Annotated in this window: 52 protein-coding genes (1 of these 52 cut by a window edge); 24 read left to right on the top strand and 28 right to left on the bottom strand. The window is 59.5% G+C overall.

Annotation, left to right across the window (positions count from 1 at the left end):
• Positions 1-81: 81 nt before the first annotated feature.
• The 3 genes from HUK73_RS24015 to HUK73_RS24005 all read right to left on the bottom strand — a co-directional run bounded on the left by HUK73_RS24015 (position 82) and on the right by HUK73_RS24005 (position 2,012).
• Positions 82-408: a hypothetical protein gene (locus HUK73_RS24015; RefSeq protein ID WP_176594277.1), complete on the bottom strand. Its 327-nt coding sequence runs from the start codon at positions 406-408 to the stop codon at positions 82-84.
• A gap of 205 nt (positions 409-613) precedes the next feature.
• Complete coding sequence (locus HUK73_RS24010; protein WP_176594276.1) at positions 614-1,492, bottom strand: FecR family protein; 879 nt, start codon at positions 1,490-1,492, stop codon at positions 614-616.
• A 10-nt stretch (positions 1,493-1,502) separates the two neighbouring features.
• The gene (locus HUK73_RS24005) at positions 1,503-2,012 is read right to left on the bottom strand and encodes a sigma-70 family RNA polymerase sigma factor (RefSeq protein WP_176594275.1); all 510 of its coding nucleotides are present in this window, start codon (positions 2,010-2,012) and stop codon (positions 1,503-1,505) included.
• A 233-nt stretch (positions 2,013-2,245) separates the two neighbouring features.
• On the opposite strand from HUK73_RS24005, the gene HUK73_RS24000 reads away from it, so the two are divergent.
• From HUK73_RS24000 to HUK73_RS23985, 4 genes are all read left to right on the top strand, one after another.
• Positions 2,246-4,780, top strand: coding sequence for a TonB-dependent receptor (locus tag HUK73_RS24000; RefSeq protein WP_176594274.1), 2,535 nt, complete (start codon positions 2,246-2,248; stop codon positions 4,778-4,780).
• A 70-nt stretch (positions 4,781-4,850) separates the two neighbouring features.
• Positions 4,851-6,113: a DUF1214 domain-containing protein gene (locus HUK73_RS23995; RefSeq protein WP_176594273.1), complete on the top strand. Its 1,263-nt coding sequence runs from the start codon at positions 4,851-4,853 to the stop codon at positions 6,111-6,113.
• A 14-nt stretch (positions 6,114-6,127) separates the two neighbouring features.
• Positions 6,128-7,411 (top strand): hypothetical protein, encoded by a 1,284-nt coding sequence (locus HUK73_RS23990; protein ID WP_176594272.1) that lies wholly within the window; start codon positions 6,128-6,130, stop codon positions 7,409-7,411.
• Between the two features lie 75 nt (positions 7,412-7,486).
• Positions 7,487-8,887 (top strand): RNB domain-containing ribonuclease, encoded by a 1,401-nt coding sequence (locus HUK73_RS23985; protein WP_176594271.1) that lies wholly within the window; start codon positions 7,487-7,489, stop codon positions 8,885-8,887.
• Positions 8,888-9,180: 293 nt separating this feature from the next.
• Here HUK73_RS23985 and HUK73_RS27330 read toward each other — a convergent pair whose 3' ends face one another.
• The gene (locus HUK73_RS27330) at positions 9,181-10,134 is read right to left on the bottom strand and encodes a hypothetical protein (protein ID WP_369805632.1); all 954 of its coding nucleotides are present in this window, start codon (positions 10,132-10,134) and stop codon (positions 9,181-9,183) included.
• Between HUK73_RS27330 and HUK73_RS23975 the strand changes: the two genes are divergently transcribed.
• Positions 10,045-11,988: a DUF3772 domain-containing protein gene (locus HUK73_RS23975; protein ID WP_369805627.1), complete on the top strand. Its 1,944-nt coding sequence runs from the start codon at positions 10,045-10,047 to the stop codon at positions 11,986-11,988. The two genes, HUK73_RS27330 and HUK73_RS23975, sit on opposite strands and share 90 nt — an antisense overlap.
• A 113-nt stretch (positions 11,989-12,101) precedes the next feature.
• A complete protein-coding gene (locus tag HUK73_RS23970; RefSeq protein WP_176594268.1) occupies positions 12,102-12,302 on the top strand; it encodes a hypothetical protein in 201 nt (66 codons plus the stop codon).
• Positions 12,303-12,347: 45 nt separating this feature from the next.
• On the opposite strand, the gene HUK73_RS23965 is transcribed toward HUK73_RS23970, so the two are convergent.
• Entirely contained in the window at positions 12,348-13,220 is an 873-nt protein-coding gene (locus HUK73_RS23965; RefSeq protein WP_255326525.1) for an MBL fold metallo-hydrolase, read from the bottom strand.
• A gap of 66 nt (positions 13,221-13,286) precedes the next feature.
• On the opposite strand from HUK73_RS23965, the gene HUK73_RS23960 reads away from it, so the two are divergent.
• The 5 genes from HUK73_RS23960 to HUK73_RS23940 all read left to right on the top strand — a co-directional run bounded on the left by HUK73_RS23960 (position 13,287) and on the right by HUK73_RS23940 (position 17,345).
• Entirely contained in the window at positions 13,287-13,604 is a 318-nt protein-coding gene (locus HUK73_RS23960; protein WP_176594266.1) for a metalloregulator ArsR/SmtB family transcription factor, read from the top strand.
• A 4-nt stretch (positions 13,605-13,608) separates the two neighbouring features.
• Entirely contained in the window at positions 13,609-14,130 is a 522-nt protein-coding gene (locus HUK73_RS23955) for a rhodanese-like domain-containing protein (protein WP_176594265.1), read from the top strand.
• A 9-nt stretch (positions 14,131-14,139) separates the two neighbouring features.
• Complete coding sequence (locus HUK73_RS23950) at positions 14,140-14,919, top strand: sulfite exporter TauE/SafE family protein (protein WP_176594264.1); 780 nt, start codon at positions 14,140-14,142, stop codon at positions 14,917-14,919.
• A 297-nt stretch (positions 14,920-15,216) separates the two neighbouring features.
• Positions 15,217-16,470 carry an amidohydrolase family protein gene (locus HUK73_RS23945; protein ID WP_176594263.1) on the top strand — a complete coding sequence of 418 codons (1,254 nt, stop codon included), beginning with the start codon at positions 15,217-15,219 and terminating at the stop codon, positions 16,468-16,470.
• 113 nt (positions 16,471-16,583) lie between these two features.
• On the top strand, positions 16,584-17,345 hold the full coding sequence (locus HUK73_RS23940; RefSeq protein WP_176594262.1) for an SDR family NAD(P)-dependent oxidoreductase: 762 nt from the start codon (positions 16,584-16,586) through the stop codon (positions 17,343-17,345).
• 67 nt (positions 17,346-17,412) lie between these two features.
• Here the strand turns inward: HUK73_RS23940 and HUK73_RS23935 are convergent, their stop codons facing one another.
• The 4 genes from HUK73_RS23935 to HUK73_RS23920 all read right to left on the bottom strand — a co-directional run bounded on the left by HUK73_RS23935 (position 17,413) and on the right by HUK73_RS23920 (position 21,039).
• Positions 17,413-18,279, bottom strand: coding sequence for an oxidoreductase (locus HUK73_RS23935; protein WP_176594261.1), 867 nt, complete (start codon positions 18,277-18,279; stop codon positions 17,413-17,415).
• A 65-nt stretch (positions 18,280-18,344) separates the two neighbouring features.
• Positions 18,345-19,313: a glutathione S-transferase family protein gene (locus tag HUK73_RS23930; protein WP_176594260.1), complete on the bottom strand. Its 969-nt coding sequence runs from the start codon at positions 19,311-19,313 to the stop codon at positions 18,345-18,347.
• On the bottom strand, positions 19,306-20,358 hold the full coding sequence (locus HUK73_RS23925) for an LLM class flavin-dependent oxidoreductase (RefSeq protein ID WP_176594259.1): 1,053 nt from the start codon (positions 20,356-20,358) through the stop codon (positions 19,306-19,308). The genes HUK73_RS23930 and HUK73_RS23925 overlap by 8 nt, the downstream gene beginning before the upstream one ends.
• Positions 20,359-20,427: 69 nt before the next feature.
• Positions 20,428-21,039 (bottom strand): FMN-dependent NADH-azoreductase, encoded by a 612-nt coding sequence (locus tag HUK73_RS23920; protein WP_176594258.1) that lies wholly within the window; start codon positions 21,037-21,039, stop codon positions 20,428-20,430.
• A 162-nt stretch (positions 21,040-21,201) separates the two neighbouring features.
• On the opposite strand from HUK73_RS23920, the gene HUK73_RS23915 reads away from it, so the two are divergent.
• Positions 21,202-22,122 carry a LysR family transcriptional regulator gene (locus tag HUK73_RS23915; protein WP_176594257.1) on the top strand — a complete coding sequence of 307 codons (921 nt, stop codon included), beginning with the start codon at positions 21,202-21,204 and terminating at the stop codon, positions 22,120-22,122.
• Between the two features lie 8 nt (positions 22,123-22,130).
• Here the strand turns inward: HUK73_RS23915 and HUK73_RS23910 are convergent, their stop codons facing one another.
• Positions 22,131-23,843 (bottom strand): alpha/beta hydrolase, encoded by a 1,713-nt coding sequence (locus HUK73_RS23910; protein ID WP_176594256.1) that lies wholly within the window; start codon positions 23,841-23,843, stop codon positions 22,131-22,133.
• A gap of 292 nt (positions 23,844-24,135) precedes the next feature.
• Between HUK73_RS23910 and HUK73_RS23905 the strand changes: the two genes are divergently transcribed.
• Together HUK73_RS23905 and HUK73_RS23900 are read left to right on the top strand one after the other, a co-directional pair.
• The gene (locus HUK73_RS23905; protein WP_218036705.1) at positions 24,136-25,089 is read left to right on the top strand and encodes a LysR family transcriptional regulator; all 954 of its coding nucleotides are present in this window, start codon (positions 24,136-24,138) and stop codon (positions 25,087-25,089) included.
• A 204-nt stretch (positions 25,090-25,293) separates the two neighbouring features.
• Complete coding sequence (locus tag HUK73_RS23900) at positions 25,294-26,127, top strand: SDR family NAD(P)-dependent oxidoreductase (protein WP_176594255.1); 834 nt, start codon at positions 25,294-25,296, stop codon at positions 26,125-26,127.
• Positions 26,128-26,280: 153 nt separating this feature from the next.
• On the opposite strand, the gene HUK73_RS23895 is transcribed toward HUK73_RS23900, so the two are convergent.
• The 4 genes from HUK73_RS23895 to HUK73_RS23880 all read right to left on the bottom strand — a co-directional run bounded on the left by HUK73_RS23895 (position 26,281) and on the right by HUK73_RS23880 (position 29,264).
• A complete protein-coding gene (locus tag HUK73_RS23895; protein ID WP_176594254.1) occupies positions 26,281-26,934 on the bottom strand; it encodes a TetR/AcrR family transcriptional regulator in 654 nt (217 codons plus the stop codon).
• Positions 26,935-27,445: 511 nt separating this feature from the next.
• Positions 27,446-28,036 carry a YceI family protein gene (locus tag HUK73_RS23890; protein ID WP_176594253.1) on the bottom strand — a complete coding sequence of 197 codons (591 nt, stop codon included), beginning with the start codon at positions 28,034-28,036 and terminating at the stop codon, positions 27,446-27,448.
• The gene (locus tag HUK73_RS23885) at positions 28,033-28,650 is read right to left on the bottom strand and encodes a cytochrome b (protein ID WP_218036704.1); all 618 of its coding nucleotides are present in this window, start codon (positions 28,648-28,650) and stop codon (positions 28,033-28,035) included. The genes HUK73_RS23890 and HUK73_RS23885 overlap by 4 nt, the downstream gene beginning before the upstream one ends.
• Positions 28,651-28,658: 8 nt before the next feature.
• A complete protein-coding gene (locus HUK73_RS23880) occupies positions 28,659-29,264 on the bottom strand; it encodes a YceI family protein (RefSeq protein WP_255326524.1) in 606 nt (201 codons plus the stop codon).
• Between the two features lie 70 nt (positions 29,265-29,334).
• On the opposite strand from HUK73_RS23880, the gene HUK73_RS26600 reads away from it, so the two are divergent.
• From HUK73_RS26600 to HUK73_RS23865, 3 genes are all read left to right on the top strand, one after another.
• Positions 29,335-29,616: a LysR family transcriptional regulator gene (locus HUK73_RS26600; RefSeq protein ID WP_218036773.1), complete on the top strand. Its 282-nt coding sequence runs from the start codon at positions 29,335-29,337 to the stop codon at positions 29,614-29,616.
• 284 nt (positions 29,617-29,900) lie between these two features.
• On the top strand, positions 29,901-31,043 hold the full coding sequence (locus tag HUK73_RS23870) for an acyl-CoA dehydrogenase family protein (protein ID WP_176590741.1): 1,143 nt from the start codon (positions 29,901-29,903) through the stop codon (positions 31,041-31,043).
• A 14-nt stretch (positions 31,044-31,057) separates the two neighbouring features.
• Positions 31,058-32,131 carry an enoyl-CoA hydratase/isomerase family protein gene (locus tag HUK73_RS23865; protein WP_176594251.1) on the top strand — a complete coding sequence of 358 codons (1,074 nt, stop codon included), beginning with the start codon at positions 31,058-31,060 and terminating at the stop codon, positions 32,129-32,131.
• Positions 32,132-32,475: 344 nt separating this feature from the next.
• Here the strand turns inward: HUK73_RS23865 and HUK73_RS23860 are convergent, their stop codons facing one another.
• Both HUK73_RS23860 and HUK73_RS23855 read right to left on the bottom strand, forming a co-directional pair.
• Complete coding sequence (locus HUK73_RS23860) at positions 32,476-34,722, bottom strand: TonB-dependent receptor (RefSeq protein WP_176594250.1); 2,247 nt, start codon at positions 34,720-34,722, stop codon at positions 32,476-32,478.
• A 383-nt stretch (positions 34,723-35,105) separates the two neighbouring features.
• Entirely contained in the window at positions 35,106-36,278 is a 1,173-nt protein-coding gene (locus HUK73_RS23855) for an acetyl-CoA C-acyltransferase (RefSeq protein ID WP_176594249.1), read from the bottom strand.
• Between the two features lie 201 nt (positions 36,279-36,479).
• Here HUK73_RS23855 and HUK73_RS23850 point away from each other — a divergent pair, with 201 nt between their 5' ends.
• Positions 36,480-37,499, top strand: coding sequence for an NAD(P)-dependent alcohol dehydrogenase (locus tag HUK73_RS23850; protein ID WP_176594248.1), 1,020 nt, complete (start codon positions 36,480-36,482; stop codon positions 37,497-37,499).
• A gap of 146 nt (positions 37,500-37,645) precedes the next feature.
• Here the strand turns inward: HUK73_RS23850 and HUK73_RS23845 are convergent, their stop codons facing one another.
• The 9 genes from HUK73_RS23845 to HUK73_RS23810 all read right to left on the bottom strand — a co-directional run bounded on the left by HUK73_RS23845 (position 37,646) and on the right by HUK73_RS23810 (position 43,926).
• Entirely contained in the window at positions 37,646-38,422 is a 777-nt protein-coding gene (locus HUK73_RS23845) for a cyclase family protein (RefSeq protein WP_176594247.1), read from the bottom strand.
• A gap of 21 nt (positions 38,423-38,443) precedes the next feature.
• On the bottom strand, positions 38,444-39,058 hold the full coding sequence (maiA, locus tag HUK73_RS23840) for a maleylacetoacetate isomerase (RefSeq protein WP_176594246.1): 615 nt from the start codon (positions 39,056-39,058) through the stop codon (positions 38,444-38,446).
• A 65-nt stretch (positions 39,059-39,123) separates the two neighbouring features.
• Complete coding sequence (locus tag HUK73_RS23835) at positions 39,124-39,348, bottom strand: hypothetical protein (RefSeq protein WP_176594245.1); 225 nt, start codon at positions 39,346-39,348, stop codon at positions 39,124-39,126.
• 275 nt (positions 39,349-39,623) lie between these two features.
• Entirely contained in the window at positions 39,624-40,418 is a 795-nt protein-coding gene (locus HUK73_RS23830; RefSeq protein WP_176594244.1) for a TetR/AcrR family transcriptional regulator, read from the bottom strand.
• 39 nt (positions 40,419-40,457) lie between these two features.
• Positions 40,458-40,937: a thioesterase family protein gene (locus HUK73_RS23825; RefSeq protein WP_176594243.1), complete on the bottom strand. Its 480-nt coding sequence runs from the start codon at positions 40,935-40,937 to the stop codon at positions 40,458-40,460.
• Between the two features lie 34 nt (positions 40,938-40,971).
• On the bottom strand, positions 40,972-41,220 hold the full coding sequence (locus HUK73_RS26595) for a hypothetical protein (RefSeq protein ID WP_218036703.1): 249 nt from the start codon (positions 41,218-41,220) through the stop codon (positions 40,972-40,974).
• On the bottom strand, positions 41,221-41,856 hold the full coding sequence (locus tag HUK73_RS23820; RefSeq protein ID WP_218036702.1) for a VOC family protein: 636 nt from the start codon (positions 41,854-41,856) through the stop codon (positions 41,221-41,223).
• A 19-nt stretch (positions 41,857-41,875) separates the two neighbouring features.
• Positions 41,876-43,132 (bottom strand): alpha/beta hydrolase, encoded by a 1,257-nt coding sequence (locus tag HUK73_RS23815; protein ID WP_176594242.1) that lies wholly within the window; start codon positions 43,130-43,132, stop codon positions 41,876-41,878.
• Positions 43,132-43,926, bottom strand: a complete 795-nt coding sequence (locus tag HUK73_RS23810; protein ID WP_304413762.1) for an Asp/Glu racemase — start codon at positions 43,924-43,926, stop codon at positions 43,132-43,134. Before HUK73_RS23810 ends, HUK73_RS23815 begins: the two co-directional genes overlap by 1 nt.
• Positions 43,927-44,921: 995 nt before the next feature.
• On the opposite strand from HUK73_RS23810, the gene HUK73_RS23805 reads away from it, so the two are divergent.
• The 5 genes from HUK73_RS23805 to HUK73_RS23785 all read left to right on the top strand — a co-directional run bounded on the left by HUK73_RS23805 (position 44,922) and on the right by HUK73_RS23785 (position 51,606).
• A complete protein-coding gene (locus tag HUK73_RS23805) occupies positions 44,922-46,565 on the top strand; it encodes an AMP-binding protein (protein ID WP_176594241.1) in 1,644 nt (547 codons plus the stop codon).
• Positions 46,566-46,667: 102 nt separating this feature from the next.
• Positions 46,668-47,108, top strand: coding sequence for a nuclear transport factor 2 family protein (locus HUK73_RS23800; RefSeq protein WP_176594240.1), 441 nt, complete (start codon positions 46,668-46,670; stop codon positions 47,106-47,108).
• Between the two features lie 80 nt (positions 47,109-47,188).
• Positions 47,189-47,923 (top strand): SDR family NAD(P)-dependent oxidoreductase, encoded by a 735-nt coding sequence (locus HUK73_RS23795; protein WP_176594239.1) that lies wholly within the window; start codon positions 47,189-47,191, stop codon positions 47,921-47,923.
• A gap of 410 nt (positions 47,924-48,333) precedes the next feature.
• On the top strand, positions 48,334-49,803 hold the full coding sequence (locus HUK73_RS23790; protein ID WP_176594238.1) for an aldehyde dehydrogenase family protein: 1,470 nt from the start codon (positions 48,334-48,336) through the stop codon (positions 49,801-49,803).
• 63 nt (positions 49,804-49,866) lie between these two features.
• Positions 49,867-51,606 (top strand): GMC family oxidoreductase, encoded by a 1,740-nt coding sequence (locus tag HUK73_RS23785; RefSeq protein ID WP_176594237.1) that lies wholly within the window; start codon positions 49,867-49,869, stop codon positions 51,604-51,606.
• 260 nt (positions 51,607-51,866) lie between these two features.
• Here the strand turns inward: HUK73_RS23785 and HUK73_RS23780 are convergent, their stop codons facing one another.
• The 3 genes from HUK73_RS23780 to HUK73_RS23770 all read right to left on the bottom strand — a co-directional run bounded on the left by HUK73_RS23780 (position 51,867) and on the right by HUK73_RS23770 (position 55,710).
• Positions 51,867-52,091, bottom strand: coding sequence for an NUDIX domain-containing protein (locus tag HUK73_RS23780; protein WP_176594236.1), 225 nt, complete (start codon positions 52,089-52,091; stop codon positions 51,867-51,869).
• Positions 52,092-52,138: 47 nt separating this feature from the next.
• The gene (locus HUK73_RS23775) at positions 52,139-53,299 is read right to left on the bottom strand and encodes an acetyl-CoA C-acetyltransferase (protein ID WP_176594235.1); all 1,161 of its coding nucleotides are present in this window, start codon (positions 53,297-53,299) and stop codon (positions 52,139-52,141) included.
• Positions 53,300-53,415: 116 nt separating this feature from the next.
• Entirely contained in the window at positions 53,416-55,710 is a 2,295-nt protein-coding gene (locus HUK73_RS23770; protein ID WP_176594234.1) for a TonB-dependent receptor, read from the bottom strand.
• 724 nt (positions 55,711-56,434) lie between these two features.
• On the opposite strand from HUK73_RS23770, the gene HUK73_RS23765 reads away from it, so the two are divergent.
• Positions 56,435-57,671, top strand: the 5' portion of a protein-coding gene (locus HUK73_RS23765; RefSeq protein WP_176594233.1) for an MFS transporter. 86 nt of this gene lie beyond the right edge of the window; 1,237 of the gene's 1,323 nt are visible here — the first part of the coding sequence; it begins with the start codon at positions 56,435-56,437; the stop codon falls past the right edge of the window.

Raw genomic sequence — 57,671 nt, 5'->3', positions numbered from 1 at the left:
CTGGCAGTCTGAACCGGGGAACCGGATGAGCGGCGCACCCTTCAGGGTGCGCATTCCACCGGCTCGGGCCTATTCGGCGCGTCAGAGCTTCTTAAGGTTGTCTGTCGTCAGGCTGGTGACGAGGCCCTTGTCTCCACTGATCAGGGTCGATGCCGGGATGGAGACGAAACGCCCCTTGTAAATGATCTGCACCGACCCAGGCGTACCATCGGCATTTTTGATGATCCGGTCGATCAATCCGATACGCGCCCCGTCAGTTGTCTTGACCATGGTCCGAGCCTTGATGGCCGGCGCTTCCTGCGCAACGGCGATCGTGCTGAGTGACAGGGCAGCAAATTGCATCTGAGCGCCCAAGGCCAGGCGATGCTGGCCGAACTCATGGCCGTTGCCCAAGCCTATCAGCTGCATCTTGAAGACACGCTGGCTCCCTTTCGCAACTGACACATTTGCTGCAAAAGCTGTGCAGCACGGGCCATTGAGAGCCGGATCAATCGGCGGGTCGATCGAACACTTTCTGCCGTTTTGGTGGATAGCGAGATAAGGTATCCGCCAAAGCAGCAGCAGGCCAGAACCAATTCAAAGGCACCTAGACAAGACAAGAACCCTCAATAGATCAACTATGCTTTGCGATGACGATCGATTCACGGGTACGCCGCACCACTCGTAAATCGAAATACACACAAAGTGCAGTGGCGACAGCGTTGACGTCACCCGCCTGAAACACACCACTTATCCTGCGGTGGGATAGCGAAGGCTCCTGCACGACGATCTTGGTGGTGGAATATCGATTCACCTGAACGAGCGCATCACTGAGCGGAAGATCCACGAGGTCTATCCGTCCCTGCTGCCAGGCACGTGCACTGCCGAGATCGACGGCGCGGACAGGCGTCAGCAGGCCGTCCGGGGCGAGCGTGACCTGCTGGCCGGGGTTGAGCATTGCGCGATCGCCGTTGCCCGAGGGTTTGGCAGGGCCTTCCACCATAACGCGCCCTCCCAGCAGGGTTACCGCCTTGTTGTTGGAAAAGGCCGTGACATCGAAAGATGTGCCAATGGCCGTTACCATACCCTGGCCAAACGCAACCTTGAACGGTCGGCTTGCATCGTGCGCCACATCAAAATGCGCCTGCCCCTGCACGAGCCTTACGTGCCGGGTATTACCGGTGAAGGTGACGCGGATTTGCGTATCGGTATCAAGAACAACTCGCGATCCATCCGCCAGCTGTTCCGTTCTGATTTCGCCGACATGGGTGGCAAGTTCCAGGACCTTGGGCGTGTACGACCATAAACCCGTTACCACGATCATGGCCAGACACAGGGCCGCCGCCGCAATCCGCATTGGAGAGAAGGAGAGCATGCTCGCCCAATATGCGCGCCGCCGCTCACGCCGCGCCTGCCTCTCGCTGGCATAAGCGCGCGCTTCGGTCACGACGGCGCTTGACCGCAGCCCTTCCAGCGCATCCCACACCGGCTCATCTTGCGGGTCGATGCGCAATATCCGTCCCTTATCCATCGGCCACCTCACCCGCTTCCGACAAGCGAAGACGGCAATGGTCGAGCGCCAGTCGGACATGTTTTTCGACCATCGATATGCTGAGGCCGAGTTGCTGCGCGATAGCGGCATGGCTCATATTGTCGAAGCGATACAGGACAAGCGCGGCGCGCCGCTTTGGCGGCAATTCCGCCAGCGCTCGCTCCAGCACTGCGAGGTCCTGCCGGCTGATAATGGCGCGTTCGACCGAAGGCGCCGGGCATGCGATTTCATCGGGCGCAGCGTCGTTCTCAACGGCCAGCCTCTGTAGCCCCGAAGCCCGGCCACGATCGCGGATGAGGTTGATGGCGGTTACATGCAGAAATGCTCCAGGGTTGCGCACGTCGGCTCGCTCAGCGGCGATCGTCAGCCGCGCATAGGCGTCCTGGACGATGTCAGCGGCATCGTCCCGGTTAAAGCCCTTACTCCGCACGACGCGTAAAAGGCGCGCATAATGGCCGGTTATACTCTCCACCAGCGTCATTTGATTGATCGCCCTCAGTTCCTCTGCCCCACGCCTTTACATCGATTGGTTGCTTATACGCCTAGCATGTAATCCGCGATTCTAAAAATATTTCACGCATCGATTACGGGTTGCGGCAAAAATCGCGTCATTCTCTACGCAAGCGATAAACGCGCCGACTGAAGGCGCAATTGGGGAGGTGAATGATGCCGAAATATGGAATGTTGGCGGCCGGAGCAGCGCTGACCGCAATCTTGGCTGGCCCTGCATATGCACAAACCAACGCGCAGGTTCAGGTCTATCATATGCCGCCACAGCCGCTGGGCGGCGCGCTGAAGCGTCTCGCCAATGTTGCAGGCATACAGATATTATTTGCGAATTCAGATGTGGACGGCAGGCAGGCGCCGGCGCTGAACGGCCGCTTCACAATCGACGAAGCTCTGGAACGCTTGCTGGCAGGTAGCGGACTGGCTCATCAGAATGCCGGGACGAATGTCGTCGTGGTACGCGGCGGGGTTCGCCCGGCCGCTGTGCAAATGAAGGCAGACCAATCGCGCAGAGTGGTTGAGGCGCCGGCCGTCGCACCAGCGACCAGCGAAACTGCCGCGCCCGCCCTGGAGGAAATCGTCGTCACTGCGCAGAAGCGCGCAGAAAATCTTCAGGAAACGCCGCTCGCTATCAGCGCCATCACGCAGCAGACCCTTGAGGCGCGTTCCATTTCAAGCATAGCCAATCTCGGCTCTATTGCGCCCAGCCTGGTTGTCAGCGCGGCGGCGGGCGCGCCCAACAACGTCGGATTATTCATTCGCGGCCTTGGGACGGCAGACCCGCTGCTCACCGCCGACAGCCCTGTCGGCATGTATGTGGATGGAATCATCCTCGCGCGCACCGCCGGGTCGGCGTTCGAAATTGCCGATCTTGAGCGTATAGAGGTGCTGCGCGGTCCGCAGGGCACGCTTTACGGGCGCAACACCATTGGCGGCGCGGTCAACCTGATCACGCGCAAGCCCGACGAGACCTTCGGCCTCCGTCAGAAATTCAGCGTCGGCAATTACGGCTATTGGCAATCGCGCACGGTGGTCGACACTGGCGAACTGGGGGATAGCGGTCTGCGCGCATCCTTCACCTATCTGCACAAGCAGCGCGACGGCATTGTCAACAACAGCAGGACGCCCGACAGCCGCGACCCTGGTGCTTATCGCGCCGATGGCGCTCGCGCAGCGCTTGTATTCGATCGCAAGACCGGATTCCGGGCGAGCTACACCTATGACTACAACCGCAGCAAGGCGTTCGCCAACGCCTTCCAGTTGACCGCGGCCAGCCCTTTGCTGCTGAATTACTTCGCGGCATCGCCGGGCGCGGGTGGAGCGACCTTCACGGTATCGCCAACCCGTCTGGATCAGATCAGCATCGATTCCGACGGCAAGACGATCGACAAAGTGCAGGGGCATGCCCTGACTCTCGAAATAGATATCAACGACGATACTACGCTCAAATCCCTCACGGGCTATCGCAAATGGACCCAGGACGTGGATGACAGCAGCTTCAACGGCAATGCCGGTTTGCTTGGCCGCCGCGTAGGACAGGGCGCGACGCTGTTTCCCGTGAGCCTCTATCACGCGACCGGGTTCCGGCGTCAGCACCAATGGTCACAGGAACTGAACCTGATCGGCAAGGTGGGGGATGCCATCGATTATGTGCTGGGCGCATATTATTTCAATGAAAAGGGCAATGAGACCAGCCCGCAGGTTGTGGATTTCATCACCGCCGGCGGCGCCTTTCGCACTACCCCGCAACTCACCTACAGCACGGAATCGACGACCAAGGCCATTTTCCTGCAAAGCACCTGGCATGTCAGCGACCGTCTGGGCCTGACGGGCGGTGCACGCTACACCTGGGACGAAAAGGCGATCAATCAGACGCAGCCGGTCGTTCGCGCGCCGACGATCGACTTCAGCAAATTCAACTGGGCGATGACAGTCGATTATAAATTCGATAACGGCATCATGGGCTATGCACGCGTCGCCACCGGCTACAAGGCAGGCGGCTTCAGCGCGCGGGCGTTCGACAGCGGCTTCAATCCCGAAAGCCTGACCTCCTATGAAGTGGGCCTGAAAGCGGATCTCTTCGATCGGCGGCTGCGCTTCAATACGACGGCCTATTATGCGGACCATAAGGATCTGCAGGTGAACTCCTTCATCGCTACCCCGAACGGTGCGTCGGCGGTGATCACCAATGCCGGCAAGGCGCGCTACAAGGGGATAGAGATAGAGGCCAACGCGGTGCCCTATGAGGGGCTGACGGCCTATGCGACCTTCGGTTATGTTGATCGCAAGTTCCAGAAATTCCAAATATTCAATACGTCGGCAAATTCGCTTGGCTATCCCGTGAATGCCACGGTCGACATCGCCGACATCGCCAAGTTTACCTATTCCGCATCGACGACATTGAACGCGGGCGCGCAATATGAATTCGCGGTGAACAATCTTGGGAAGATGGCCTTCAGGCTTGACTATAATTACCGGGGAAAGGTTTACTTCGCCCCCAATCCGCTGACCGCTCCGTTCGGGGACCGGATCGCCGCGCCCGCGCGGGGTTTGCTTGATGCGCGTATCGCCCTGTCCGACCTCGAACTGGGCACGGGCAAGGCGACGATTGCATTCTGGGGCAAGAATATCACCGACAAGAAATACAAGGCCGCAGGGGTCGATTTCGGATCGCTGGGATTTGCGGGCAATGTCTATGGCGATCCCGCAACATGGGGCCTCGACTTCAGCTTCCAATTCTAAGGCCGATATGCCGTTGGCAGGCGCTGCCACGCACCTGTCGGCATCTTTGTTCTGAACAAGAGGTTCGGATATGAAACATAGCTCCATCAGTCTTATCGCCGCTGCATTGGCCGTGGCAGCTCCCGCATCCGCGCAATCGCCCGCGAACAGCCGGCAACTTGATGCCGCCTGGGATGAATTCCAGCAGGCGACGGCCGAGTCGGCCACTTTCCTGCGGCAGCATCCCTTTTACCGCGACCCTGAAAATCGGGCGTCCGCCTATGCCTATCTGGCGAGCATGATGCTGGCCCGGATCGAGGAAGACCTCATATTCGATGGCGATTTCCCCTATTTCCGTGTGCTCGATCATCGCATCCGCGAAGGCGGCGACAATCCCGACCAGCGTTACCTGATCGCCACACTCAACGGCGGCGAGACCTATCGGGTGTGGGGCAGGCTGGGAAAGAACCGGCGGCTCGATTTTCAGGTCTATGCCGGCGATCCCTATGTTGCCGGCAGCGGCGGCCGCGCGGCAGCGGCGCTCAGTTTCGAACAGTTGAAAGTCGCGCCGGATGGTACGTTCGAAATATGGCTGTCACCAGACAAGCACCCAGGCAATTGGCTGGAAAATCCAAAGGATGCCAGTCAGATCCTCGTTCGTCAGATTTTCAGTGACTGGGGCAGCGAAACGCCAGGCGACGTGCATATCGACCGGGTGGGCCATGAAGGCGACCTGAAGCCGGTTCTGACCGACGCGGCGATGGCCATGCGTCTCCGCAAGGCGGCGGCCGACCTGCGGACGCATGTACAGGTCTGGCCGACGATGGTTGATACCCGTTATCTCAAGCGAGCGGCCAATACGATCGGCGAACCCTTTGATCCGGGTGCGCTAGGCGGCGTTCCGGGGCGCTTCATGGCCAGCGGCAATTTCAATCTTGCGCCCGATGAAGCCCTGATCGTGCGGACCTGGCCCATGAGCGGCAATTATCAGGGCATCCAGCTTGCCGATCTGTGGTTTTCCTCGCTCGAATATGCCAATCGGCAGACGAGTTTAACGGGCGATCAGGCAGCAAGAAGCGCGGACGGGTCCTATTATTTCGTCATTGCCGGTCGTGATCCGGGCGTGCCCAATTGGCTCGACACAACGGGACGCCAGCGCGGCGTCATCCTTCTCCGCTATGACGGGATGTCGGAAAAAATGTTCAACCCTGCGCAATATCCGACTGCGACCAAGGTGAAGCTGACTGAGATACGAAAATATCTGCCAAAGGACACACCTGCAATCAGCGAGGAGCAACGTGGGAAAAGCATGGCTGAACGCCGCCGGCACGTTCAACTGCGGTTCGACAATTAGGAGGGATCACATCCATGACCGTGCGATATATCCTTGCCCTTCTCGCGACGCTGACACCGATGGCTGCGAGCGGCGCAGCGCATTCTGAGGATCGCCGCATTGCTGGCGACGCGACCATAGGAGAGGGATCAGCCGCCGCAGCGCAGGCAACGGACCCTGCCGCCCCATTCATCAACGCCTTACAGGACGTAAGCGCCAGGCTCCGCGCGATGCCTTATGCGACCAGTTCCGATGTCGCGCGGCAGAACACCGAAAAATATCTGGCGGGACTCCTCGCCCAGGCATGGGACTTTGCCGAACAGCTCAACATGCTTGGCACGCCCTATTTCAGCCGTGGCGCTGGCGTGGAGGGGCTCCCCGGGCTGTACAATCCCGACAATCTCTATCGTTCCGCACTGCTTGAGCCGGGTGGCGCCTATCGCATCTACGGACGGCGTGGCACGCATGCAGATTTGAGCTTCCAGATCATCGATCAATATCCAATCGTGGGGCTGGGCAAAAATCTCGCGGTGATCCGACCGGACGATATGGGCGCCAGGCCGGGCGAAGATTTCGAATTCTATCTGGGGGGCACGCCGCGAGCCGGAAGAAACTGGTTTGCCATGCCCGATCATTCGGCAGCAATCCTCGTTCGCCAATCCTTCGGCGATTGGCGTGAGACGCCGACCAGCCTGTACATCGAGCGGCTGGACGTGCCTGCCCCGCGCAGCTACCAAAGCCCTTTCGCGCAGGCGGCCGCCGCGCTGCACCAAGCGACAAAATTGTGGGTCGACGGCTATGTGCCAGAAATCCAGCGCAATACGATGGTCAACGCGCTGCCGGCACCACGCCCATCGGCGACGGATTCGGGAGGGCTTGGCGGCCAGATGAGCGTGATGGCACGCTACAGGATCAGCAAAGGCGAAGTCCTGTTGATCAGCGTCCGCAAAGCCGATGTGACCTATCAGGGCATCCAGTTGGGCGACCCCTGGTTCGTCACGCCCAACACGGTCGAACATCAAGTCAGCCTCACGGCTCGACAGGCACATGTTGATGATGACGGAATGATCCGTTTCGTCATTTCTCTCGACGATCCCGGCGTCCCAAACTGGCTCGATCCAGCGGGCAATCCGGAAGGCTATATCTTCATGCGCTGGCAAGGCATCAGGACGCCACTGAAGGCGGGCGATGCGCCAACCGCGCATCTGCTATCGTTGGCATCGCTGCGGCAGGCCTTGCCCGCCAATAGCCCGACGATCAATTCCGCCGAACGGCGCAAGCAGCTCGCCGAACGCAAATGGGCCCCGCAAGTCCGGTAGTCTTTTCCGCCGGACATAGGAGCATATGGACGCCGATATGGACAGGAACCGATGCGCCTGTTCTAAAGGCTGTTGATGAAGACGCTCCTCGACCTCGGTAACACACTGGGCGATGGCCTGGCTGCCATTCGATCCGAATTTCAGATACCCACGGACTTCCCGACCGCGGTGCTGCAAGCCGCCGAGGAGGCTGCCCGGCGCGAGCCGGCCGAGCATGTCGATCGAACGCAAGTACCATTTGTCACGCTTGATCCAGCCACATCCACCGATCTGGATCAGGCTTTCTGGATCGAGCCGGGTGGCGGCGACCTGCTGCTCCACTATGCAATTGCGGATATAGGCTGGTTCGTGGACGATGGCGGTCCCCTTGACGTCGAGGCGTGGCGGCGGGGCGAGACGCTCTATCTGCCGGACCGCAAGGCCAACCTCTATCCGCCCGTCCTCAGCGAACGGGCGGCAAGCCTGCTTCCCGATGGCTCTCGGCCAGCGATCGTATTGACCGTGCGCATCGGCGCTGACGGCAATGCCCGTCTGGATGGCACCGAGCGTGCGATCATTCGCTCTCGGGCCAAGCTCACCTATGACAGCGTGAAGGCAACGGATCTGCCAAAGGCGTTTGACGAGCTTGCCCGCCGCGTTCAGGCCGCCGAAGCATTGCGTGGAGCGGCTCGCGTCGACCCGCCCGAGCAGGAGGTCATCAAATTGCCGCGAGGCGGGTTCGCACTGACGTACCGGCCGCGCCTGGAATCGGAAGACAATAATGCCAGCCTGTCGCTGGCAGCCAATCTGGCGGTCGCCAATGCCTTACAGGCACACGGCACCGGCCTTTTTCGTGTTATGGCGGAACCCGATTCAAAGGCGGTCGAACGCCTTCGCCTGACCGCGCGCGCCTTGGGTGTCGTCTGGCCGGAGCATATGGCACTCAGGGATTTCGAGCAAAAGCTGACACCGGGCAATCCGGCACAGGCAGCTGTCATGATGGCGATCCGGCGCGCAGGGGCTGGCGCTTCCTACGCGCCCTATCATAGCGGCGTTGTGCCATGGCATGCCGCAATGGCGGCTACCTATGCGCACGCCACGGCTCCGCTGCGTCGACTGGCGGATCGTTATGTTCTGCGCGCGGTACTGGCCATATCCAACGCGCAACCGGTCCCCACCGTGGTCGAGGAAGCCTTTGCAAAGCTTCCCAAGGTGATGGCTCGCGCCGACATGCTGGCCGGAAAGGTCGAGCGCGCCATCGTGGACCTCGCGGAAACGATCCTCCTGAATGGTCATGAAGGCGAAGCTTTTGATGCCGTGATTACGGACGTGGATGAGCGTGGTGCCAAGGTCCAACTATGCCGTCAGCCTATCGTGGCGCGGCTGGCCACGAAAGCTGTGCTGCCCGGAGACCGCGTTTCCGTCCGATTGACAGGTGCTGACAGCGCCCGGCGAACGGTCGCGTTCGAACTGGCCCAACGTGAACCCGCCAGTTGATCGCCGTCTGGGGCGAGGCAGGCCGTGACTATCGCCATTTCGGCACGAATTGAACGCTGCCCGGTGGGCTACCGGAGCGGTCCCCGTACTCGCCTCGAATGACGCAATTCAAGGTTCGCCGCGAAGGGCGCCTGAGCGGAAGCCGAAGCTCCCGCTGCATCTGCATAATGGCCTGGTTTTAGGCCGGTTTCGCACCTGGCGAACCGCATTTAGCGAACTTGCCCTTGGCATCCTTGCATCTCTTGGGCGCAACCTTGTTCTCAGGACATTTGATGAACCTGCCCTTTGCGTCCTTACAGGGCGCAGCGCTGGCAACGACAGGCATCGCAGCGATCGAAGTGGCGGCCAGAAACGACAAAATGATCTTCATCGGCTTCATCCCTCGAGCGACTCTGAATGAGTCGCAGGAAAAGATAGTCGAACATTTCGGCAGAGCTCAAGATCAGCATGTTGAAATCCGGTCGTAATTCTGTGACGCACCTCTGGTCGTCGGGTCCTCTGATGAAAATTGCTGATAGTGAACCGCGCGTTTCGAGGGATGTGAAAGAAGAGCCAGCCGGGTGACAGAGCGGAACCGGGTTCGGGTCTGACTGACGAAGGTTGAACCCAGATTGTCCCAATTTCATTTGTTCCATGTGGACCTCGACCCTCTCGCCCCTTAGGTGCATGCGCTCACAAAAATAGCGGATGATGGGTGGCCAGTGCTTCGATGGTATGAAACAACAGATCAGAGACGGCGCCTTCATGCCCTGATGGCGATAGTGTTTCTGGTTCTGAGCCTCGTTCTTGCCGGCCAGGTTCATGCGCAGGCGGATGGCGCCGTCGATCCCACCGTTAAGCTCGCCCAGGCGGAAAAGGATGTGCGATCGGTCGACCAGAGTCTCGACACGCGCACGGACGAGGGCGATCGCAAGCTGCTGCTGGCGAAGGTCCAAGCCGCCGGGACTGCCGCATCGGATGCTTCCAGCCAATTGCAGGAACAGCTCGCCCTGCTTGACGCCAAACTGGCTGGCCTGGGTGTCGTGGCTGCCGGCAGCATCGAAGCGCCTGACATCAAGCGGCAGCGGGCGGCCCTCAATCGACAGCATTCCGCCATCGATTCCGCCATCAAGCGCGGCAATCTGATTAGCGTCGAGGCGCAACAACTCGCCGACGAGATACAGCGCAGCGAGGCGGAACAATTCAGCGAGAAAATCTCGGCCAAATCCCCATCCCCCCTGTCGCCAGCCTTCTGGTCCGCCCTTCACGATGGCTTCCCGCGCGACATACGGCGAGCAGCGGCCTTCATGGAAGCAGGAAGGACACAGCTATCTTGGGCGCTCCGTGTCCATTGGCCTTGGAACGCTCTGGCGGGCCTGTTGCTTGCCATCTTCATCGCCGGGCCCGGGCAGATAGTGGCACGCCATATGGGACAAAGAATGCTTACCGAGGGCGTGCCGGGCCGGCGGGTGCGGCGGTCGGCCTATGCATTGTTGCGCATCGCTGTCGGCACATTGGCTCCCCTGCTCGCGGCCCTTTCAATCGCTCAAGGCCTGCGTTGGGCCAATCTGGTCGCGGAACGGTGGGAACCGTTGTTGACGGCCTTCGTGGGCGCTGTCGCTTTCAGCGGCTTCACCTTCTCCGTGTTCGGCGCCCTGTTGATGCGCAGTCGGCCTTCCTGGCGCATCGCGTCGATCAGCAACAATGGGGCGGCGCGCCTGCGTCCCTACAGCCTGTTGCTCGCCCTGCTCGCCTTTCTCGGCATCATGTGCGGGCAGTTCAATGCAGCCATCGGCATCGGCAAGGCGGCACAGGAAGCGACGCAGGCCGGATTTGCCCTTCTGCACATCCTGCTCATCAGCGCAGTCCTCGTCACCGTGGCGCGCCTTCGCGCAACCAGAATGGATGGCGACGACGCCGATCTCAATGAGAGCGCAAGCGGCTTGATCAGCCTGGTTGCATGGATGCTGGTCGCGGTAGCGACAGTCAACCTGCTGCTCGGCTATTTCAGCCTGAGCCTCTTCCTCCTCCAGATGATGACCTGGGCCACGGTGCTGGGATCGTCCGCCTATCTTCTGATGGCGGCGATAGACGATCTGGCGACGACCATATTCGACCGGTCCAGCCGCTTCGGCACAACCTTGATCAGAAGCCTGGGGCTGCGGGGCAGCGCGGTCGAGCAGTTCGGCGTCCTCCTGTCTGGCCTGTTGCGGTTGGCCACGCTCCTGCTCGCCTTCTCGATGCTGCTGTCACCCTTCGGCACGGGCAATGTCGCCAATCTCTTCAGCCGGTTGGGCACGCTGGCGCAAGGTTTTGAGGTCGGCGGCGTCGCGATCTCCCCCGGCGCCATCCTGCGCGGCATCGTGGTTCTGTTCATCGGTCTTGCACTGGTGCGCGGCTTCATGCGGTGGCTGGAACGACGCTATCTTCCGGTCACCGATCTTGACGGCAGCGGTCGCAACTCGGTCAGCCTCGTCGCGCGCTATGTGGGCATCGCATTGGCGGTCATCTGGGGGCTGGCCTCGCTCGGCATCGGGATCGAGCGGATCGCCATCCTGCTGTCGGCCCTGTCCGTTGGCATCGGCTTCGGCCTTCAGGCGATCACGCAGAATTTCGTGTCCGGGCTGATCCTGCTGGCGGAGCGGCCAATCAAGATCGGCGATCTCGTGCGCGTCGGCCAGGATGAGGGCGACGTCAAGCGGATCAGCGTCCGCTCGACCGAAATCCAACTGCCGGATCATTCGACGCTGATCGTCCCCAATTCTGAACTGATCACCAAGACGGTGCTCAACAAGACGCTGGCCAGCCCGCTAGGGCGCCTGCAGATCCAATTTTCCGTGCCGATCGACACCGATGCGGACAAGGTACGCGCCATTGTGCTGGCAACCTATGCTGACGAACCTGCCGTCCTTGAGGAGCCCGCCTATACAGTCTTCATCGATTCGATTGCCGACGGACGGATCTTCTTCAACAGCTTCGCGCATGTCGCCAGCCCGCGCGCAGCCTATAGCACCAGAAGCAACGTCTTTACGGTCCTGCTCCGCCGATTCCGGCAGGAAGGTATAGAAATCGGCACGGTGCCGCAGCGTATGGAACTCATCAACGCGGTTCGTCCCGACTGAGTTCTTCCAGTTGGACTCCATTGATATGACGACGACAGGCCGGGTTCGAAACCTGTGGAAAACAAAATTTTGGAGATGGACGATCCACCCGATTGGCCGCTACTCGCCGCCGCATGAGCATCGTAGCGACCATCATGAATTCGACCACCGGCCAGCCAATCCAGAAAATGACCTTCGGCCGCATGCCCAAACCTTGGGCCACTTTCCACCTGGAAAATGGCGAGCGCGTAACGGCAGACCGAGTGAATGTCGGAAAGCCGGCGCCCGGCAAATTCGTCGCCCCCGTTGAGGTCTGGGTCACACCCAAGGGCTGAAAATCAAAGCGCCTGGCAACGGATTGTCATTGGTATAAACCGCAATCAGACGGCCTTCGTCTTCACCGGAATTTTAAGATAGCGGACCCCGTTGCTCTCGGCCTCCGGAAAACGCCCGGCGCGGATATTGACCTGGATCGAGGGCAGCAGCAACCGAGGGACCGGCAGCGTCGCATCCCGTGCCTCCCGCATTGCGACGAAACTGTCCTCGTCCACGCCGTCATGGACATGGATGCTCGTTCGCCGCTCTTCTCCTACGGTCGTTTCCCAGCGATAATCATCCCGTCCCGGCGCCTTATAGTCGTGGCACAGGAACAGCCGTGTTTCATCAGGCAGGCTGAGCAACCGTCGGACGGAGCGGTATAACGTCCGCGCGTCGCCACCAGGGAAATCGGCGCGCGCCGTGCCATAATCGGGCATGAACAGCGTGTCGCCGACAAAGGCTGCGTCGGCGACCAGATAGGCCAAGTCGGCAGGCGTGTGACCTGGCACATGCATGACCGTGAATCGCAGCGCGCCGACCGAAAACTGATCGCCATCGTGAAACAGCCGATCGAAGTCGGAACCGTCGGTCCGCAGGTCGTCCAGCCCGAAAACGGGACGGAAGATTTCCTGCACGTCGCGGATATGCTCGCCAATGCCGATCGGCGCCCCGGTCCTGCCCTTGATGAAGGGCGCAGCGGACAGATGATCGGCATGAGCGTGGGTTTCCAGTACCATGCTGATCCGCCAGTCCTGCTGTTCCGCGAAAGCCAGAATCCGTTCTGCGGAGCGCGTATCCGCTTCGCCGCTGGCGATATCGAAATCCATCACCGGGTCGATGACCACGGCCTCGCGAGTCTCAGCGTCGGCGACCAGATAGCTCACCGTATAAGTTGCCTCGTCGAAAAAGGCTTCGATCAGGGGCTTTGCGTCCATGCCGTTCTCCATCGCTTCTTGACAATATATTATCATTTACTAAATTAGCAATACCTAATGGAGTGTATGATGATCCGTCCGCCTCTGGACCTCGCCACCTTTGAGAAGAAGGCAGGCGAGGTATCGAACCTCTTGAAAGCGATCGGCAATGCCCGGCGCCTGATGGTGCTGTGCAAGCTGGTCGAACATGGCGAGGTGACCGTTGGCGACCTCGCGCGCGAGGTCGCCCTGTCGCAATCCGCCTTGTCGCAGCATCTTGCCCGCATGCGGGACGAGGGGCTGGTCGCCTTCCGGCGGGAGAGCCAGACGATCTGGTATCGCATCGCCGATCCGCGGACGGAACAACTGCTCGCCAGCCTCTACACCATCTTCTGCAAGGACTGATCCGATGCCGATCACAACCATACCGCCGCAGGATGCGGACAAAGCCATGGCGAAGGGCGCCACGCTCGTCGACATCCGCGGCGCCGACGAACATGCCCGCGAACATATAGCAGGCGCGATCCATGTCCCGCTCACGCGCCTCAACGAGTTGCCAAAGGTCGCGGGGCCGATCATCTTCCATTGCAAGTCGGGCATGCGCACGCAGGCCAATGAAGCGGCGCTGCAGGCCGCCGCAGCTTCTGTTCCCTGCCACATCCTCGAAGGCGGCCTCGACGGCTGGCGCGCGGCGGGCCTGCCAACCCGCCTTGACCGGAAGCAGCCGCTGGAGATCATGCGGCAGGTGCAGATGGCCGCAGGTGGCCTCGTGCTGCTGGGCGTTCTGCTTGGTTTTCTGGTTGCACCTGTCTTTTTCAGTCTGTCGGCCTTCGTCGGCGCGGGATTGATGATGGCGGGGGCGACCGGCTGGTGCGGTATGGCAAAGCTGTTGCAGCTGATGCCATGGAACCGCCCCTTTCCTGGCGCATAAGAGACGGCCATGCCCACAGCCATGATCGCTGCGGCTCTGGCGTCGGGCGGCCTTATTGGAGCCGTCCTGGGCCTGGTCGGCGGCGGCGGGTCGATCCTTGCCGTGCCGCTTCTGGTCTATGTGGTGGGCGTTGGTTCTGCCCACGCCGCCATCGGGACGGCGGCGGTCGCGGTCGCCGCCAATGCCGCCTTCAGCCTGATCGGTCATGCCCGCGAGGGCACGGTGAAATGGCCCTGCGCCTTCGTCTTTGCAGCAGCGGGCGTCACCGGCGCGGCGATCGGCGCGGAAGTCGGCAAGGCAGTGGACGGCCAGCGGCTGCTGACGCTGTTCGGCCTGCTCATGATCGGGGTGGGCCTTTCCATGCTGCGGAAGAAACGGACGACGGAGGCTCCCGATGTCCGACTGTCACGCGCGACCGCTACCCGGCTTCTGCCCCGCCTTTTACCGATCGGCCTTGGGGTTGGACTGGCGTCGGGCTTTTTCGGGATTGGCGGCGGCTTCCTGATCGTGCCGGGCTTGATGATGGCGACGGCCATGCCGCTCAAGAACGCGGTCGGCACGTCGCTTGTTGTCGTCACCGCGCTGGGCCTGACTACGGCGACGTCCTATGCGCTGTCGGGCTATGTCGACTGGTTGCTGGTTGGGATGATGATCTTTGGCGGTGTCGGCGGCGCGGCCATCGGCATCGCACTGGGGCGGAGGCTGGGCGCGCGCAAGGGCCTGCTGGAGCGCCTTTTCGCTGTCACGGTGATGGCCGTGGGCGCCTATGTCACGCTGCGTGGCGCCTGAACCCCCTGTTCACTGCGCCCGGATGTCGGTGCTGCGGCGTCAGGATCATGGGTCACGACCGCTTCGGGGAACGAGTGCCGCCAATTGCCACCTGTCGGACGCTCATTTGACCAGGCTATAGGGCAAGCTTCGCCGGGAACCCATCGGGCTTTTCAGTTCAGAGGCGCGGACTTACTCGTCATATATGACGGATAAGTTGACAATCATGATGGTTTTTATATGCTCTATCCGGCGGCGCTTCGGAGCGCCAGGACTCGATGCGCTTGAAGCATTTGAAGTTAAAAGGAAATAGCTGTGGTGACCGGTGAAGAAGGCCCGTTCGATCTCGTCCTTAATGGCGGCTTTGTCTTCGATGGCAAGAATCGTATCACCGGCGCCAAGAGTATCGGAGTGCGTAACGGCCGAATTACAGAGATTTCAGACACCCCTTTATCGGGCCGCCAAACGATCGACGCACATGGTCATTGGGTCGGACCGGGCCTGATAGAGAGCCACATCCACCTGTTCGATCCCCAAAACTCTACGGATCCGGGGGAAATGGCGCGTTACGTCAAATCTGATCTCGCCAAAAATTTTGAGATGTTCCTCTCCTGCGGTTTCACGACCATCAAGTCGGTCGGCGATCCCGTTCCCGAGCTGCTCGCGACCAGGACACGTTTGCAGTCCGGCGAATTGATAGGGCCTCGCCTGCTGATGACCGGCGTTGGCATCACCGCGCCGGACGGCCATCCCGGCATGACAATCTATGGCAGCAACGCCTGGTACCGTGGACGGGCGGCCGGTGAGGTCGACACCGTGCAGGATGCACGGGCACTCGTCACCGAGATGGCTGAACTTGGCATGGACGCAATCAAACTGCTGCTCCAGGGTTCATGCCGATGCCGGGGTGAGCCGGAATATAAATGGCACGGCCAGATACCTATCGTGCGGCTGAAGTCTCGCGTGCTGGAGGCCGCCATTGACGAAGCGCATCGACATGGACTGAAAGCCACAGTCCATACCTTCGAACAAGAGCGCGCGATCGAGGCGCTGGAATGTGGGGCAGACGGCTTGGAACACGGCATCGTGGGCGAGGATATATCCGACGACCGGGTGATCGACCTCCTCTTGACCAACAATGCATCCTACGTGCCTACACTGTGGGTCTATCCCAGGCCCGAAGCCATGCGCAACCTCGCCCTTGTGCACGATGCCGGGGTAAGGGTGGTTCTTGGTAGCGATAGCTTCGCGCCCACTATCACCGTCCCCGGCGTCATCACCGGCACTTTCGGCGCAAATTCGATCGTTGAAGCCGAGCGCATGGTGGAAGCGGGTTTAACACCGCTCGAGGTTTTGCGGTCAGCCACCAGCAACGCCGCGACCCATCTTGAACGCGAGGACATGGGTTTGGTCACGACCGGCACCTGTGCTGATCTAGTGATGTTCCGAGACGATCCAACCGAGTCCATCGCCGCTTGGCAGAACCCGTTGGCTGTCATCGTCGAAGGAAAAGTCGTCATCAACCACATTGAGACAGTGCCAGACTCAAGACATACGGCATCAACCTCATAATGGATGCTGTGAGACTTGGCATACGCCTCTATATTTGATGCCATGGACTAGATGATTTCCTGCATCAATCTGCAAATAGGATCAGTGATGTCCATAAACATGAAGGACAGAATATGAGCTCTACGAAAGTCGCGCTGGTAACCGGCGGCAGCCGGGGCCTTGGACGCAACACCGCTCTTGCGCTCGCCCAGGCCGGGATGGATGTTATCTTCACCTATCGGACCGAAAAGAGCCTCGCTCATGAGGTTGAGCGCGAGATCGAACGGCTGGGACGGAAAGCAGCCTCCCTCCAGCTTGATGTGGCCGACCGTTCAACCTTCCAGACATTCATCGCCAATGTTCGCCAGGCGCTGACCGATATGGGAGGGCGCAGCGCAATCGACGTCCTCGTCAATAACGCAGGCTCTGGTGCCAAGGCGGCATTTGCCGATACGACGGAAGAGATGTTCGACCAGATGATGGACGTGCATCTCAAGGGAATGTTCTTCCTCACCCAGGCGATGCTGCCGATTCTTGCTGACAGCGGCCGTATCGTGAATCTGTCCAGCGGCCTCGCGCGATTTACTTTCCCGGGCTACTCCGCCTATGCGGTGATGAAGGGCGGCATCGAGGTGCTGACGCGATATCTCGCCAAGGAACTGGGAACGCGCGGCATCACCGTCAACACCGTCGCGCCCGGCGCCATAGAGACGGATTTCGGCGGCGGCGATGTCCGAGACAATCCTAATCTCAAAAAGGCGGTCGCCGAGCAGACGGCTCTGGGCCGTGTCGGAGTGCCCGACGACATCGGACCACTGATCGCCTCGCTGGTGTCGGAAAGCGGACGCTGGGTCAACGGCCAGCGGATCGAGGCTTCGGGCGGGATTTTCCTATAGCGCTTCCCGCTTCGCGGCATATTTCTCCATCATCGACCTCCATGACCATGCTGGGAATCACCGTTCGTCAAGTTGCAAACTCATTCAGTTCGACGACGAATTCATCGGGTAGTCGCAGCGCCGCAGCAGCAAGATTGGCTCTCAGGTGGCCGAGCGAGGAAGTGCCCGGTATGAGGAGAAGATTGGGTGATCGATGAAGCAGCCAGGCAAGAGCAATCTGCAATGGCGTTGCAACAAGATCTCGGGCCATCTCTTTCAAGCGTGAGGCATTAGCAAGCGTAATGCCGCCCAACGGGAAATAGGGAACGTATGGAATACCCGCAAGACCAAGATTTTCTATCAGTCCTTCATCCTGCCGCTGGGCTAGATTGTACAAATTTTGAACGCAAACAATCTCAATAATGCTGAGACCTTCAGCGACCTGGCCAAGAGTGACATTGCTAAGGCCAATATGGCGAATCAGGCCTTGTTGCTGAAGCTCCGCCAAGACGGTGAGCGGCTCTTCAATCGAACCTTCGGCCGGCCCAATCATATTGAACATGCTACGCAGGTTGACCACCTCGAGTACGTCAAGCCCAAGGTTCCGCAGATTGTCATACACCGCCCGGGTCAATGCCTCCCGGGACATTGCCGGCTTCCATGATGCATCTGGGCCGCGTATCGCGCCCACCTTGGTGGCAATCACCAGATTATCCGGATAAGGATATAGCGCGTCGCGAATGAGCTGATTGGTCACATGGGGACCGTAAAAGTCGCTGGTATCGATATGGTCGACGCCATTGTCGACCGCCTCTCGCAATATGGTGATGGCAGTCCCGCGATCCTTGGGAGGGCCAAATACACCTGGACCTGCCAGTTGCATCGCCCCAAAGCCCATGCGATTCACGAGGTGGTCACCCAAAGCAAATGTGCCGGCTGCAGCGATGTTTGTCATGACGCGACTTCTCTTTGCAATTGACGGTCCCTGTCGGGATCAGGCCTTGCCTCCTATCGACGGGATCAGCCCATTTCAGATGGGGCATCGAATTTGTGATCAGGTCCGATGGGCACAATGCCTCCAGGGTTCAACCATGGATGGCTGCCGTAATAATGGCCCTTGATATGATCAAAATCGATCGTCTCTCGAATAGCCGGATGATGGTAAAGATCGCGCGTATAGGCCCAAAGCGCAGAATATTCGGTCAAGGTCCGGCGGTTGCACTTGAAATGACCATGGTAGACGGCGTCGAAGCGGACAAGTGTCGTGAATAGCCGGATATCAGCCTCGGTCAAGTGCCCGCCGACCAGAAAATGCTGGTTCGTGAGCCGGTCCTCAAGCCAGTCCAGCGTGTCGAAGACGTCATGGACCGCCGCCTCATAGGCTTGCTGGGTCGTGGCAAAACCGGCGCGATATACGCCATTGTTGAGATTCGCGAGAATACGTGCATTCACAGCCTCGATCTCGTCGCGATGCGCGGCGGGATAATAATCACCTTCAAGTGCACCCAAATCGTCGAAGACCGAATTGAACATTCGCAGGATTTCGGAGGATTCATTGGAAACGATCGCCCGCGTCACCTTGTCCCAAAGAACTGGAACGGTCACGCGGGACGTGCAGTGCAGCTTCGCAAGCTGATAGACTTCGTACAGCCGTTCCGTACCGTTGACCGTGTCGGCAATGACACCGGGCCCGGATTCGAAAGTCCATCCGTCTTCACCCATGTGCCAGTGCACCACGGAAAGGCCGATCAAGTCTTCAAGCCCTTTGAGCTTGCGCATGATCAGCGTCCGATGCGCCCACGGGCAGGCCAGCGAAACATAGAGATGGTAGCGTCCAGCCTCGGCCGGGAAGCGGACAGGTCCGCCCGCCGCCGCCTCCTTCGACATGATCCAGTTGCGGAACACGGACGGAGGGCGGCGCAGTGCTCCATCGGTCAGAACCGTATCGATGCCGGTTCGGTGCCAGGTCCCATCGATCAGTTCACCCATTGATCGCCCCCTTGCCGGAAGCGGCACGGACGATCGGGGCAACTTCTGTCCCGAGCAGTTCGATCGAGCGGCGCATCGCAGCGGTGTTCAGCATTGCCGAACTCATCTGGAAGGTGATACGCGAGATACCGCCGAGCGCTTCGTCCACCGCCAGTACCCGCTGCGCGACCGTCCGGGGATCACCGATGAGAAACGCCCCTTCCGGCGAGCACATGGCTTCAAACTGCCAAAGCGTCGCGGGCGACCAGCCACGCTCACGACCGATTTCCGTGAACATATAGGACCAGCCCGGAAAGAAGGCGTCCTTGGCCGCTTTGGCCGTGTCCCCGACAAAGCCCATTGCGTGGACGCCCACGGCAAGGGTTTTGGGATCATGGCCCGCCCTACGTCCCGCCTCCCGATAAAGATCCACGAGAGGGCGGAAACGGTGAAAATTCCCGCCGATGATGGCGATCATCAGCGGCAAGCCGAGGGCACCTGCGCGGGCGAAGGATTGGGGCGTTCCGCCGACACCGATCCAGATTGGCATCCGATCCTGATAGGGTCTGGGATAGACACCCTGACCCGTCAGCCTTGGGCGGAATTTGCCCTGCCACGTCACATGGACCTGATCGCGCAGCGTCAGCAGAAGATCAAGCTTCTCCGCGAACAGGGCGTCATAATGTTCGGGAGCGAATCCGAACAGGGGATAGGCCTCGCCAAAGGAACCGCGGCCGACGACGATTTCGGCGCGTCCTCGGGCGATCAGATCGATCGTCGCAAATTCCTGGAAGATGCGGACAGGGTCTGCAGCGCTCAACACCGTGACTGCGCTGGCCAGCCGGATATTGCGTGTGCGGGCCGCCGCTGCCGCAAGTATCACCGTCGGCGCTGAATCGAGAAATTCCTTGCGATGATGCTCGCCGATACCGAAGATATCGAGCCCGACGCGGTCGGCGATCTCGACTTCCTCCAGAAGACATTCGATCCGATCCGCTGCCGGCACCATAACACCAGTTTCAGGGTCTGGCATGGTGGCAGCGAAACTGTCTATGCCAATTTCCATTTCCGCCTCTGCCGATCCTGCATCGCCTGGTTGCCGCCGGCATTTCAGCCGGCGGCAACCAGATCATTGTCACGCGGCCAGCGCGTCGATTTCGGCCTTGGCCTTGGCAATGGCCGCAGCCTTGGGCTCATCGCCCATATTGAGGCCTTCCGCCCGAATGACCGTGACGTCCGTCAGGCCGATGAAGCCGAGCACACCGCGCAGATAGCTTTCATGGTGCTCAAGCGCCGCAGCCGGGCTGTCACCGGTGTAGACGCCGCCGCGGGTCGAGGCGAGGAACACCTTCTTGCCTTTGGGAAGCAGGCCTTCGGGCCCGTTCGCGCCATATTGGAAGGTGCGCCCTGCGACACAGATGCGGTCGATCCAGGCCTTGAGCTGCGAGGGAACCGAAAAATTGTACATCGGCGCACCGATCACGATGACGTCAGCTTCAAAAAGATCCTCGATATAGGCGCCACCCGCTTCGAGATCCCGGCCGAGCGCCGGATCGGTGACTTCGCCCCCCTGAAAGGCGGCCAGATGGGCATCGGAGAGGTGCAACGCGGCATCCGCGACCAGATCACGGCGAATGACCCCCGATCCGGGGAAAAGAGCCTGCTGCTTGGCGACAACTTCAGCGGTGAGCGCACGGCTCACCGAATATGGGCCAAGAATACTCGAATCAATGTGTAGAATGGTCATGGCATTATTCTCCGGCTGGCCCATTTCGGGCGAAGCATGGTTGCGAAAGATTTTCTGGAAAATGCAAAGCATGGCGTACAAATTGGCACCGCTTCCCAATCGGGAAAAGTCGGGATATTCTTATGTTGTCCATCGGCAGATTCGATGGGTCAGGAGAAATCCATGATCGAGGGCCTTTCACTGGATCAATTGCGCCTCTTCCAGGCGGCGGTAGAGGAAGGAAGCTTCTCGGCCGCCGGACGGCGCTTGCTCCGTACACAGTCGGCGGTGAGCGAAGCCATCAGCAGCCTTGAATTTCAACTCGGCGTCACGCTTTTTGACCGGAGCGGGCGCTATCCCAAGCTGACCACCGAAGGCGTCGTGCTGATCGCCGATGCACAGCAAGTGCTCGCAAGCGTAGATCTGATGAAGGCCAGGGCCAAGGGCATAGCCTCAGGGATCGAGGCTGAGCTGACGGCGGTCGCGGATGTCTTCTTTCCGATCGACGCCCTTGCAGGGGCGGCCATGGATTTTCGCCATCAGTTTGCGGGCACGCCGCTGCGCCTCTATGTCGAGGCGCTGGGCGCTGCCCTGGAACCCGTACTGGACGGCCGGGCCAGCTTCGGTATCGCCGGTTCTCTGCCGACTTTGCCTGCCGGGCTGGTCGCCGAACGGCTCGGCAGCGTTACCTTCATGATGGTTGCTGCTGCCAACCACCCATTGGCCGCATGGCACGGCGTCATCCCGAAACAGGAACTGTCGCGCCATGTGCAACTTGTGTTGACGGATCGATCCAATCTGTCGGCCGGGCGCGAGTTCGGCGTCATGGCGCCCTCAACCTGGCGCCTCGCCGATCTGTTCGCAAAACACGCTTTCCTCCTGAACGGCCTGGGATGGGGCGGCATGCCCCTTCATACCATTCAGGACGATCTGGCGGCAGGACGTCTTGTCGAATTGTCGATCGAAGACGTTCCCCCCGGCGGCCTCGCCCTGGCAATGTCGGCCGTATATCGGGCGGCCGATCCTCCAGGGCCTGCCGGACGATGGATGATCGAACGCCTCAAATCCTGCGGCGTGATGAGTGCCAGCGAGATTACGGCCTGACCTGATGGTTACGGCTTCCTGACATAGGCGCCCGGAGCCGGCTCAATCCCGTCGGAGATGGCACGCCCCGCGACGCGCTCGTCCGATCCATGGCGTGCCAGCCATTCAAGCCAATGGGGCCACCATGAACCATCATAACGCTGGGCGCCGGCAAACCAGTCATCCGCGACGTCCGCATGACTGTCGTTGATCCAATAGCCATGCTTGTTCGCGGAGGGCGGGTTGATCACCCCCGCATTATGCCCTGATCCACCCAGCAGAAAGTCTGCCTTCAGGAATTGCGCGCCCCGATACACCGCATCCCATGCAGAGACATGATCGTCCTTGAGTGCGATCGAGAGCAACGGTGTCGTTATTCTTGCAAGGTCGATGGCCTCGCCGCCGACGCTGAACCCGGCGCCACCCACAAGGCGGTTCTCGAGCAGAAGGGCGCGATTGAAGCTCGCGACAAAGGCTGCGGGAATGCGCGCTCCGTCCTCGAACCAATAGAGCAGGTCGGAGGGCGGCGCGGCCCGATCGAGCAGATAATGATTCACCACCGACGACCAGATGAGATCATTGGCTCGCATCGCCGAGAAGAGCTGTTGCAATTCGATCGAGTCGATGAAGCCCTGCTGCGCCAGATGCTCCTCCAACGCATCGGCATGCGCTTCATGCACGAATGCGGCCCAGTCCCGCATATCGGCAAAATCGATCATAGTGCCGATCAGCGTAGCCGAATTGACGTCCGCACCGCGCCCCTTGGCGGCCAGCCAGGCCAAGGCGATGATGGCGAGCGTACCACCCAGACAAAAGGCGAAGAGGTTCGGCCTGGCGCCCGTCCTTTCACGAACGACGTCGATGGCCTCGACGACACCCGAAAGGACATAGTCGTCGATCCCCTTGTCGCGAAGCTCCTCGGCCGGGTTCACCCAGGAAATGACGAACACGGTTCTGCCCTGATCGACCAGCCATTTGACCAGGCTGGACCTGGGCTGAAGATCGATCATGTAGTAGCGGTTCACGAGTGGCGGTACATAGAGCAGCGGCTCGGCATCGACTGTCGGCGTGGCGGGGTTATATTGGATGAGCTGGAAGAGATCGTTTTCGTAAACGACCCATCCGGGCGTCGCCGCAATTGTCTTGCCCTTCTCAAAGGCGCCGGGATCGGTACGGCGGCGCACAATACCCTTGCCGCTGGAGATATCCTCGAGAAGATGGGCAAAGCCATGGACCAGATTCGCTCCGCCGGTCTCGCGCGTGCGGTCGACAACCTCCGGATTGGCAAAGGGAAAGTTTGTCGGCGCAATGGCGTTGAGATACTGATCCAGCAGGAAATAGACCATGGCGCGCGTCGACGCATCGCCTTCCCCCTTCCCGACCAGGGCGCGAAGCTGTTCCGCCGCCAACAAATAGCTGTCGCGAATGACGCGGTAATGGGGATCGTCTTGCCACGCTTCCGCAGAAAAGCGTCGATCCTTGGGCTTGGGGGTTTCTATCCCGGTGAAGGTCCTTCCCCAAAATTCTCCCCATTGGCGCGCGGCTTGCAGTTGTAGCTCCATGACCTCGGCGGGCTTGGACCACAAACTGCCGGTGAAAGCGGCAACGGATCGGGCGATTGTTGAAGGGTCATAGGGTTGCCGGGTCAGCCGCGCCAAGGGTGCATTTGCCGTCGCCTTGACCATGGCTTCGGCAGCGGCCTCGGCCAGAGCCCACCAATCCTTATGTTTCATGTCGCTCATGCAGTGTCATGTCCATTTCAGCTGTCAATGCCATGTGCCACTCGATCCTCGAGCAGCGTCAGTCGCGGAGAGCAAAAAACTCTTCAAGCGCCGGGCCGGGACGCGGATCAACGAATAGGAGGCGGAGCATCAAGTCAGGATGCGCCGTTGCCCAGCCCGGCGGAGGCTCTGGCCGCCTGCGTTCGATGCGGCCGGAATGCATGGAAGAAACGCGGTCAGGTTCGAGCGCCATTTTGTTCGTTCCTTGTTGCGAAGACTCAATTCTTCTCGCACAATGTCGCTTGGGAATACCATGGGAGTTTTCGCGAAGCGGATGGGCGATTTCGCACGAACCAATCTGGGCTTCGACTGGAACAACCTTCAGGCGTTCCTGGCTGTGGCACGATATGGCCGGCTGACGGTCGCCGCATCCCGGACGGGTATGGATCACAGCACTGTCGCGCGACATATCGGGAACCTTGAAACAAGTCTACGGTCAACATTGTTCGACCGGGGACCGACAGGTTACAGCCTGACCGCACTGGGGGAACGACTTCTGCCTATAGCCGAGCAGATCGAACTCCTTACCCTCAAGGCGCAAGATGTTGTCGGCCGGGCCGACCATGCTGTCCAGGGCAGCGTGCGGATAGGAGCGCCGGAAGGATTTGGCAGCTATTATCTGGCTCCCCGCTTGATGCGCCTGGGGGTGCAATATCCCGATTTGCGCATCCAGCTGGTTGCCGGTTCGAGCCTGTTCAGTGTGGCGAAACGGGATGCGGACATCGCCATAGCACTCTCCGCTCCCGCCAAGGGACGACTATTTGCCAAACGGTTGACGGACTATTCACTCAGCCTTTATGCCTCGCGAGACTATCTTGCCCAGACATCTGAAATCCGGCGGCAGGAAGATCTGAGCGGTCATCGCTTCATCGGCTATATTGACGACCTGCTCAATGCGCCAGAACTCGACTATCTCAAACAGATTAATCCGGAAATCTCGACCGCGCTAGAGAGCAGCAATCTGGTCGCGCAGCTTCAGGCTGCCAAATCCGGCGCGGGCCTTTGCGTGCTGCCCGCCTTTATCGCGGAACATCTGGCTGGCCTGGTCCCGGTGCTCCCTGATGAGGTACGGCTGACACGCTCACTCTGGATGGTCATCCACGCCGATACGCGTCATCTTGCGCGGGTCCGGACCGCCGCGAAATTTATTGAAGACATCGTCTCGGAAGAGCGCGCGCTTTTCAGCGCGCCCCTGGCGAGTCATTAGGTTCGGTCAAACGGACGCGGCAGCAAAGGTCGCAATCAACAATTTCCCCGCCGGTCATCTCACCATGCAAGAACCGCATGTCCAGCGATTTATCATTTACGACCGTAAAGCATTATGCAACCTATAATGCGCCACCATGTGCATTGGCCCGAGAGGATGGCTGATAGCGGCACTGCTATTGGGACAGCATCAGGAAAACAGGATATGACCGATCTGAACAATCGCTGCTACATCGTTACCGGTGCGGCCAGTGGTCTGGGCCGAGCAATGACCATGGGACTGCTTGACGCTGGTGCCTGCGTCATCGCCGGTGATCTCCAGCAGGAGGCATTCGACCCAATCCCCGCCTCTACAGGCAAGCGATGCCGTACCATCCTGCTCGATGTACGGAAGACAGAGGACAGCGAACGCGCGGTGGCCTGCGCGCTCGATGCTTTCGGACGGCTCGACGGCATCATCAACAATGCCGGTATCGGACAGGAGCGTATCAGGGCGGACTATATCGTCAATCCTCCTCCCTTCTGGTCCGTTCCCCCTGCCCTCTGGCGTCAGATTATCGAGGTCAACACGATCGGCCCGTTCAACCTTGCTCACGCGGCAACGCCCGTCATGCTTCGATCGGGTCACGGACGGATCATCAACGTGACGACCAGCCTGAGTACGATGCTGGCACGCGGAATGGCTCCCTATGGCGGATCGAAAGCCGCGACCGAAGCCCACACTGCGATCATGGCGCAAGATCTGGACGGCACCGGGATAACGGTTAATGCCTTGGTTCCCGGCGGCCCCGTCAACACGCCGATGGTCCCGGCGGAAAGCGGCTTTGAACGCCAGGCGCTCCTGCAACCCGAGGTCATGCTGCCTCCCCTGCTCTGGCTGCTTTCACCCGCTGCGGACAAGGTAACAGGACGTCGTTTGGTGGCGGCATTATGGGATACGTCCAGAAAGGCGGAGGAAGCCGCAGCCCTCGCTGGGGCGCCTGCTGGCTGGCCCATTCCCGAACATGGGCAGGCAATCCTTCCTCACTCGTTCCGGTAGATCGAGCCGGGAGGATGGACAGCCATGCAAGCCGACCTCCCCGGCATCAGCAAGATATCTGCGGCCAGCACAACCCTTTAAGCACGAATTTCGGAGCGATTTCAGACAATCCGCGTGTCCACGCCTCTTCCGATCAGATTCAATCGGAAGGCGCTATTTGCCTTTGGCCTTCGGGCCACTGCCTGCCCTGCCTGCCTTGGGTTTGACCTTTGCTTCCGGCTCCTTGCCGTGCAGCAGGCCGATGGAAGGAAATACCATGGTATCGACCATCGACAGATAGGATTCGATGATCTCCGGATCGTCCGTTTCGATCCCCGTACTCTCCCGGATTTCATCCTTGAGGGAAGAAAGCACCGACATCATGCCGATCAGCATATAATGAATCAGGCCCGGATTGCCGGGAGGGAGCGCTCCCTGCTCCTGGGCTTCCTCGATCTGTGGCAGAAGCCGCCTGATCAATGGGAGAAGGGCCGTTTCCACAAGCCAAGGCAGACGCGGATTGCCCGGCCGGCTCTCACGCAGCATGAAATGATGAAAATCAGGGTAGGCGATGGTGAAGCGAAGAAATGCTGAATATTCCGCCCGCAACCGCTCAACGGCTGTCATATTCTCCTGATCCGGTATGCCTTCGTCCCACAAGCGGCGGATCTGGGTGAACGCATCCTCAGCCACAGCTTGCCAGAGGATTTCCTTGGTTCGATAATGATAGGTGATAAGCGGGTGCTGCAGACCGGTGATCGCCGCGATGTTTCGAATGCTCGCCGCTTCGAAACCGACCTGTGCAAACTCGGAAAGCGCGGCGTTCAATATCAACTGTTTCGTGTCGATCGCCCGCTGTTGTTCCCGCCGCTTGCGGGAAGGCTTGGTCTTCGAAACCTCCGGCTTTTCGGCGGAGCTGGTTTTGGCTCGTTTGCCGGTTGCCGCCTTTGCAGGCTGCGTCCCGTCGTCCCTCAATGAAGCATCACTCACTGACGCGTCAACATTGGTCTTCTTCGCGGCGGTCGTCTTACCCTTGGTCATATCAGCCCGTTCAGAGATGCGTTTCGTCTTGCCATTCGCCGGTGGGATACCGGATTGAGCGACGAAAAGGAACTCTTCTGAACGGGAGCAGCAATATGCACGACAAGGGCGCCGACACTATCGCGTTTCCTTCCGTGCCTATCTGCTTGCCTTACCCCTTGATGTGTCGACCGAAGATGTGGCGGCGGTGGAGGGCTTCGAGCGGCCTATGCTGATTGCTTCCCACCAGTTCGCGCATGAAACCATGTGAGGGAACCTCATCACTTATTCCTGCCAGACTGACTTCGGCATGGCGCGATCATTTTGCCTTACTGGCGGTAATCGCGATCACGACATCAACTTTGGCGGCCACCGCATCGGTGCCCTTGAACTGGCCCTGCCCAACCCCGAAAATGGTCCGGTCAATGCTCATGCGAGCCGACATCCGGGCGCTATTGCCCTGAATGGCAAGTTGAAATGGAAAGCTGACCGGGCGGGTTACATCCCTGATCCTGAGCACACCATCAACACGGTAGCTATTGCCGCCAAGACTGACGAAACGCTGGCTGGTAAACGTCGCCCGCGGGAAAAGCCTGGCAGAGAACCAGTCGGGCGTCGGCAATGCCTCATCACGCGTCTGGTCGCCCGTGACCGCTGAATTCGTTTCAATCGCGACATGGACGGTCGAACCATTGAGCCGGGCCGGGTCAAACCGAATCTGAGCCGACCATCGGCGGAACTGGCCGTTGAAGGACTGACCGTTCATAGCGCCCACAAATCCGAGCTTCGAATGCGCCTGATCAACGTTCCAAGCCGGAACCCCCGTCGATTTGGGCGGCTCACCATGGACGGGAGCGGCCATGGCAAGTGACAGGGTCGCCAGCGGGGTCGCAACGATGAGGCGGATCATTCATCAAATCCTTCATTTCGGGAAACACGCCCAATGAAGGGCAGCATGCGCTCCAGAACCCCGTCACGATCGACAAAACGATGTTTCAGTGCTCCACCGATATGGAGCATGAGAAGCAACATGGTCCCCCAGACGAGCATCACATGCAGATTGGCAAAGCCGGTGTTGACGCTCGCCTTCGCAACTGGAGGCAGTTCATGAAGCCATGGAACATGCGGCCAGGGCAGAATATGGAAAAGGAGTGTTGGGATATTGAGCGTACTCGTCGAGACGACGACCCAACCGCTCAACGGAAGACCGATCATGATTCCGTAGAGGCCGATATGGGCAGATTGCGCGAGCAAACGCTCCCAGCCATGCATAGCCTCGGGAAGCGGCGGTGGCCTATGAACCAGGCGCCAGATCAGTCGCAGCATGCTCAGGACGAGCACGACAAGCCCCACGGACTTGTGCAACTGAAACAGGTTGAACTGTTCCAACCCCTTGGCACCGTGCATGCGGAAGCCAAGCACGAGATTCCAGACTATGAACGCCGCGATCACCCAATGGAGGATGATCGCGCCGGTCGAATATCTCTGCGCCGACACCGCGAAGGATTCCGCACGCATCTTCATCGAGACAGTCACCCTGCCTTCTTTTCGAAGGCCGCGCTGATGATCAGGTGCACATTGTCGCCGATCAGCGGAACATAGGTCGAAACGCCGAAATCGCTGCGCTTGACGTCGCCTGCAACCTCGAAGCCGACCGTATAGGCCTTGGTCAGCGGATTGGCGCCTGCGGCATTGAACTTCGCCTTCAGGACCACTGGCTTGGTAACACCGTGAAGGGTCAGATCGCCCGTGACATCCGCGGTGTTTTCTCCAGTCTTGGTAATGCGGGTCGAATGAAACCGGATCGTATCAAACTGCGCCACATTGAACCATTTGTCGCCCTTCAACTCCCCGTCGAGCGTCGCATTGCTGGTGCTGAGCGAGGCGGCCGGAACGGTGATGTCCACCTTGGACTGGGCCAGCTTCGCCGGATCAAGGTCAAGCGTGCCGGAAGCTCCGGTAAATTCACCGTACCAAGTCGAAAAACCCATATGTGAGACCGAGAAGAGAATGCGCGTGTGTGCCGCCTCAACGCCATAGGCTCCGGCCTGGACGGCGGCGGGCTGCGCCTGCGCAACCGTCGGAGCGGCGGTCAGCGCGGATACGAAAAGAGCAAATCCTAGATGATAACGGGCCAAGAGTTTTCTCCCTGCAATGTCTTCTGCAAGGTAGATCATCGATAAACACGATAGAACTGGTCAAATATTGATGATATCCATCGGCCAGGGAGATAGATCATGCTTGAAGGGCTCACCGCTCAATCAATTGCGGATGCTTGTGGACGTTGCCGGGACGGGCAGCTTTTCCGCAGCCGGGCGCAGGCTGGGACGCGTGCAATCGGCAGTCAGCCAATCAATCCAATTGCTTGAGAAGCAAACCACCCGGGTGCGCGAGCCAATGGTTCATCAAAGACCTTGCCACCCGTCTAACGGCGGATTGACGCGAATGCCGGCATCCACCATCACTTCAGCTCTCCCTCCTTGTTCTTGAGACGATCGAACGTTCCAGCTCGGCACAATTGGCTGATCTTCACGCTGGGCAATCCGTCGAGAGCAATAAAATATACTTTACATACGCCAAGTTATATTGACTTCGGATCGGATTTGGCTCAATTGCAGCAGTAGGGGGAAGCGATCAATGCCTCCGCTACGACCGTGCTTCAGTGACACCGTTTTAACTAGAGATGCAAATGCGCGAGAATGCTTTCATCATTCCGGCAATGGAATGTGCATCTATGTGCACCATCCCAATATCATGGGCCACAGGATAGTTTTATGAGCCAGTTCGATCTCACCGAGGACCAGTTGGCCATTGCGGAGATGGCGCGGCGGTTCACCGCCGATGCGATCACGCCTTATGCGGCGGAATGGGACGAAAAGCATATCTTCCCCCGCGACACGATCCGCGCGGCGGCGGAGCTGGGCTTTGGCGGCATCTATGTGTCGGAGGAAGCGGGCGGCATCGGCCTTGGCCGGCTGGAGGCGGCGCTGATCATGGAGGCGATGGCCTATGGCTGTCCGTCGACCAGCGCCTTCATCTCGATCCACAATATGGCGGCCTGGATGATCGACCGCTTCGGTTCGCAGGCGGTGAAGGACAAATATCTCCCCTCCATGGTGCCGATGGAGCGGATCGGCAGCTATTGCCTGACCGAAGCGGGGTCCGGGTCCGACGCGGCGGCGCTCAAGACCAAAGCGGTCAGGGACGGCGACCATTATGTCGTCACCGGCTCCAAGCAGTTCATCTCGGGCGGCGGGGAGAATGAAATCTATGTCGTCATGGTCCGCACCGGCGACGAAGGCCCCAAGGGCATATCCTGCCTCGTCATCGAAAAGGACATGCCCGGCGTCAGCTTCGGCGCGCAGGAACGCAAGCTTGGCTGGCATTCGCAACCCACGGCGCAGGTCAATTTCGACGGCGTTCGCGTGCCGGTGGAAAATCTGGTCGGTGCGGAGGGCGAAGGCTTCCGCATCGCAATGATGGGGCTGGACGGCGGGCGGCTCAATATCGGCGCCTGCTCGCTGGGCGGGGCGCAGCGCTGCATCGACGAAGCGCTCTCCTATAGCAAGGACCGCAAGCAGTTCGGCCAGAGCATCGCGGATTTCCAGAACAGCCAGTTCATGCTGGCGGATATGGAGACGGAATTGCAGGCCGCGCGCACCCTGCTCTACGCGGCGGCGGTCAAGGTGACGGAAAATGCGCCCGACAAGACGCGCTTTGCCGCCATGGCCAAGCGGCTGGCGACCGACACCGGCTCATCCGTGGTCGACCGGGCGCTGCAACTGCATGGCGGCTATGGCTATCTGATGGACTATCCGATCGAACGCTTCTGGCGTGATTTGCGCGTGCATTCCATCCTGGAAGGCACCAATCAGGTCATGCGCATGATCATCGCCCGTGACATGCTGCGGCAATGAGCGCGGGAGACAATATGACTGATCAGCTTCTGATTTCCATCGACAATGGCGTGGGGCGCATCCGGCTGAACCGGCCCAGGGCGATCCACGCGCTAACCACGGAGATGTGCAGCGCCATCATCGACGCGCTGCTGGCGTGGCGGACGGATGAGAGCATCGTTGCCGTGATGCTCGACCATGCGGAGGGTCGCGGTTTTTGCGCGGGCGGCGACATTGCCATGATCGCCAGCAGCGCCAAGGGCGACTGCTCCGAGGCCGAGCGGTTCTTCTTCACCGAATATCGGATGAACCATCTGCTGTTCGTCTATGAAAAGCCGATCGTCGCCTTCATCGACGGCATCGTCATGGGTGGCGGCGTGGGGATTTCACTGCCATGCCGCTACCGGGTCGCCAGTGAACGAACACTCTTTGCCATGCCGGAAACGGGCATCGGCCTGTTCCCCGATGTCGGTGGCGGCTGGTTCCTGCCGCGCCTCCCCGGCCGTATCGGCACATGGCTGGCCGCGACAGGAGCGCGAATCGATGGGGCAGATTGCGCCGCCATCGGGCTTGCAACGCATTATGTTCAATCGAGACGGCTTGCTGCGCTGAAGGAGCGGATTCTCAGAAATCCAGACGATCTCCCCGCCCTTCTCGATCTTGCGAACGAACCGCCCTATGTATCGCGCCTGATCGCACAAAAGCATGATATCGACAGGCTGTTCGCATCGGATGACTTTGAGGATATTCTCGCAGCGCTTCGTTCCGATAGCTCAGCCTGGGCACGAGAACAGTTGGCCGCTCTGTCAACCAAGTCACCGCAGACGGTTAAGGTAGCGCTTCGGCAATTGGTTGAAGGCGCCGCTTTCACGGATTTCGCCGACAATATGCGCAATGAATATCGCATCGCCTGTCGTGCTATTCGTCGCCCCGACTTCATTGAAGGAGTACGCGCCCTCATCTTCGACAAAGACAATGAACCGCGGTGGCAACATGAACGGCCTGAAGATGTCACCGACGAGATAATCAATCCTCTCTTTGCTCCCTTGCCGGTTAGCGAAGAGTGGATTCCTTTGCCGGAATTGGAGGCTAATTTCCCTGCGCTTTGAGAGCATATGAGTAGATCGGCGTGGAACCGTCACCCTTGTAACGCTCAATCGTCCCAATGCGCTGAACATGTGAATGCTCGCCGATGCCAGTGCCGCTTTCGCACTTTACCACGCGGATACTTTGCGGCGGTGTCTGGTTCTCACCGGCAGCGGAAACAAAGATTTTTGCGACAGGAAGGCGGCCTCGCCTTGGCAAGGCCGCTAGGGGGCCGACTGGCGATCAGGTCGAGGCCCGTTATTGGGTGGCGAAGAACAGCTTTGCCTCCGTACCACGGTATATCGGAAAGTTCCAGCCGTTAGAGGTAGGCGGCGGCAACCTGAATTGCCGCCGCTACCTTTCCCGTTCAAAACTTGGCCGAGAGCGTCACACCATAAGTGGCTGGCTGACCCGTGACGCGATCCACTGTGTCGTAAATGTGCGTGACGTTGTTCCAGTAATTCTTGTTGGTCACATTCTTGCCCCAGAGTTGCACGGTGTAGCGCTTGTCGAACGTGACACCAGCCCGCAAATCGATCAGACTATAACCATCGATCTTGAAGGTATCTTCCGTGCCGGCGGGGCCACGGGTTGCACCAAGGGCCGCATAGGCCTTCGAACGGTAGCTTGCGCTTGCACCGATATAGGCTTCCGCGTTTCCGCTGACCGGGAAGCTGTATTCGACGTCCGCCGTCCCCTGCCATTTCGGCGTATTGGGCAACACATCGCCCCTCGCATCCACCGTTACCGGCGCGAATGGGCTCGCAACGATGGCCGTGCCGTTCACCTTGGAGTTGACATAGGTGCCCGCAAGATTGATGCGAAGGCCGGTCATCGGGCGTAGCGTCAGATCCATTTCCGCGCCGACCACACGCGCCTTGGGGACATTGACGAGGAAGGGCAGATTGCCAAATGGCGGCAGATTCCGCTGCCCCTGCGTCTGCTTGTCGGCATAATCATAGTAGAAGACGGCGCCCGAGACATCCGCCATCCGGTCGAGCAGCGAAGTCTTGAAACCCGCTTCATAGGCGAGAACCGATTCCTGCCGCACCGGCTCATAGAGACGGTAATCAAGCCCCGGAAGAGTCCCAAAATCACCCGTCTTATAACCCTTGGTGACATTGGCGTAGAGCAGCGTCTGCGGGTTCGGCTTCCAGTTGAGGCCTGCACGCCAGGACACATTGTGCTCATCCAATTTCGAATTGAACAGGCCGAAGCTGCCGTCAGGAAGCAACGTCAGACACTGGCCGGGCACGACAAACGGCGGGTAGATCACCCGCAGGCCAAAGGGGTCGGACGCAGTATCGGCAACACAACCGCTGAAGTCACGATTTTCCTTCGTGTAGCGAATACCTGCCTGGAACCTGATCGTATCGGTCAGCGCATAATCCGCATTGGCAAAGCCCGCTATTGAACGAACGCGCTGGTTATTCAACAGACGGTTGCCACGATGATGAATGCCGGTCGTGAAATCCGGCGGCAGGGGCACCTGCGCATTGGACCCTGTAATCCTATTGTTTTGCAGTTCGTTGCTCTTTGAATATTGATAGTTTCCACCCACGACCCATTTGAGCGGTCCGGAATCGCCCTCTACGCGAAGCTCCTGAGTAAATGCCCGGAGACGGCCGGTCTGGTCCACCGTGAGCGCCGGCACATTGGTTGCGTCGCCATCAATGGGATCGAACAGGCGCATATGCGTATAGGAAGACAGTGAAATCAGCTTGATGTCATCGGTCAGTTCGTAATCACCGCGCAGCGCGATCTGATAAAAGCGGTCGTTGCGCCGCCTGCTCCGCCCCACATCCCAGTCCGTCAGCCGATTGTCATTGGATGTAACGTAGGGATAGTTGATCAATGCGGTCTGCGTGGCCAGCGTCTGAGGCGTCAGCGCAGGTCCCGGCGCCACGGGCAGATAGGAGCGGGCCTGCCCGACCTGCGTGTCCGACCGGTCACGCCAGCCATTCACATTCAGCTCGAAGCTCAGCCGTTCGGTGGGCTTCCAATCCAGCAGCAAGCGCGCTGCCATGAAATTGTGCTGGCCGGTCGTCTCGTCGCGAGTGCTGCTCTTCTGCCAGTCGTCGCGCCGCTCGGAGCGAAAGGCCAGCCGTGCCGACAGAGTGTCGGACAGGGGGCCACTGATATGACCGTCGACGTCGATCTGATTGAAGCGGCCATAAGTGAGCGAAACGGCACCTTCCGGTTCCGCGGTCGGCTTGGCCGCGATATAGTTGATGGCCCCTGCCGTGGAGTTCTGGCCGAACAATGTTCCTTGCGGCCCCTTGAGTACTTCGACACGCTCCAGGTCCAACGTGGCGCCTTCGGTCATTCGGGCATAAGGAAGCGGTATCTGGTCGACATAAACGGTGACTGTCGAGGCAGCGGCGATTGTTTCGGAATAGAAGCCCACGCCACGCACCGAGAAGACGGGCGTGCCGTTCTGACTTTGACTGAAGGTGAAGCCCGGCGCGATCTTCGCGAGATCGGCGGCCGAGGTAATGCCCCGGCGCTCCAGCTGCTCACCCGTCGCAGCGGTGATCGAGAGCGGAACATCGCTCAGCCGTTCGCTGCGCTTCTGCGCGGTGACGATAATGTCATAGGAGGAATTGGGCTGCACCGGCGTTTCTGCCGGCGCATCTGCGCCTGCATTTTGCTGCGCGTTCGCAGATAGCGGGACAAAAAGTCCGCTGCCAAGGATTGTTGCTACCAGATATACGGAATGACGGGCACGAAAAGCCATAACACCCTCCCATTAGTCCCTTTTTGACGGCCAGTTTCGGGCCGAATCCTTCTTGGGGAATTCCCGTGCCCATTATTACCCTTTACGATCGTATTGTACAGACTCTTGTGTCGTTTAACAGTCGTATTTGGCGATTTTTTGGGTAATAGACGGTCACATAACGAAAATATCGGGTGCAAGCTGCACGCTGGCACCCGATGCAAAGGTCGGCAAATCCCGATCGTGCAACCAGATCGTCGATCCGATTGCCTGGAAATTGCTTAGATTATCTCAAAGAGGCCAGCCGCACCCATGCCACCACCCACGCACATGGTGATCACGACATAGCTGCATCCGCGGCGGCGGCCCTCAATCAACGCGTGTCCGACCATGCGCGCACCCGACATGCCATAGGGGTGACCGATCGAAATGGCGCCCCCGTTCACGTTGAGCCGTTCGTCGGCTATGCCAAGCACGTCCTGGCAATAGAGCACCTGTGTAGCAAAGGCCTCGTTGAGTTCCCACAGCCCTATATCTTCCACCCCAAGACCAAATCGCTTGAGCAGCCTGGGCACGGCATAAACTGGCCCAATTCCCATCTCGTCGGGTTCCGTTCCAGCAAATGCGACACCGACATAACGGCCAAGTGGCTGTAATCCGCGCGCCCGCGCAAGAGCGCCATCCATGATCACGCAAGCCGAAGCGCCATCAGAGAGTTGGCTGGCATTGCCCGCAGTGACCGTACCATCCGGACGGACGGGGTTAAGCGCGGCAAGGTCGTCCAAAATCGTCGATGGACGATTGCCTTCATCCCGCGACAGGGTGACAAGACGCTCCGAAACCGCACCGGTCGCCTTATCCGTCACGAGCATGGTCGCCTCGACCGGAACGATTTCGTCGTCGAAAGCTCCCGCCGCCTGGGCAGCGGCGGTGCGTTGCTGCGAACGAAGGGCATAGGCGTCCTGACGCTCCCGCGTGATGCCATAGCGCCGCGTGACGACCTCTGCGGTATCGAGCATGGGCATGTAGACATCGCCATGCATCGCCAGCAGCGCAGGGTCCTGCGTGATGCGCAATTCCGGGGTCTGGACCAGGGAAATGGACTCCACGCCGCCGGCCACCACAACATCCATGCCATCGACAATGACCTGCTTGGCCGCCGTCGCGATTGCCATCAGGCCGGACGCGCACTGGCGATCGATCGTTACGCCGGCAACGCTTACAGGCAGTCCGGCGCGCAGTGCCGCGGTGCGGCCAACCGTCTGCTGGTGCCCCTGAGGCAAGGCGGCGCCAAGAACACAATCCTCCACTTCAGCCGGATTGACGCCGGAGCGGGCCACCGCCGCGCGGATCGCATGGGCCGCGAGCGAAGGGGCAGGCAGATTATTGAACGCACCGCGATAGGCCTTGCCGATCGGTGTCCGCGCGGTCGAAACAATGACAGCATCACGCATGATGACCTCTCTCCATTCTGTCGCTGAATTCAAATTTCGCCGCTCATGGCGGTATCTCGCAAAAAATTCAACACTGAAGTCATTTTTCCGACTTTTTAGTTGTTAAAAACGCCAATCAATGCAAAATTGGCTTCCTGTTTCGCCAGAAATTGGACCGATGCATCCAACAAGCGACTCACTTGACACAATTGGAGCACAAATATGAAAGCCATCATTCTTCACCAGCCAGGCGGCCTGGACAGGCTGGAACTGGTCGAGAAGGAAGAGCCTCGCGCGCCCGGCCCGCTGGAGATCACGGTTCGCTTGCGGGCCAGTTCGGTCAATTACCATGACTATCTCGTGGTGAAGGGCGCGGCTCCGGCGATTGAGGGCCTCGTCCCGCTCACCGACGGCGCGGGCGAAGTGGTGGCGGTAGGCTCGGGAGTGACCGAATTCGCGGTCGGCGACTCAGTCATCTCGCTCTTTTTCCCCAACTGGGTCGATGGCGCGCCCCTCAATCGCTTTGGTCCAGAAGTCTTTGCCGACGTTCCGGGCGACGGTGTCCACGGCTATGCGCGCGAATTTGCGACGGCCCCCGCCAGCGCCTTCACGCGCGCGCCCAAGGGCTACAGCCATGCCGAATCCGCCACTCTGGTATGTGCGGGGCTGACGGCATGGCGCGCGCTGGTGGTCGAGGGAGGCGTGAAAGCCGGCGACACCGTATTGGTCGAGGGAACGGGGGGCGTCTCCATCTTCGCCCTGCAATTTGCAAAGGCATCGGGCGCGACGGTCATCGCGACCTCCTCATCCGACGAGAAGCTGGAGCGGCTGAAGGCCATGGGGGCCGACGAAGTGATCAATTATCGCAGCGAACCCAAATGGGGTTCACGCGCACGCCAGCTGACCGGCGGCCGCGGCGTCGATCATGTGGTGGATGTCGGCGGCCCAGCCACATTGCCACAGGCTTTTTCCGCCTGTCGTGTCGGTGCAAGCGTCGCGATGGTAGGCTTGCTGACCGGACATGAAGGACCGCTGCCGACGACAGTGATGATGGGACGGCAACTCCGTGTAAATTGCATCATGGTGGGGTCGCGCCGCGCCCAGATCGACATGGTCCGTGCAGTGGAGGTTAACGGCATCAAACCCGTTATCGACTCCCACTTCCCGCTATCACATCTTGCGGATGCCTTCCGCTATCAAGAGGAAGGCCGGCACTTCGGCAAGATCGCGATCGATATCTGACGATAGAATGGGACGCACCCGTGCCACAAGCACGGGTGCGTCCTATCTTGGAGCATCGTGCGCAAAAGTGGGAACCGATTTTGCGCTTCAAACGATGCGACAGCAAAAACTTAGAGCGCGCTGCATCAGAGTTGGCGCAGCGCGCTCTATTCTTCAAGAATAGCCACGGCGCGGGTCCATCCGGCGGACGCCGCGCGAATCTTGACGGGGAAGCAGGCGATCATGAAGCCCGTGGCGGGCAGCGCCTCCAGATTGTGCAGCTTTTCAAGATGGCAATAGCCGATCTCGCGGCCGGCCTTATGCCCTTCCCAGATCAGTGATGCGTCCGCCTGCCGGTCGAACTTTTCCCGTGTGTGGAGAAAGGGGGCATCCCAACTCCAGGCATCCGTACCGGTAAGCCGCACGCCCCGTTCGAGCAGGTAAAGCGTGGCTTCCCGGCCCATTCCGCAACCTGCCGACACATAGTCATCGCGCCCATAGCAACGCCCGGCCCGGGTATTGACGATCACGATTTCGAGCGGCGCCAGCTGGTGACCGATCCGCTCAAGCTCCGCTTCCACATCGGCGGCGGTGACGACATATCCGTCAGGGAAATGACGGAAATCGAGCTTCACGCCCGGTTGAAAGCACCAGTCGAGCGGCACCTCGTCAATCGTGATCGCCCGTTGCCCGCCATCCATGGTCGAGGCGAAATGCCAGGGCGCGTCGAGATGCGTGCCATTATGGGTGATGAGCGTGACCCGCTCGATCGCCCATGCTTCCCCGTCCGGCAAATCCTCCTGGCGGAGGCCCGGGAAGAAGCCAGTAATCTCCGGCACGGACATCTGATGATCGATATAATCGATCCGCGGCTGATAGCCGGGCGGATCGGACAATATCTCATTTTCGAGAAAAATCGAGAGATCGACGATGGTACGAGGCATGATGAACTCTCCAGCGACAACTCAGGGCGTGTCAGGCGCGGCGGCCCGGAACGCATCGATTTCCAGACAGGCCGCCTCGATTGCGGCGAGACGGGGCCAGCGCAACTCAGACCAGTAGCGCCTTGCGTTGGAAAGCTGTGGTACGAGCGCGACATCGGCCAGCGTTACGCTGTCGCCGACGGTGAAACGCCCCGCACTTTGCTCGGCCATCCGCTCACAGGCATCAAGCCCCTCCCCGATCACCTGCATCGCCCATGTCAGCACCTGCTGCTTGTCCAGTCCGAAGCCGCGCAGACGCCGCAGCGTGCCCAGATTTTGCAGGGGATGAATTTCGCAGGCGATGGCAAGAGCGAAGGCTCTCGCTCGAGCGCGATCCGCCGCGCCAGACGGAAGAAGAGGAGGGGCGGGATAGATCTCGTCCAGATATTCGATGATCGCAAGCGACTGGGTAAGCCGGAGCCTGTCGTCCACCAAAACCGGAACCAGCGCCTGGGGATTGATGGCGCGATAGGACGGTTGCGATTGCTCGCCGCGCAGCAGATCGAGATATACATCCTCGCGATCCACACCCTTGAGGTTGAGCGCGATCCGTACCCTGTAGCTCGCGCTAGAGCGATCAAAGCCGTAAAGGATCATCGGTCATCTGTCCACACGTCCCCGGATGCCGCCGGGAAGGGGGTTTCCGGGGCGGCAAGCGCATTTCAGGCCAGTCGCAGCGCACCGACAATCACCAGCAACGCAGCACCGAACTGCAAATAGACCGGAAAGAAGAAAGGGCTGATCGCCAGACACAGGCCGATGGCGACGGCCACGGGAACGGCCGAAGAAACCAGCAGCAAGGGCCGGAACGCCGCGCCGGCCTGCGCGGCAAGCAGCCACAGAATGCCAAACACGATCCAATCAATTGCAAGCAGGAACCAGACCAACGCGACAACCGCCTGGCCATCCGCCGGGAAGCGCGTTCGCGTGGACATCCAGGCGAAGGAATGAAGCAGCGCACACAGGATCATGAGCGCCGCCGCACCACGGATTAGATTTGCCGCAGAAACAAAGGGCATCGGACAACCGCCTCCCAGACCGTTCATATGTAATGATGGCAGGGACGATAACAGCCGCCAGACCAGATGGCAACAAAATCATCAAAATTGTCAGTCAACCGACAAGAAAGTCAGATTTTTCTCAACCCGCTGACGGCATGCCTTCAGGAACGGATCAGATAAGCCAGATGGGATACGTCTTCCTGCAGGATACGAACCACATCGTTCAGATTGTCGCTGCGCGAGCGATGCGCATCCGATCGCAGCACGGACCTGACAGCGAGATCGGATATGATCTCGGCAATTTCCTGGGCCGTCAGGCGTCCGTCCGCGCTGTACCACCAGGCCGCCCAGTTGCGCATTCCCGCAATTGCGAGTGCCGCGATATGCGGATCGACGGGCCGGAATTTTCCGGTCGCGATACCACGCTCGATAACGCCAACGAAATATTCCAGATTCTTGCGCTTCGACGCCTCGTTGCTGGCTTTCAGCTCCTCGGGAAGATCGCTTTCCGCGCGGTCGAGCAGGCGAAAATAAATCTGGTGATCGAGCAGCCATAATGTGGTCGCCTGCACCACAAGACGCAACGTCTCTTCCGGTTCGCCATCCTTGTCCTGGGCGATCTGCGTCAATTGCCGCTCTGCAGAGAGAGTCAGTTCCTCAATGATGGCTTCGAGAAGCTTTTCCTTGCTGGGGAAATGATAATAGAGCCCTGGGCGGCTCATCCCGAACGCGTCGGCAATATCCTGCAAATTGGTGCCGACAAACCCCTTTTCGGCGAACATGGCGGCCGCCGTATCCAAAATCGCCCGCCGGAGAACGGTGGTACGGTGCCTGACAGCCTTGGCGCCCTCATTGTCCGCGCTGCCTGCCTTTTCCTGTTCAGGCAAAGCAGCGGTCATTCCGGGGGCATCCGCCATCTTGGCCTTGGCGCGGGGCTTTCGTGTCTTCGTCTGCATAGCGGCCCTTCTAGCGAGGCGGAGCGCGCTTGTCTTGCCTCATGAGGGGGCTTGGGCACAACGCGCCACATAGGCTTCGAGCGCGGCGCGCATATGCGCAGGCAGGGCCAATGCTTCATAGCTCCTGGCCGATATGATGATGGGTGAGAGAATCGAGGAAAAGCGCGGTACGCCGTCCATGCCCACGGCCTCGATCGCCAGATCGAGCGTGCGTGTGCGAATAGCCGTGACGCGAACCGTCATGTCGAACAGATCGTCGGTGCGCAGTACATGGTGAAAAGTGAAGGAGAGATATTTTGTCGGCGTATAGAGGGCCGCGTCTGCAAGGCTGGGCGGATGGTCGGCCATGACAACCCGCCAGAACCAGTCCGCCGCGCTCGCGACATAGTCACCGAAACGTGGCGTGTAGACCACTTGCGCCGGATCGCAATCACCCCATTGCACCCGGCGGCGGACCCGGACGGGAATATGGGAAACCAGCCGGTCACGAAAATCCTCGTCCGCGCTTGCGACCATCACAACCGACCTTCCATGCGGACAATGGCTCGCCCGATCATGCGTCCAGAACCGTCACTTCATCCCATCCGAAGTCACTCAGGCGACCGTCGAGACCGCCGCTGAACATGCTGTACCAGATTGCCGGGCGCATGCCGACCGTCCGCCGGACAAACCGCAGCGGAGCCGCGCCCTCGACCAGCGTATAAGCCGGACCAAGATCGCGAACGACGCAATCCGAACGGCCGCGTGCGTCAGCGATCAGCCCTGCGAATTCCTCGACATTCGGTACATAGATTTTCGGCATTCAATTTGCTCCATCCGCGGCGAGCCGTTCGACCAGACCGGATTTCTCGCGCCAGATCTCCTCGATCGTCTCGACCCGCCGTCCATGCTCATTCTCGAACTTGATTGCAGCTTCCAGGGTCAGGGCAGCGTCGATCGTGTCGACGTCCGTAAAGGGCCGAAGCTGCCAGCCGATCTCCACCATATAGCCATTGGGGTCGGTCACATAGATGGACTCCACAACCTCATGGGTCACGAGCATGACCTCATAACCGAAGGCTTCGAGCCGCTCCTTCCACAACAGCATCGTCTCGCGATCTTCAACGCGCCAGGCGGTGTGGACCGACCGATAGAGCCAATGATCCCAGGAAAGCGCTTCAGGGGGTCGCTCATTCTTCAGATAATAGAAGAAGGCGATGGTGCTGTGGTTCCCGGACTCGAAGAAGAAGTGGAGGAAATCCGGATGATCGCCCGGTCCCCAGCCCCGCGCCGATATCGCGTGGCACAGCTTCAGGCCCAGAACCTCCCGATAGAAATGGACCGTCTCCTCCAGCTTCCATGTCGGCCGGGCCGTGTGATGCACGCCGGCAAGCTCGGGTGTCGGAAGGACAAGGCCTTCGGGCGCAGTGGGTTTGGGAAGCGGGTGCAAGTTCATCATCGCATTTCCTTGTTCAAGCTCAGACCGTGGCAACGCCGGCGAAGGTGTCGGCGAGCCATTCACCGATCGCACGCCCCACCGCCGGACGGTTGTCCTCTTCACCCTCATGGATTGGGCGGCCCTGATGATCACCGCGGAACGCCCGGCGCTGCTTGTCGCTGGTACCAATCCAACCGAAGATCGCCTCATTATCGGAAGGGAAGGTGGCTGGGTCGCCAGTATATTCGATGAATAGCGTAGGCTGCTCGATCGCGGGCGCGCAGGCTTCGAGCGAGGCATTGGAACTCAGGCCAGACCATGTCGAAAGCCAGCTCTCCGCCGTGCACAATCGCCCAAAGCCGATGCTGCCATAGTTGGACGAGGCAGGATCGCTGCCCCAAAGCGAACCGATCCGCCTGTCCGATGGATCGAGGCCGAGATCCCAGCAGCGCAAATCCGCATCGGTACGCCAGACCGGAAAGATCGGCGTATGGGCGGCGCGAATGCGATCGGCCCGGCCGCCCTCCGCCTTGAAGCGCTTGCGCGCGGCTGCGCGTTCGGCAACCTGCTCCCGCGCGATGGCATCAATCCGTGCCACGCGGGCCACCTGTGCCTCACGGTAGCGCTTCACGAAATCCGCCGAATAGCTTGACCCATTGCGCGCAAAACCATTGTCCGGCGAAAAGGGATCGAGCGACGGATCAACCGAGAGCGCGTCATTCTCATCACTCACCGACGGATCGATACCGCTCATCAAAAGCTTGCCCTGCCCCAAATGGGTCGACACGAAGACCAGACCGTCGAGCGGCACAAGATCGGCCTCCGCAAGCTTGGTCGGCCGCCCCGCAGGCGTGAAGGCAATCCGCTTGTCGGGCGCAGCCAGGGCCTGCTGGTTGTAGAAGGCCCAGAGCGGCCCACCGCCTGAATTGCCGACCGAAATGATCCGCTTGAAGCCCGATTCATGCAGGAAGCGCGTGGCCGCGGCCAGATCATAGAGCGCGATCTCATGCTCAAGACGGATATCGTTCCCCACGAGCCGGGGTGCCTGCAGGAAAACCGCAACACCCGTTCGAAGGATTTCAGCGGCCAGATAATTGGCTACGATATGCTCGCGCGGATGAGCGATGACGGCAACGGTCTCCTCCCCTCCCCTGGCGAGCAGATAGCCCGAAACGACATTGCCGTCCTCAGTCCTGAGCGGATGTACCGTCAGTTGCACCCCTTCAGGAATGCGCGCAGGGTCCCAGAAAGCGCCGCGCAACCCGGCTGTTGCACGATGTGGGTCGTTCACGGTCATCAGAGAGTCTCCCCGATCAATCCGGTGGGCAAGACATCGGTATAGCGGCCGGACAACAGTTCACCGGCGCCTGGAGCCTTGGCCGGGAGATTGAGGGACTGGAGCATGCGGAACGCGGTACATGCCGCTGCCGAAATCACCGGCACGCCGAGTTTCGCCTCGACGACCGGGATTGCCGCAAGCGACGGCATCTGCACACAGGCCGACAGCACCAGCGCATCGACATTGGCCAGATCGAGGCCACTCGCTATCTCGACCAGCGCCATGGGATCACGCCGCCCCACCGCGATATTGTCCTGGATTTCGAGCGCCACCCGGTCCTGAACCTCCACGCCTTCCGCCTCGATATAATCGACGACCAACTGGGTCAGGGGTTTCATATAGGGTGTGATGACGGCGATCTTCTTGGCGCCGATCACACCCAACCCTTCGATCAGCGCACCGGCGCTGGTGACGACCGGCGCGGCCGCGCCATTCTCGATCGTCCGTTGGTGCAGCCGCCGCTCCGATTCGCGATGATAGCCCTTGCCCATGCTCATGATCGCGACCAGGCACGCATAACCCATGACATCGACATGCGCGTCCGAGAGCTCGAGCGCGCAGCGATCAGAGTCCGCATCCATCGCCGCCAGTTCTTCCCTGGTCACATGCTTCATCCGCATGCGACTGGAATGGAAGGTGAAATGCGCGCCGGATGCAGCGCTGCTCGCCTGCAGAATGGCCGGAATTTCGGTTTCCATGGTCGTGTTCGAACTCGGCACGATCTGCCCGATTCGAAAGCTGGCTTTATCCAAAAGCCCCTCCTTTTAAGATGACCGCCGACACGCATATCTGAGTCGACATATATGTAATGTTTTTTATCATTTAAGACTGTTTTGTAAAGAGCACTCTTCGCAATGAAGGTCGGCGCCTGCTCACAAGAATCCCGGCCGCTATTTTTCAGACTAATATTCAATATGATATTCAAAGCCCATGACCCACATATCATGAACCGCGAGCTTCATGCCGCACTCCTCCCATGATCCATATCAATCGCATCTGGTGAAATTCTGTCATCCAAGCCGGCATGTATTCCTGCCCGACAATAGGCAGGCAAGATCGTCCTCGTGCGGATGCAACGATGTGAGAGACAATGCTCAAATTGGAAGGCAAGGTCGCGATGGTGGCGGGCGCAAGCGACGGAATCGGCCAGGCAACCGCCGAAATTTTCGCCAGGGAGGGTGCCATTGCCTATGCTGCGGACCTGAAATCAGAGAGAGCGGCAATCACCTATGCCCGCATCAATTCCCTCCACCCGGACGTCGTAGCCACACCGCCGGTTCTGAAGGCGCAGAACTGCGGGACCGCAATCGACACCGTTCTCTGCGCAAGCTCGCTGGGCCGCATGACGAAATCGGCCAAACTCGCCCGGGCCATCCTGCTCCTCTCGACGCGACGACTCGAGTTTCATGGCCGGTTCGAAACTGGTCGTGGATGGCGGCCATCTGGCCAGGGACTCCTGAGGCTGAGCGCAATCAGCCTAGGAATTTTACACAATAGTCTGTTTATTGACATTTGTATCTATTTTAATATTCTCAGCATCGACATCCGGCGCCGGATTCGGACGCTGGACAGGAGAAGGATGGTCCGCATCGAGAAGCGTAGAGGGTCACGCATGCCGCCTCGCCGGGGCCAATGTTCGCGGCAACAGGGCCCATCGTCCGCTCCTCGTCAGGAAAGTTCCCCTGCGAAGGATGGAGACAGTCGAATAATGCTAGCTGTGCAATCCCCAATTCCGGGCGTCGTGTATATGTCCAAGGATGAACTGACACGGTATCACACCCTCGGTGCATTGACCGACGAAACCCTGATCGGCGCCTATCGGCGTACATTCGCTCAATATCCGGACCGCGTAGCACTTTCGCGGCCCGGGAGCACGGTCAGCTTTGCCGAACTGGATGACATCACGAACCGGGGCGCCGCAGCCCTTTGGCGGCTCGGTCTGCGGCCGACCGACCGCGTGATATTCCAGATGCGCAATTGCAAGGAATTGGTCTACGCTTTCCTGTCCTGCCTGAAGATCGGTGTCATCCCCGTCTGCACGCTAGCTGCGCATCGCGAGCAGGAAATCGGATATATCGGCAACCATGCCGGGGCAAAGGCCCATTTTGTCCATGGCGATGACGGCCGGTTCGACATGGTTGCCTTTGCAAAGAGCATCGCGGCACGCATCCCCTCCATTGCCCATATTCTGGTTGTCCGAAGCGACGCGCCGGCAGCAGACACCTTGTCCTTCGAGAACCTTATCACGGCCGAGGACAGTGCCGCCGCGCGAAAGCTGGTTGAGGGCATGTCCCTTGACCCCTATCAGGTGGCCGTTTTCCAGTTGTCGGGCGGGACCAGCGGCATTCCCAAGATCATTCCGCGCTTCAGCAACGAATATCTCTATGCGATGCGCTCCGTGACCGACCATATGGGGATTACTAGGGAAACGGTCACATTTACCGCCAATCCGTTCATGCACAATGCGCCGATGGCCTGTTTCTGGGGACCAACACTGCTTGCCGGGGGGGAGATGGTCATAGCGGACGGCCCCTCCCTCGCCGACATCGAAGCGGCGCTGACGGCGCGGCGCCCGAACTGGATCGCGCTCGCCAAAGTCCATCTGATGCGCCTGATCGAAAACGGCGTGACCGACCGCCTGACATTCGACAATGTCCGCGCATTCTCCGTACCTGACAGCGCGCGACAGCTAAGTCGCATGCTGGGCGCCCCATGCATCCCGATGTATGGCATGACCGAAGGTCTTCTGGGTTTTGCGCTCCCATCAGATCCGGGCGAAACCGTGGAATTCACGGTCGGACGCTCCACCTCGCCACATGACGAAATCCGCATCGTCCGCCCCGGCAGCGAAGACGATCTGCCTGATGGAGAAGTGGGCGAACTGCTGGTGCGGGGGCCATGCACGATCCGGGGCTATTTCGATGCCCCGGATCGGGATGTTGAGGCGTTCACCGCCGACGGCTTCTATCGCTCGGGCGATCTCATGAGTTGGCGAACGGTCGAGGGTGTCCGCAACCTCGTCTTCAACGGGCGCGTCAAGGACGTGATCGACCGGGGTGGTGAGAAGATCAATTGCAGCGAGGTGGAACTGGCCATTTCCCGCCACCCATCGGTCGGCGCAGTGGCATGCGTCGCCATGCCCGATCCGCTCTATGGCGAGCGCATGTGCGCGTTCATTGCGCTGCGGGATCAGGCGCCCGAGTTGACGCTGACCACGCTTGGCACGCATCTGGCCGAGGAGGGGTTATCCAAATTCAAATGGCCCGAGCGCATCGAACTCGTTCCCGAACTCCCCTCAACCACATCGGGCAAGGTGTCCAAGCCGCTGATGCGCGAAATCATCGCAGCGAAGCTGAAGGCTGAAGCCTCGGGTCAATCCGTCGTTGGCTGACCGGCCGATCACGACCAGCGGAGTATCATGGAGCTTGTTTGGAGCGTGATGGTCTCTTCGGATCGTCCCGTCAATCACAGCCTGCCGAAGGAGAAGGATGTCATGGCAATGACTGAACAGGATCTTCAGAACATCGAAATGACGAAGGAATATTTCCGTCGGGGCGATGCACAGGATCCGACACTACTCGAACTCTTCCATCCCGAACTTCAATTTTATTTTCCGAAGTTTGGCATCGGACACGGCCCACAATCGATAATGGACATGGTATCAGGCTTCATCGGTGAACTCGAATCGATCGAACATGACTTCAGCAACTATGTGTTCGTCGCCCGGCATCCCTATGTCGCCGTCGAAGGGATCGCGCGCGGACGCATGAAGGGGCAGGATTGGGAAGGCGGCAGGACATCGGCAGGCCGCTTCTGCAACCTGTTCGAGTTTCGCGACGGCTTGATCACCCGATGCCATGTCTATCTCGATCCGGACTATCTCGGGGAGGATGAGGCGCGCTTTCGGTGGGGACGTGAGGGTCGTGAATGGTGAGCGATTGCCCATCGCCTCGATCGAGGCACCGGTCGTTCGCATCATAGCCTGACAACCATGGCAGAATAGGAGAGAATAAGATGACAAGACTGGCCAACAAGGTCGCTATCATCACAGGCGCGGGCAGCGGTCAGGGCGCGGCGGAGGCGCGCCTCTTCGCAGCGGAAGGCGCGCGCGTCGCTGTAACAGATGTCAATGAGGAAGCTGCACGAGCCGTAGCGCAGGAGATTGGCGAGGCCGCGATTGCGGTGCGACTCGATGTGACGAACGAAACCGACTGGCGCAAGGCGGTCGATGCGACCATCGCGGCATTCGGCAAGGTCGACGTCCTTGTCAACAATGCGGGCGTCTACAAACCCAGGCCCATCCAACAGACCGACCGCGCGCTGCTTGACCTGCACTATAATGTGAATGTTGTCGGCACCTTCCTTGGCATGCAGGCAGTGCGCGAGGTGATGCGCGATGGCGGCGGAGGCGCAATCGTCAATATCGCCTCGGGTGCGGGAACCAAGGGGTTTCCCGGCATGATCGCCTATTCAGGTTCCAAGTTCATGGTGCGCGGCATCAGCCGCTGCGCTGCAATCGACCTTGCGCCTGACAAAATCCGCGTGAATCTCGTTCTGCCCGGCATCATCGACACACCCATGCTGGCCGAAAACCCGCCCGAGATTCTTGCCGCATTCCCGACTCTGCCGCCGGCGCAACGGCTCGGTACGGTCGACGAGATCGCAGAAGCGGTCCTCTTCCTCGCGTCCGATGCCGCATCCTATGTCATGGGCGCCGAGTTGTCAGTGTGCGGTGGACTGATGGCATAAGCGAAAGGGACGAAATATGCACTGATTTCGTCCCTTCCCCGCGCCACCTCTCGGTCCTGTCAGGATATTGCCGGTTTCACAATCGGTTGAGCAAGGTTGACATACAATAGGGCACATACCGGAGCTGTCGCCAATCCGCCACATGCGATGATCCCGGCTCATAATTTAACTTGACGATAGTAAAGTTTTTTGTCACATCAGGACAGCCACCTGCTCCGGCTTTGAGGCAGGCACGGGATCAAGGAATCAAACGCTCGATCACAGCCGCCCCTTCCATGCCGTAAGACAAAGATCGACCGGGAACGCGTGACACGAGAACAGAAGAGTGACCTCCAACTGGAGAATGGACTCACGCGCGCCGTGACCCGCGGATGTTGCGTGCCGGGGAGGATAGCAAGGAAAGGCGTACCATGAGTGACGATGTAACCACCTATCAATATTATGCCGGCGGCGAATGGCGTGACGCCGCCGATGGCGCCACTTTCGATGTGCTGGAACCCTATAGCCGCAAGCTGATGCACCGCATCCCGGCTTGCGGCCCGGTGGAAACCCGCGGAGCGATCGAGGCCGCTGCAAAGGCATTCCCGGTCTGGTCGGCCATGACGCCCGCCGCGAAAGCCGCCCTCTTCTTCAAGGCGGCGGCCATCGTGCGCAGCCGCATGAATGAGATCGCCGACCTCCTCTCGCGCGAAACCGGCAGCACCATCTCCTTTTCCGCCTTCCAGCAGCACCTCGTGGTCGAAAGCCTCGAAGCGGCGGCGGGCTGGGTCTATCATCCGCGCGGCGAGGTCTTTCCGACCAATATGCCCGGCCGGCATTCGTTCAGCGTCCGTCGTCCGCTTGGCGTGGTTGCGAGCTTCACCCCCTGGAACGGCGCCAATATTCTGTCCTGGCGCGCCGTTCTGGCGCCGCTTGCCGCCGGTAATACGGTCGTCGTCAAACCTTCGGAGCTGGCGCCCGTCTCGGCGGGCCTGATCGTCGCGAAAATCGCGGAGGAAGCTGGATTTCCCGCTGGCGTGATCAATGTCATCCCGCATGCGCCGGGCATGGCCGGGACGATCGCGGACGAGATCTTCGCTTCGCCGGATATCCGCTGCATCAACCTCATCGGCGGCGTCAAGACCGCGCGGATCCTGGCGGAGCGCGCCGGCAAAACGCTCAAGCGCTCGGTGCTGGAGCTTGGCGGCTACAATCCGCTCATCGTTCTGGATGATGTCAATGTCGACTATGCGGTGCGTTCGGCGGTGTTCGGGTCCTTCTTCCATCAGGGCCAGATCTGCATGAACACGCGCAAGGTCATCATCCAGCGCAAGATCTACGACGAGTTCCTGGAAAAATTCGTGCGGCGCGCGCGCCAGCTCCCGTCAGGCGACCCATCCAATCCCGAGACCTTGATTGGCCCGCTGGTGACACCCGATGCCGTGCGCAAGGTCCACCAGTCGGTCGAGGAAGCGGTCGCGCTTGGCGCCCGGATCGAGACCGGCGGCACGTTCGAAGGTCAGGTCTATCAACCAACGATCCTCACCAACGTGCCTTATGAGGCGACCATTTCCAACGAGGAGACGTTCGGACCGGTGGTCATCGTCGAGCCGGTCGACAGCGTGGAGGATGCCGTCAACGTCGCCAATCGCGTCTCCTACGGTCTTGTCGCCTCCATCCTCAGCGGCGATTCCTACCGTGCGCTCGAACTTGCGCCGCAGATCATGGCGGGGGTCGTCAACGTCAACACCTCCACCATCAACGACGAAACCCATGTGCCGATGGGCGGTGTTCGTGACAGCGGCTGGGGCCGTACTGGACCGGACAGCCTGAACGATTTCACCGATACGATCTGGATCAACGCGCGACACAGCGCCAATGAAAGCCAGTATCCTTTCTGACGCTCATGAAGAAGGATCAAGGCAGGGCGCGGACACCCGCCCCTGCCGAGGCAGAGGGACTGTATGATCGACAATGCCAATGAGCAGATGGAACGGCTGCTCGACCGTGCGGCGGCAGGAAATATCGGCCGCCGTTCCTTCCTTGCGGCCGCAACCGCGCTTGGTGCAACGGCGCTGTTCAACTCCGCCGTCGTTGACGGAGCATTGGCCGCGGGCGTCAACCAGCGCGCGCATCGCGCCACGATGCGCGATTCCTTCGATTATATCATCATCGGCGCGGGAGCAGCCGGGTGCATCATCGCAGCCCGTCTGGCCGAAGCAGGCATGGAGGTGCTGCTGGTGGAGTCCGGCGGTACCGACGATCTGGCGCAGGTTGCGACGCCCGGCATCTGGTTCACCAATATCGGCAGCCCTCGCGACTGGCGTTTTACAGCCAATCCTTCTCCGCTGGTCAACGGCCGTACCATTCCCATGGCCATGGGGCATGTGCTGGGCGGGGGAACAAGCATCAACGCGATGCTGTGGATGAGGGGCTTTGCCCAGGATTTCGACGACTGGGCCTATAATGGATGTGACGGCTGGGCCTTTCAGGACGTGCTGCCGCTCTTCAGGGCGCTGGAAGATTGGGAAGGTGGCGCCAATGAATGGCGCGGCGCCGGCGGTCCGGTTCATATCCGCACAGCGGCGACCGACCCTCATCCCACAGCCGCCGCTTTTATCGCCGCATCGCGACAGATGGGAATACCCGTCCTTGACGACATGAACGCGCCGATGCGGGAAGGCGCAGGCTATGTGAATATGAGCATCACCAAGGAAGGGACGCGGGCCAGCGCTTCGCGCGCTTTCCTGCGCCCGGCGCTCTCACGCCCAAACCTGCATCTGCTGCTCGATACCGACGCCACCGGCCTCTTGTTCGAGGGCACGCGCTGCACGGGCGTCCAATTACAGGGACGGGACGGCGCGAGAGCCGTTCGTGCCAGCCGCGAGGTCATCATCGCGGGCGGCGGCATGATGAGCGCAAAGCTGCTGCTGCTCTCCGGCATCGGCGACGCGGATGCGTCTCGCAGGCTTGGAATCACGCCGATCGTTGACCTCCAGGGCGTCGGTCGGAATTTTCAGGATCACCCGATCCTGTTCGGCGTGGCCTATCGTTACCGGGGCAAAATGCCTCCACGATCGATGACGAGCAATGCGGTCGAGGCTGCCGCCTATGTGCGAAGCGATATCGCAAAGCCTGTCCCTGATCTGAAGATGGTTCTGCAACAATTACCGTTCGTGACACCAGAAGTTCAGGCAAAATTCGGCACGTTGCCATCCGACGGTTATACGATCACGCCAGCATTGATGCGCCCATCCAGCCGTGGAACCTTTCGCCTTTCCAGCGCCGACTGGCGTGACAAAGGACAATTGGACAGCAATTTCTTCTCGACCGAACATGATATCGAGACGACTGTGCGCGGCATCGAGCTTGTTCGGGAATTGGGACAGGCTGAGGGCTTTGCCGGGATTCGCGATGCCGAAATCGTCCCCGGCCGCCCGATGACCAAAGCCGAGTTGCGGGACTTTGCCCGCAATGCGGCGATCAGCTTTGGTCACCCTGTCGGCACTTGCAAGATGGGAACGGATGAACGCGCTGTCGTCAATCCTTCGTTGCGCGTGAGGGGTGTCGAGGCTCTCCGCGTCTGCGACTCATCCATCATGCCCTCAATCGTGACCGCACCGACAGCAGCAGCGAGCCACATGATCGGCCTGAAGGCGGTCGACCTGATCTTGCAGGATCATCACCGGCCATCTTCCAGCTGACGCTGCGGGCCGCACGGCGACGGATTCCGCGGCCTGAACTGGCTAATCGGCCTGTGAGGCCCTCACGTTGGCACGAAGAATATTCTGCCAAATTGCGCGATTACCCGGTGCAATTCCGGATTTCGCACAGCCTTGACGGCATTGCTGACAGACATCCAGCAACGTTGCCGCTGATGCATTTCGGGCCAAATGGGCGCTTCGACGGAAACCTTCAGCGGATAGGCCGAAATGATGACGATTTTTTCGACTCCATCAGCCGTTCATTTAATCTGCCGATATGTGGCGACGGGGCGACCGCTGATCGAACCAAGCACGCCGCCCTCTTCAAACGCCTCACGGGCCGCCGATGCATCTGGCAGCATATCGCGTTTCACTTCTCCTTTGAGCAAGACCCAACGACCGCTTCGCTTGGACGTGACAAGCAGAATCTCGGGCTCACCCTCGACGTTGATGCGAAAAGGAATGGCTCCGGATTGGCGCGTCATCCTCCCACCTTGCCGGCATCACTGAAGGCTGTTGCTGCAGGTTGCGATCACAACCGTTCAATGATTGTCACGTTACTGATCCCGCCGCCTTCACACATGGTTTGCAAGCCCCATCGCTTCCCCTCGGCGTGCAACGCATGGACAAGTGTCGTCATCAATTTGGTGCCTGTCGCACCCAGCGGATGACCAAGAGCAATGGCGCCCCCCTGCACATTCATCTTCGCCGGATCGGCCCCAAGGGCTTGCAGCCATGCCATGGGAATGGAAGCGAAGGCCTCATTGACTTCGAACAGGTCGATCTCATCCAGTTTCAAGCCCGCGCGATCGAGCGCCTTCCGCGTCGCTGGGATCGGTTCTTCAAGCATAACCACAGGGTCGCCGGCCGTCACGGTCAGATTATGAATGCGCGCCAGCGGCGTCAGACCATGCGCCTTGAGCGCACGCTCATTCACGATCAGAACGCCCGAGGCACCATCGGTCATCTGGCTGGCATTGGCCGCCGTAATCGATCCGCCTTCCACAATCGGTTTCACCTGAGCCATTTCCTCCAGCGAGGCATTGGGACGCACGCCCTCATCCCGGTCGAACAGGGCATCACCGAGCGTGAACGGCACGATTTCGGCCTCAAAAGCACCCGCGGCGATTGCCGCAGACGCCTTACGATGACTTTCCAAAGCAAACCGGTCCATTGCTTCGCGATCAAAGCCATATTTATCGGCAATCGCCTGCGCGCCGTGAAACTGACTGAATTTATCCACGCCGAACCGATCGAGTATCTTGCGACTCCATGGCCCGACGCCAAGGCCTGCTTGAGCATGCAGCGTGTAATTGGAGCCCATCGGCACCCGGGTCATGCTTTCAGCACCCGCCGCAATCACCATATCCTGGGTGCCGGACATGACCGCCTGCGCGGCAAAATGGAGCGCCTGCTGCGACGAGCCACATTGGCGATCTATCGTCACGGCGGGCACGCTTTCGGGAAGACACGACGCCAGCACGCAACTGCGGCCAAACGCAAAGGCTTGCTCTCCGGCCTGGCTGACACAACCCACGATCACATCGTCGATCGCCGCTGGATCAACGCCGCTTCTCGCAATCAGAGCGTCCAGAACGAGGCCGCCGATATCGGCCGGATGAACGTCAGCCAGCGCCCCCTTCCGTCGTCCACCCGCCGTTCGCCCAGCTGCTACGATATACGCTTCGGCCATTGTCTACTCCCAATCCCACTGTGATATCTTTCAAGACCCATAAAATTACGCCCGACTTCATCGCCTTCGTATGTCCGGCGACGATTCCATCCGGGTGCGGGCAGAAGTGGATCAACTCACATCTTGAACGTGACCCGGACACCATAGGTCCGGGGCGCCCCACCATAGGCTATATAGGCAAAATTCCGTGATTTTGTATCGGCATAGACCACATTGAACAGGTTTCGACCGAATAAGGAAGCAGTCCAGTTTCCATGATCAAATGTCAGATCAGCGTTCGTCAGTCCGAAGGCTTTCTGATCAAGTCCGACCGTATTGAGAAAATCCGTTGCATAGTGTGAACGCCAATCATAGGAGACGCGCAGGCTGGCCTTCCCTGCCAGCGAAGGAAGATCAGCCGTATAGACGCCAGCCAGATAGGCGGTCCATTTGGGTATCTTGATGAAATTCAGGGCAGTGGGATCGGTCACTCCCTGAATGGGAATTTCAAATTTGCGATATTTCGCATCGATATAGCCCAGATTGGCATCAAGCTCCAGCGCGCGAACAGGGCGAAGGGTGAATTCCGCTTCGACACCACGGATACGGGAATCAGCTGCATTGACGAGCGCCTGTACAACCGTAGCACCCGGCACCGTGACAACTTGCTGAATGCCCTTGTAGTCGGATTGAAACAGGCTGATATTGGCACGCAACTTTCGATCGAAGAAGTCGCTCTTGACCCCGATTTCATAGGCGCTGACCGTTTCAGGATCGGCCGGCCCGACGCCAACGCCGGTCGCATCGCTCGTCCTCGGATTGAAATTACCGCTGCGGAATCCCCGCGTGAAGCTGGCGAACAGCATGACCCTTTGTGCGGCCTGCCAGGTCAGGACCGCGCGCGGCGAGAAATTGTGCCAACTCTTTTCGGCGGAAAGCGAAGTCACCGTGCAATTTGTATAGCTCGCATCGGTGCATGGCGCCAGCGGCACATAATTGATGCTCTTCCTTTCACTGCTATACCGGCCACCCAGAGACAGTTTGAGGTCCGATGTGATGTTCCAATCGAAATTGGCAAACCCGGCATAGGCGTTTGTCACCTGATGGAAGCTGCCCTGGACATAGCCCAGCGCCGTCGGGGCGCCAGGTTTCCCCGTTGTCCGACGCCGCTCGATCACATCAGTAACCGAGCGAAGATAGAACACACCCGCTGTCGCATCGAGACCATCCAGAAGGGTGACATTGTAACGCGATTCAAGGCTATATTGCTCGTTCCGTTCGCGATTGTCAGGAAGGAGCAGTCCATCAAACGGCGTGCCGGCATTGTTGGTCGTCGAATTGTAGGTGATATGTCGATAACCAGCGACCGTCGTCAACTGACCGGGGCCGATTTCGTTTTCGAGTTCGGCGATCACATGCCCGGCGCGAATCCGCACATAGCCGACCTCACCGATATTCGTCGAATAGCCGCTTGAATCTGGCGTATAGCCAAAGACAGTCTCCGAAGGGGTGGACACAGCACCCGGCGGGGTCGCAAAATTTCTTGGCGTGGTGCCATCGTCATTATAGCGCTGATACTGGGTAAAGAGCGTCAGCCGCGTGGCGTCCGACATCTTGAACAGGAATGTCGGCTTGATGACCAGTTCATCGACATCACCAATATGGCCTGTCGCGTGACTAGAGCGCGCGCCGGTTGGATTACCAACCGACGGTACAAAAATACCGTTATTGGTATTTTCGATAGTACCGCTGTTCCGCCGGTAAAGCACCGCCAATTTGCCCAGGATATTGCTGGACCCCAATGGCCCCTCTATGCTGGCATTGGCGTTTACCTCATTGAAATTTCCGTAGGAAAGATCAAATCTCACGCCCGGTTCGTCCGATGGGCGGCGCGTCCGCAAGACGAAAGCGCCGCCGCTTGCATTTCGACCGAACAACACGCCCTGAGGGCCGCGCAAGATTTCAATTCCCTCAAGATCGAATGTCGAGACCACTGCTCCGGCCTGATAGGCCAACACCATCCCGTCCTGGACGATGTTGACGGCCGGGTCCACGCTACGGATCGACGATGAGAGGCCGATCCCACGTATCGAAAAGTTGGGAAAGCCCGGGAACGTACCCGTCGTATTCGTCTGCACATTAGGCGCGAGAGAACCGACGTCGAGCAAGCTGACGCTATTCGTTGACTGGAGCAGACGTTGATCGAGAGCGGTGATGGCGATCGGAACACGCTGGGCGACTTCACCCGCAGCCCGCTTCTGACCATAAACAATGATGTCCGGCACGCCATCTCCTCCAGCCGGCGGGCTCGTCGCTGTACCCGCAGCGCTCGCAGGCGCACCCGACGCTTCATTTTGCGCATATGCATTGGAACCTGAAAGAAACGGTGCAAGAAGAGCAGTCGTGATACAGAGAATTCTATTCTTCTTCATGATCCCCACCCTATTATCCACATTATTATTTGAAATTATCGATTATTATCGCCAAGCAAAAAGCAGAAAAGGCATCAATCGATGCGACACGCCAGTCCACAAAATCAGAAGAGCATAGGTGAATTTCAGGCGGCACAGCATCCGGCCGCAACACCAAGACAACCTCCCCTGCGCGGACTCGACCATTTCATGCATCGAGCAACTTGACAGCATGGATGCTACTCGGTTTTTGTGCCGACAGTCAACATTAAATTTTACATTCGGATTGTATTCGTCTTATACGTCGTTTATCAGACTCACGAGACAATAAATCTTCAAACGGCTCCACCTCGGGAAACAGCCGCTTGGGAAATAACGATTTTATGGTGGTTTCTGGACTCTCGAAAAGTCCGAATCTACGCCCCGCCGGCTGACAGGCCGACGGAATAGGAGATGGAGATAGCCAGGTGTTGCAAGGAAATGAATCTGCACCGGGATATTTCACTGCCGGCTTCCATTCGTCACTGTTTTTGAGTCATTTCTCCCCGGTAGCGTCTCTGGCGTCAGAAGATGCCTCCCACTCATGCCAGGCCGGCAGAATCGGATCGGCAAGCCAGCAAGCCCTCCTGCTCCGTCGAAACCAGGCTATGCAAATCAACGGCGTGCGCTTCTTCCCGCCTTGCTCTCGCTCTCCGAATGCAGAAAACAGGTTGAGCCAGTTCGAACATCACGGAGCAGTGCGGACATGATCTGGGCATTTGCGAAACAGCGACCCGTGCAACCAGACCGGATGCGAAACACGGCCTGGCAGATGGTCGCCATCCTGTGCCTTGGACAAATGCTCAATTATTTCGATCGTTCCGTAGTCGGCATCGCTGCCAAGGACATCATGCATGATCTTGGACTTACAGCGGCCGATTATGGAATGCTTTCGAGCGCATTTTTCGGTTTCTATGGCATATCCGGCGTGCTTGTAGGACTTATCCTCTCCCAGCGGATACGGCCGAGGGTGTTGCTGACCATCATGATCGCGATCTGGATGATCACCCAGTTGCCGATCATCGCCGCGCCCTCCTTCGGCATCCTTATACTGTGCCGCTCTCTGCTCGGCGCAGCGGAAAGCCCGAGCATTTCAACATCGGTCGCGGCTGCCCATGAATGGTTTCCGTCGGAAAGACGGAGCATTCCGACCGCGTTCGTCATGATCGGTCCTCTCTTGGGTTCGATCATAGCACCTCCGATACTCACTCCCATCATTGCCGCCTATGGCTGGAAGGCTGGCTTTCTTGCTTGCGGCCTGCTCAGCGCCGCAATGCTTGTGCTGCTGCTGGTGGCCGGGCGGGATGGCCCGGACTCCGCAATCGGACCTTCGGCCCCATATCCCAGGATGCGTAATGACGCCTCCACCAAAGTCTGGCGCCAACCCGCCATAGTCGCGGTGACCGCGGTCGGTTTTTCGACCTATTGGATCACCGCCTTTGCTGTCGCCTGGCTGTTTCCGCTGCTCGACATGGGCCTAGGCTACGACCGTCAGACTGCAAGTTGGCTGTGCTCAGGCGTCTATATTCTGGGCGCATTATTCCTTTTCGGATCCTCAACGCTTTCTCAGGCCGGGCTGAAGAAAGGTCTTTCCTTCCGGCACGCCGTTGTCTGGCCGATCGTGGTTTATCTTATCGCTGGCTCATCCGCCTTTCTGGCGACAATCGCTGTTGACGGACCGCTCGCGAAAGTGGTCTTGCTCGCAGTCGGCATAAGCCTGGCGCTTCCCGTAACCGGCCTTGTTCCCATCATCGTGTCCGCTATCGCTCCTGTGGAGGAACGCAACCGTATGCTGGTCGTCACATTGTCGCTGACCAGCCTTGCAGGCATGGTCGCCCCCTATGCCACCGGACTTCTGATTAACCAGCAGGGTTTTGCCGGTTATGTACCGGCTATCGCCCTCTGCGCGGCGATATTATTGACAGGCTCACTGATTGCAGCCT

The sequence above is a fragment of the Sphingobium sp. EM0848 genome (genome assembly GCF_013375555.1).
Lineage (GTDB): Bacteria > Pseudomonadota > Alphaproteobacteria > Sphingomonadales > Sphingomonadaceae > Sphingobium.
Note: the sequence above shows the minus strand (reverse complement) of the source record. Positions and strands in the feature narration are given on the sequence as shown.

What these genes read in the sequence shown, in the direction of transcription:
- HUK73_RS23815 (WP_176594242.1), bottom strand. Translation starts at nt 43,132, where the DNA reads ATGACCGTGAACGACCCACATCGTGCAACAGCCGGGTTGCGCGGCGCT.
- HUK73_RS23900 (WP_176594255.1), top strand. Translation starts at nt 25,294, where the DNA reads ATGACCGATCTGAACAATCGCTGCTACATCGTTACCGGTGCGGCCAGT.
- HUK73_RS23850 (WP_176594248.1), top strand. Translation starts at nt 36,480, where the DNA reads ATGAAAGCCATCATTCTTCACCAGCCAGGCGGCCTGGACAGGCTGGAA.
- HUK73_RS23905 (WP_218036705.1), top strand. Translation starts at nt 24,136, where the DNA reads ATGGGAGTTTTCGCGAAGCGGATGGGCGATTTCGCACGAACCAATCTG.
- HUK73_RS23775 (WP_176594235.1), bottom strand. Translation starts at nt 53,299, where the DNA reads ATGGCCGAAGCGTATATCGTAGCAGCTGGGCGAACGGCGGGTGGACGA.
- HUK73_RS23790 (WP_176594238.1), top strand. Translation starts at nt 48,334, where the DNA reads ATGAGTGACGATGTAACCACCTATCAATATTATGCCGGCGGCGAATGG.
- HUK73_RS23920 (WP_176594258.1), bottom strand. Translation starts at nt 21,039, where the DNA reads ATGACCATTCTACACATTGATTCGAGTATTCTTGGCCCATATTCGGTG.
- HUK73_RS23915 (WP_176594257.1), top strand. Translation starts at nt 21,202, where the DNA reads ATGATCGAGGGCCTTTCACTGGATCAATTGCGCCTCTTCCAGGCGGCG.
- HUK73_RS23935 (WP_176594261.1), bottom strand. Translation starts at nt 18,279, where the DNA reads ATGACAAACATCGCTGCAGCCGGCACATTTGCTTTGGGTGACCACCTC.
- HUK73_RS23770 (WP_176594234.1), bottom strand. Translation starts at nt 55,710, where the DNA reads ATGAAGAAGAATAGAATTCTCTGTATCACGACTGCTCTTCTTGCACCG.
- HUK73_RS23785 (WP_176594237.1), top strand. Translation starts at nt 49,867, where the DNA reads ATGATCGACAATGCCAATGAGCAGATGGAACGGCTGCTCGACCGTGCG.
- HUK73_RS23865 (WP_176594251.1), top strand. Translation starts at nt 31,058, where the DNA reads ATGACTGATCAGCTTCTGATTTCCATCGACAATGGCGTGGGGCGCATC.
- HUK73_RS23955 (WP_176594265.1), top strand. Translation starts at nt 13,609, where the DNA reads ATGCCGATCACAACCATACCGCCGCAGGATGCGGACAAAGCCATGGCG.
- HUK73_RS23990 (WP_176594272.1), top strand. Translation starts at nt 6,128, where the DNA reads ATGACCGTGCGATATATCCTTGCCCTTCTCGCGACGCTGACACCGATG.
- HUK73_RS23780 (WP_176594236.1), bottom strand. Translation starts at nt 52,091, where the DNA reads ATGACGCGCCAATCCGGAGCCATTCCTTTTCGCATCAACGTCGAGGGT.
- HUK73_RS23940 (WP_176594262.1), top strand. Translation starts at nt 16,584, where the DNA reads ATGAGCTCTACGAAAGTCGCGCTGGTAACCGGCGGCAGCCGGGGCCTT.
- HUK73_RS23830 (WP_176594244.1), bottom strand. Translation starts at nt 40,418, where the DNA reads ATGCAGACGAAGACACGAAAGCCCCGCGCCAAGGCCAAGATGGCGGAT.
- HUK73_RS23965 (WP_255326525.1), bottom strand. Translation starts at nt 13,220, where the DNA reads ATGGACGCAAAGCCCCTGATCGAAGCCTTTTTCGACGAGGCAACTTAT.
- HUK73_RS23795 (WP_176594239.1), top strand. Translation starts at nt 47,189, where the DNA reads ATGACAAGACTGGCCAACAAGGTCGCTATCATCACAGGCGCGGGCAGC.
- HUK73_RS23910 (WP_176594256.1), bottom strand. Translation starts at nt 23,843, where the DNA reads ATGAGCGACATGAAACATAAGGATTGGTGGGCTCTGGCCGAGGCCGCT.
- HUK73_RS23970 (WP_176594268.1), top strand. Translation starts at nt 12,102, where the DNA reads ATGAGCATCGTAGCGACCATCATGAATTCGACCACCGGCCAGCCAATC.
- HUK73_RS26600 (WP_218036773.1), top strand. Translation starts at nt 29,335, where the DNA reads ATGATATCCATCGGCCAGGGAGATAGATCATGCTTGAAGGGCTCACCG.
- HUK73_RS23820 (WP_218036702.1), bottom strand. Translation starts at nt 41,856, where the DNA reads ATGATGAACTTGCACCCGCTTCCCAAACCCACTGCGCCCGAAGGCCTT.
- HUK73_RS24005 (WP_176594275.1), bottom strand. Translation starts at nt 2,012, where the DNA reads ATGACGCTGGTGGAGAGTATAACCGGCCATTATGCGCGCCTTTTACGC.
- HUK73_RS23885 (WP_218036704.1), bottom strand. Translation starts at nt 28,650, where the DNA reads ATGAAGATGCGTGCGGAATCCTTCGCGGTGTCGGCGCAGAGATATTCG.
- HUK73_RS23995 (WP_176594273.1), top strand. Translation starts at nt 4,851, where the DNA reads ATGAAACATAGCTCCATCAGTCTTATCGCCGCTGCATTGGCCGTGGCA.
- HUK73_RS23950 (WP_176594264.1), top strand. Translation starts at nt 14,140, where the DNA reads ATGCCCACAGCCATGATCGCTGCGGCTCTGGCGTCGGGCGGCCTTATT.
- HUK73_RS24015 (WP_176594277.1), bottom strand. Translation starts at nt 408, where the DNA reads ATGCAGCTGATAGGCTTGGGCAACGGCCATGAGTTCGGCCAGCATCGC.
- HUK73_RS23925 (WP_176594259.1), bottom strand. Translation starts at nt 20,358, where the DNA reads ATGGAAATTGGCATAGACAGTTTCGCTGCCACCATGCCAGACCCTGAA.
- HUK73_RS23845 (WP_176594247.1), bottom strand. Translation starts at nt 38,422, where the DNA reads ATGCCTCGTACCATCGTCGATCTCTCGATTTTTCTCGAAAATGAGATA.
- maiA (WP_176594246.1), bottom strand. Translation starts at nt 39,058, where the DNA reads ATGATCCTTTACGGCTTTGATCGCTCTAGCGCGAGCTACAGGGTACGG.
- HUK73_RS26595 (WP_218036703.1), bottom strand. Translation starts at nt 41,220, where the DNA reads ATGCCGAAAATCTATGTACCGAATGTCGAGGAATTCGCAGGGCTGATC.
- HUK73_RS23985 (WP_176594271.1), top strand. Translation starts at nt 7,487, where the DNA reads ATGAAGACGCTCCTCGACCTCGGTAACACACTGGGCGATGGCCTGGCT.
- HUK73_RS23890 (WP_176594253.1), bottom strand. Translation starts at nt 28,036, where the DNA reads ATGATCCGCCTCATCGTTGCGACCCCGCTGGCGACCCTGTCACTTGCC.
- HUK73_RS23960 (WP_176594266.1), top strand. Translation starts at nt 13,287, where the DNA reads ATGATGATCCGTCCGCCTCTGGACCTCGCCACCTTTGAGAAGAAGGCA.
- HUK73_RS23800 (WP_176594240.1), top strand. Translation starts at nt 46,668, where the DNA reads ATGGCAATGACTGAACAGGATCTTCAGAACATCGAAATGACGAAGGAA.
- HUK73_RS23855 (WP_176594249.1), bottom strand. Translation starts at nt 36,278, where the DNA reads ATGCGTGATGCTGTCATTGTTTCGACCGCGCGGACACCGATCGGCAAG.
- HUK73_RS23805 (WP_176594241.1), top strand. Translation starts at nt 44,922, where the DNA reads ATGTCCAAGGATGAACTGACACGGTATCACACCCTCGGTGCATTGACC.
- HUK73_RS23870 (WP_176590741.1), top strand. Translation starts at nt 29,901, where the DNA reads ATGAGCCAGTTCGATCTCACCGAGGACCAGTTGGCCATTGCGGAGATG.
- HUK73_RS23930 (WP_176594260.1), bottom strand. Translation starts at nt 19,313, where the DNA reads ATGGGTGAACTGATCGATGGGACCTGGCACCGAACCGGCATCGATACG.